The organism is Blautia sp. HCP3S3_D9 (genome assembly GCF_052063845.1).
In the GTDB taxonomy this organism is placed as follows: Bacteria; Bacillota; Clostridia; order Lachnospirales; family Lachnospiraceae; genus Blautia_A.
Map to the genome: position 1 here is coordinate 1 of NZ_JBQHWS010000012.1, position 57,671 is coordinate 57,671.

At 39.6% G+C, this 57,671-nt stretch carries 51 protein-coding genes and 5 pseudogenes (1 of these 56 running past the window's edge); 7 read left to right on the plus strand and 49 right to left on the minus strand.

From position 1 onward, the window contains the following. Nucleotides 1-950: 950 nt before the first annotated feature. From ACTNES_RS04340 to ACTNES_RS04355, 4 genes are all read right to left on the minus strand, one after another. Nucleotides 951-2,279: an IS200/IS605 family accessory protein TnpB-related protein gene (locus tag ACTNES_RS04340; RefSeq protein WP_441038603.1), complete on the minus strand. Its 1,329-nt coding sequence runs from the start codon at nt 2,277-2,279 to the stop codon at nt 951-953. 169 nt (nt 2,280-2,448) lie between these two features. Then, nucleotides 2,449-3,504 (minus strand): M14 family zinc carboxypeptidase, encoded by a 1,056-nt coding sequence (locus tag ACTNES_RS04345; RefSeq protein WP_441038604.1) that lies wholly within the window; start codon nt 3,502-3,504, stop codon nt 2,449-2,451. Between the two features lie 9 nt (nt 3,505-3,513). Beyond that, complete coding sequence (locus ACTNES_RS04350) at nt 3,514-4,482, minus strand: SH3 domain-containing protein (protein ID WP_441038605.1); 969 nt, start codon at nt 4,480-4,482, stop codon at nt 3,514-3,516. A 383-nt stretch (nt 4,483-4,865) separates the two neighbouring features. Further along, nucleotides 4,866-5,234, minus strand: a complete 369-nt coding sequence (locus ACTNES_RS04355) for a hypothetical protein (protein ID WP_441038606.1) — start codon at nt 5,232-5,234, stop codon at nt 4,866-4,868. A 254-nt stretch (nt 5,235-5,488) separates the two neighbouring features. Between ACTNES_RS04355 and ACTNES_RS04360 the strand changes: the two genes are divergently transcribed. Next, on the plus strand, nt 5,489-6,961 hold the full coding sequence (locus ACTNES_RS04360; RefSeq protein ID WP_441038607.1) for a transposase: 1,473 nt from the start codon (nt 5,489-5,491) through the stop codon (nt 6,959-6,961). A gap of 111 nt (nt 6,962-7,072) precedes the next feature. Here ACTNES_RS04360 and ACTNES_RS04365 read toward each other — a convergent pair whose 3' ends face one another. The 11 genes from ACTNES_RS04365 to ACTNES_RS04415 form a co-directional block, all read right to left on the minus strand. Further along, the gene (locus ACTNES_RS04365; RefSeq protein ID WP_441038608.1) at nt 7,073-7,456 is read right to left on the minus strand and encodes an Ig-like domain-containing protein; all 384 of its coding nucleotides are present in this window, start codon (nt 7,454-7,456) and stop codon (nt 7,073-7,075) included. A gap of 203 nt (nt 7,457-7,659) precedes the next feature. Continuing rightward, nucleotides 7,660-7,884, minus strand: a complete 225-nt coding sequence (locus ACTNES_RS04370; RefSeq protein WP_117676612.1) for an acyl carrier protein — start codon at nt 7,882-7,884, stop codon at nt 7,660-7,662. A 20-nt stretch (nt 7,885-7,904) separates the two neighbouring features. Next, the gene (locus ACTNES_RS04375) at nt 7,905-9,104 is read right to left on the minus strand and encodes a diaminopimelate decarboxylase family protein (protein WP_441038609.1); all 1,200 of its coding nucleotides are present in this window, start codon (nt 9,102-9,104) and stop codon (nt 7,905-7,907) included. Beyond that, nucleotides 9,101-10,621, minus strand: coding sequence for an amino acid adenylation domain-containing protein (locus ACTNES_RS04380; RefSeq protein WP_441038610.1), 1,521 nt, complete (start codon nt 10,619-10,621; stop codon nt 9,101-9,103). The genes ACTNES_RS04375 and ACTNES_RS04380 overlap by 4 nt, the downstream gene beginning before the upstream one ends. A gap of 189 nt (nt 10,622-10,810) precedes the next feature. Then, on the minus strand, nt 10,811-11,791 hold the full coding sequence (locus ACTNES_RS04385) for a hypothetical protein (RefSeq protein WP_216458706.1): 981 nt from the start codon (nt 11,789-11,791) through the stop codon (nt 10,811-10,813). Then, a complete protein-coding gene (locus ACTNES_RS04390) occupies nt 11,778-13,289 on the minus strand; it encodes an MBOAT family O-acyltransferase (RefSeq protein ID WP_216458707.1) in 1,512 nt (503 codons plus the stop codon). Before ACTNES_RS04390 ends, ACTNES_RS04385 begins: the two co-directional genes overlap by 14 nt. Before the next feature lie 315 nt (nt 13,290-13,604). After that, entirely contained in the window at nt 13,605-14,546 is a 942-nt protein-coding gene (locus ACTNES_RS04395; RefSeq protein ID WP_291811089.1) for a hypothetical protein, read from the minus strand. A 43-nt stretch (nt 14,547-14,589) separates the two neighbouring features. Next, nucleotides 14,590-15,297 carry a transglutaminase domain-containing protein gene (locus ACTNES_RS04400; protein WP_441038611.1) on the minus strand — a complete coding sequence of 236 codons (708 nt, stop codon included), beginning with the start codon at nt 15,295-15,297 and terminating at the stop codon, nt 14,590-14,592. A 149-nt stretch (nt 15,298-15,446) separates the two neighbouring features. Next, nucleotides 15,447-16,109, minus strand: a complete 663-nt coding sequence (locus tag ACTNES_RS04405) for a hypothetical protein (protein ID WP_216458710.1) — start codon at nt 16,107-16,109, stop codon at nt 15,447-15,449. Between the two features lie 15 nt (nt 16,110-16,124). Next, nucleotides 16,125-17,096 carry a hypothetical protein gene (locus tag ACTNES_RS04410; protein ID WP_441038612.1) on the minus strand — a complete coding sequence of 324 codons (972 nt, stop codon included), beginning with the start codon at nt 17,094-17,096 and terminating at the stop codon, nt 16,125-16,127. Nucleotides 17,097-17,459: 363 nt separating this feature from the next. Next, a complete protein-coding gene (locus ACTNES_RS04415) occupies nt 17,460-18,242 on the minus strand; it encodes an Ig-like domain-containing protein (RefSeq protein ID WP_441038635.1) in 783 nt (260 codons plus the stop codon). A gap of 83 nt (nt 18,243-18,325) precedes the next feature. Between ACTNES_RS04415 and ACTNES_RS04420 the strand changes: the two genes are divergently transcribed. Together ACTNES_RS04420 and ACTNES_RS04425 are read left to right on the plus strand one after the other, a co-directional pair. After that, nucleotides 18,326-19,489: an IS630 family transposase gene (locus ACTNES_RS04420; protein ID WP_441038613.1), complete on the plus strand. Its 1,164-nt coding sequence runs from the start codon at nt 18,326-18,328 to the stop codon at nt 19,487-19,489. 414 nt (nt 19,490-19,903) lie between these two features. Then, nucleotides 19,904-21,088 (plus strand): class I SAM-dependent methyltransferase, encoded by a 1,185-nt coding sequence (locus ACTNES_RS04425; protein ID WP_441038614.1) that lies wholly within the window; start codon nt 19,904-19,906, stop codon nt 21,086-21,088. Between the two features lie 96 nt (nt 21,089-21,184). Here ACTNES_RS04425 and ACTNES_RS04430 read toward each other — a convergent pair whose 3' ends face one another. Then, nucleotides 21,185-22,621: an RICIN domain-containing protein gene (locus ACTNES_RS04430; protein WP_441038615.1), complete on the minus strand. Its 1,437-nt coding sequence runs from the start codon at nt 22,619-22,621 to the stop codon at nt 21,185-21,187. A gap of 278 nt (nt 22,622-22,899) precedes the next feature. Here ACTNES_RS04430 and ACTNES_RS04435 point away from each other — a divergent pair. Further along, nucleotides 22,900-23,243, plus strand: a pseudogene (locus ACTNES_RS04435) (class I SAM-dependent methyltransferase); the annotation flags it as partial. A 251-nt stretch (nt 23,244-23,494) separates the two neighbouring features. Here ACTNES_RS04435 and ACTNES_RS04440 read toward each other — a convergent pair. Next, nucleotides 23,495-24,046, minus strand: coding sequence for a hypothetical protein (locus ACTNES_RS04440; protein ID WP_441038616.1), 552 nt, complete (start codon nt 24,044-24,046; stop codon nt 23,495-23,497). A gap of 191 nt (nt 24,047-24,237) precedes the next feature. Between ACTNES_RS04440 and ACTNES_RS04445 the strand changes: the two genes are divergently transcribed. Next, nucleotides 24,238-25,698, plus strand: a complete 1,461-nt coding sequence (locus ACTNES_RS04445; protein ID WP_441038617.1) for a helix-turn-helix domain-containing protein — start codon at nt 24,238-24,240, stop codon at nt 25,696-25,698. Nucleotides 25,699-25,804: 106 nt separating this feature from the next. On the opposite strand, the gene ACTNES_RS04450 is transcribed toward ACTNES_RS04445, so the two are convergent. The 8 genes and pseudogenes from ACTNES_RS04450 to ACTNES_RS04485 form a co-directional block, all read right to left on the minus strand. After that, nucleotides 25,805-26,467, minus strand: coding sequence for an HAD family hydrolase (locus tag ACTNES_RS04450; RefSeq protein WP_441038618.1), 663 nt, complete (start codon nt 26,465-26,467; stop codon nt 25,805-25,807). Between the two features lie 58 nt (nt 26,468-26,525). Next, nucleotides 26,526-26,876, minus strand: coding sequence for an Hpt domain-containing protein (locus tag ACTNES_RS04455; RefSeq protein WP_441038619.1), 351 nt, complete (start codon nt 26,874-26,876; stop codon nt 26,526-26,528). Nucleotides 26,877-27,190: 314 nt separating this feature from the next. Continuing rightward, entirely contained in the window at nt 27,191-28,675 is a 1,485-nt protein-coding gene (locus ACTNES_RS04460) for a S1C family serine protease (RefSeq protein WP_291806888.1), read from the minus strand. 274 nt (nt 28,676-28,949) lie between these two features. Next, nucleotides 28,950-31,553 carry a DUF5722 domain-containing protein gene (locus ACTNES_RS04465; RefSeq protein ID WP_441038620.1) on the minus strand — a complete coding sequence of 868 codons (2,604 nt, stop codon included), beginning with the start codon at nt 31,551-31,553 and terminating at the stop codon, nt 28,950-28,952. A 244-nt stretch (nt 31,554-31,797) separates the two neighbouring features. After that, a complete protein-coding gene (gene lepB, locus ACTNES_RS04470) occupies nt 31,798-32,367 on the minus strand; it encodes a signal peptidase I (RefSeq protein ID WP_216458720.1) in 570 nt (189 codons plus the stop codon). A 365-nt stretch (nt 32,368-32,732) separates the two neighbouring features. Then, a complete protein-coding gene (locus tag ACTNES_RS04475) occupies nt 32,733-34,295 on the minus strand; it encodes an aminotransferase class I/II-fold pyridoxal phosphate-dependent enzyme (RefSeq protein WP_320813150.1) in 1,563 nt (520 codons plus the stop codon). Nucleotides 34,296-34,988: 693 nt separating this feature from the next. After that, nucleotides 34,989-35,039, minus strand: a pseudogene (locus ACTNES_RS04480) (hypothetical protein); the annotation flags it as partial. A 44-nt stretch (nt 35,040-35,083) separates the two neighbouring features. Beyond that, nucleotides 35,084-35,143, minus strand: coding sequence for a DUF6783 domain-containing protein (locus ACTNES_RS04485; RefSeq protein WP_441038637.1), 60 nt, complete (start codon nt 35,141-35,143; stop codon nt 35,084-35,086). Between ACTNES_RS04485 and ACTNES_RS04490 the strand changes: the two are divergent. Next, a pseudogene (locus tag ACTNES_RS04490) lies at nt 35,135-35,197 on the plus strand (DUF6783 domain-containing protein); the annotation flags it as partial. The gene ACTNES_RS04485 and the pseudogene ACTNES_RS04490 sit on opposite strands and share 9 nt — an antisense overlap. A gap of 603 nt (nt 35,198-35,800) precedes the next feature. Here the strand turns inward: ACTNES_RS04490 and ACTNES_RS04495 are convergent. The 14 genes and pseudogenes from ACTNES_RS04495 to ACTNES_RS04560 form a co-directional block, all read right to left on the minus strand. After that, on the minus strand, nt 35,801-37,048 hold the full coding sequence (locus ACTNES_RS04495; protein ID WP_291806882.1) for a 3-isopropylmalate dehydratase large subunit: 1,248 nt from the start codon (nt 37,046-37,048) through the stop codon (nt 35,801-35,803). Between the two features lie 17 nt (nt 37,049-37,065). Next, nucleotides 37,066-37,557 carry a LeuD/DmdB family oxidoreductase small subunit gene (locus ACTNES_RS04500; RefSeq protein WP_320813148.1) on the minus strand — a complete coding sequence of 164 codons (492 nt, stop codon included), beginning with the start codon at nt 37,555-37,557 and terminating at the stop codon, nt 37,066-37,068. Nucleotides 37,558-37,748: 191 nt separating this feature from the next. Continuing rightward, the gene (locus tag ACTNES_RS04505) at nt 37,749-38,999 is read right to left on the minus strand and encodes a 3-isopropylmalate dehydratase large subunit (RefSeq protein WP_441038621.1); all 1,251 of its coding nucleotides are present in this window, start codon (nt 38,997-38,999) and stop codon (nt 37,749-37,751) included. A gap of 1 nt (nt 39,000) precedes the next feature. Further along, the gene (locus ACTNES_RS04510; RefSeq protein ID WP_216458725.1) at nt 39,001-39,483 is read right to left on the minus strand and encodes a LeuD/DmdB family oxidoreductase small subunit; all 483 of its coding nucleotides are present in this window, start codon (nt 39,481-39,483) and stop codon (nt 39,001-39,003) included. Nucleotides 39,484-39,864: 381 nt separating this feature from the next. Then, nucleotides 39,865-40,686, minus strand: a complete 822-nt coding sequence (locus tag ACTNES_RS04515; RefSeq protein ID WP_291806876.1) for a purine-nucleoside phosphorylase — start codon at nt 40,684-40,686, stop codon at nt 39,865-39,867. 56 nt (nt 40,687-40,742) lie between these two features. Then, a complete protein-coding gene (locus tag ACTNES_RS04520) occupies nt 40,743-41,477 on the minus strand; it encodes a Crp/Fnr family transcriptional regulator (RefSeq protein ID WP_300336054.1) in 735 nt (244 codons plus the stop codon). A 108-nt stretch (nt 41,478-41,585) separates the two neighbouring features. Further along, nucleotides 41,586-42,776, minus strand: a complete 1,191-nt coding sequence (locus ACTNES_RS04525; RefSeq protein ID WP_291806872.1) for a phosphopentomutase — start codon at nt 42,774-42,776, stop codon at nt 41,586-41,588. A gap of 18 nt (nt 42,777-42,794) precedes the next feature. Continuing rightward, nucleotides 42,795-43,229, minus strand: a complete 435-nt coding sequence (locus ACTNES_RS04530; RefSeq protein WP_291814727.1) for a hypothetical protein — start codon at nt 43,227-43,229, stop codon at nt 42,795-42,797. 90 nt (nt 43,230-43,319) lie between these two features. Then, entirely contained in the window at nt 43,320-43,748 is a 429-nt protein-coding gene (locus ACTNES_RS04535) for a cytidine deaminase (RefSeq protein ID WP_291806866.1), read from the minus strand. A gap of 93 nt (nt 43,749-43,841) precedes the next feature. After that, entirely contained in the window at nt 43,842-44,507 is a 666-nt protein-coding gene (gene deoC / locus ACTNES_RS04540) for a deoxyribose-phosphate aldolase (protein WP_216458731.1), read from the minus strand. A gap of 47 nt (nt 44,508-44,554) precedes the next feature. Beyond that, nucleotides 44,555-45,337 carry a uridine phosphorylase gene (gene udp, locus ACTNES_RS04545; protein ID WP_291806862.1) on the minus strand — a complete coding sequence of 261 codons (783 nt, stop codon included), beginning with the start codon at nt 45,335-45,337 and terminating at the stop codon, nt 44,555-44,557. Between the two features lie 78 nt (nt 45,338-45,415). After that, entirely contained in the window at nt 45,416-46,357 is a 942-nt protein-coding gene (locus ACTNES_RS04550) for an ABC transporter permease (protein ID WP_291814729.1), read from the minus strand. Then, nucleotides 46,357-46,875, minus strand: a complete 519-nt coding sequence (locus ACTNES_RS04555; protein WP_441038626.1) for an ABC transporter permease subunit — start codon at nt 46,873-46,875, stop codon at nt 46,357-46,359. Before ACTNES_RS04555 ends, ACTNES_RS04550 begins: the two co-directional genes overlap by 1 nt. Before the next feature lie 44 nt (nt 46,876-46,919). Continuing rightward, nucleotides 46,920-47,530, minus strand: a pseudogene (locus ACTNES_RS04560) (ATP-binding cassette domain-containing protein); the annotation flags it as partial. A gap of 162 nt (nt 47,531-47,692) precedes the next feature. On the opposite strand from ACTNES_RS04560, the gene ACTNES_RS04565 reads away from it, so the two are divergent. Beyond that, on the plus strand, nt 47,693-48,088 hold the full coding sequence (locus tag ACTNES_RS04565; RefSeq protein WP_300336063.1) for a hypothetical protein: 396 nt from the start codon (nt 47,693-47,695) through the stop codon (nt 48,086-48,088). Between the two features lie 86 nt (nt 48,089-48,174). Here ACTNES_RS04565 and ACTNES_RS04570 read toward each other — a convergent pair whose 3' ends face one another. From ACTNES_RS04570 to ACTNES_RS04615, 10 genes and pseudogenes are all read right to left on the minus strand, one after another. Next, on the minus strand, nt 48,175-49,461 hold the full coding sequence (locus ACTNES_RS04570; protein WP_441038628.1) for a sensor histidine kinase: 1,287 nt from the start codon (nt 49,459-49,461) through the stop codon (nt 48,175-48,177). Nucleotides 49,462-49,467: 6 nt separating this feature from the next. Next, nucleotides 49,468-50,202 carry a LytR/AlgR family response regulator transcription factor gene (locus ACTNES_RS04575; protein ID WP_441038630.1) on the minus strand — a complete coding sequence of 245 codons (735 nt, stop codon included), beginning with the start codon at nt 50,200-50,202 and terminating at the stop codon, nt 49,468-49,470. A 66-nt stretch (nt 50,203-50,268) separates the two neighbouring features. After that, entirely contained in the window at nt 50,269-50,601 is a 333-nt protein-coding gene (locus tag ACTNES_RS04580) for a hypothetical protein (RefSeq protein WP_216458739.1), read from the minus strand. Nucleotides 50,602-50,810: 209 nt separating this feature from the next. After that, nucleotides 50,811-51,050 carry an alkyl sulfatase C-terminal domain-containing protein gene (locus ACTNES_RS04585; RefSeq protein WP_291810353.1) on the minus strand — a complete coding sequence of 80 codons (240 nt, stop codon included), beginning with the start codon at nt 51,048-51,050 and terminating at the stop codon, nt 50,811-50,813. A gap of 18 nt (nt 51,051-51,068) precedes the next feature. Beyond that, nucleotides 51,069-51,209: a hypothetical protein gene (locus ACTNES_RS04590; RefSeq protein WP_291810356.1), complete on the minus strand. Its 141-nt coding sequence runs from the start codon at nt 51,207-51,209 to the stop codon at nt 51,069-51,071. Nucleotides 51,210-51,539: 330 nt separating this feature from the next. After that, the gene (locus ACTNES_RS04595; RefSeq protein WP_291810359.1) at nt 51,540-51,887 is read right to left on the minus strand and encodes a hypothetical protein; all 348 of its coding nucleotides are present in this window, start codon (nt 51,885-51,887) and stop codon (nt 51,540-51,542) included. 14 nt (nt 51,888-51,901) lie between these two features. Then, a complete protein-coding gene (locus tag ACTNES_RS04600) occupies nt 51,902-54,403 on the minus strand; it encodes an ATP-binding protein (RefSeq protein ID WP_441038633.1) in 2,502 nt (833 codons plus the stop codon). Between the two features lie 34 nt (nt 54,404-54,437). Next, the gene (locus ACTNES_RS04605) at nt 54,438-56,339 is read right to left on the minus strand and encodes an ABC transporter substrate-binding protein (protein ID WP_291814736.1); all 1,902 of its coding nucleotides are present in this window, start codon (nt 56,337-56,339) and stop codon (nt 54,438-54,440) included. A 30-nt stretch (nt 56,340-56,369) separates the two neighbouring features. After that, entirely contained in the window at nt 56,370-57,251 is an 882-nt protein-coding gene (locus ACTNES_RS04610) for a response regulator (protein WP_291810371.1), read from the minus strand. A gap of 149 nt (nt 57,252-57,400) precedes the next feature. Beyond that, nucleotides 57,401-57,671: pseudogene (locus ACTNES_RS04615) on the minus strand (ParB/RepB/Spo0J family partition protein) (its annotated part continues 75 nt past the right edge of the window); the annotation flags it as partial.

A 57,671-nucleotide genomic window follows, 5' to 3' on the forward strand; every position in this document is an offset into this window, starting at 1 on the left:
TCGTTTTTACTGTTTTTGGTTTATTCAACCGTTCTTAAAAATGTAAAGAATTTTCGAGAATCGTATGTGTTTCACTGTTTAGTTATCAAGGTTGTCTGTCTTGCGACAGCTTGTTTACTTTATCACATCTCTTTTTCTTTGTCAAGAACTTTTTTCAAGTTTTTTCAAAGTTTTTCGAACTCTTTCGGTTTTCCGAACTGTTCTTCTGATCTGTGATTGTCGGCTCTGTTTAAGCGACTTGATTACTTTAACACGTTTGCTTTAAGTTGTCAAGCACTTTTTTAAATTTCTTTTTTCTTTCAGAAATCTATTTGAATTATCTCTTTTCAAGAAACAATTATTTCCGACAGCTCAACTAATATAACACCAGAGCTGACTAATGTCAACAGTTAATTTCATAATTTGACAAACTTTTTTATTTCGTCCAAAAATCTATTAGTCCCATGCCTCCCCCTGTATCTACCAATAAATCCCCCTCTTCTACCACATATATGTATAGTCCGCTTCTTCCTACACTATATATAAGAAAAAGCTACCACCCAAACAACCAGTCCCAACCAACAACCAGCAAGTGCCAATAATTCTTTTCGGCGACATTTGCAGGGCCTTTAGAAAATCTTAGCCTCGGGAAATCTGCGTTATTCGCAAATCACTCACTGTCTGAGCGCAGCGAGTTTGAGTTATTTGCGAATGCTTTTAGCAGATTTCTCGAGGCTTAGCTTTTCTTAAGGCCCGAAACCGAGCCGAAGAGAATTATTTGAGCTTGCGTCCCTAGTGAATTAAAAACTTTATCCTCACACGACTGAAGTCGCGTGCTTCCAGACGCTTTAGGCGTCAGACTGAATATCGGCGGATACGCCTGTAACTTAGGTGCGCAGTTATGCGTATTTCCCATGCCGGATATGGCTGGTTCCCACATTACAGGTAGTCCGCTGTATATCTGCCTGTATCTATGCTGCTTTTAAGAATTCCATTTCTGAATGGAGTTTCCTCAGATCTGCATAGACACATGAGGTCCTACGCTTTACAGAAGGGACTTTTGCCTCCAGTAAAGACCTTTCCGTTGCCGGAAGGGGTTTTAAAAGTTCCCTTATAAAATATCTCGCCCCTATATTACAGGATGCTGACAGGTCACAATTATATCGTTTTCCTGTCTGGAAAGTACAGATGCTGTGATTTTCCCAGTCACGTGTTACCACCCCGGAACCATCATAAGCCAGTCTGCTGGTATTCCATGCACAGATTCTGGATACCCGCATCCCTTTCCTGTGTGCCTGATGTTCACAACACTTCTGGATATCTCTTTTTCTCCACAGGTGCAGTTTCTGCTTTTTCTTTCCCGATATCTTCCCCTGCATCTCCAGATACTCGAACACGATCACATCTGCATGGTTTTCTTCCGCATATCTTACAATCGCACCTGCAATCTTTTTGCCCAGTTCTGTATTCAGACGTTTCGTATATGCCCATCTTCCCTGTGTCTGCGCAGAACCATGTTCCCTCTGGAATCTGCGGATCCGTCCCAATGTACGGTACATCCGGTCTTTTTCACTGGGATGATTGATAAATTTTCTTCCCAGGACAGTTCCGTCTGCCCGCATGATGGTACAGACTGCATCGGTATTAATCCCTAAGTCCACACTGCAGATGATCTGTTCTTTCACAGGTGTTTTGGTAAGTGTTACTTCTTCTGTATAGGAAAAACGCAAAAAATACTTCCGATGTCTCTTTTCCAGAGTCGGGGCAGATGCCTTTTTCCCTGACCAGTATTTTCTCAGATATTCCATATCTGTATGCTCCAGACGTACACAGAACCATTTCCAGTCATGGCCGTCATAGAGTTTCAGGTATGCTTCGTCTTTCCCTTCCGCTCCCTCACGGTACATGACATCACGGTAGAAGACCGGCATGGCATGGTTTTCATATACAAGCTTTGGTTTCCCGCTCTTTCCGTCTGTCTTTTCCCATAGATCCAGCCGTGTTTTATAAGAGGATACTGTCCCCAGTGCATGCTGGATGGCAGATCTGCGCAGATAGGAAGGCATCTTTGGGAACCGGATATCAAAATCAAAACAGGCATGGTTTTTCTTCGTAGTATGTACCAGATGTTCTGCAGCATTAAAACGCCTCTTTGCATCCGGGATTTCTGCTAATTCTTCCCATACCTGCACATAAATTCCAATCAGATAGCTGACAGCAGAACGGTATATCTCCAGTGTCTGGCGGATCGGGATATTATGTTTTCGTAATTCTACACCATAACTGGATATTATCTGCATTTTTATTTCTCCCTGATAACTCTTTTCTCAGATTCTGTTGTTTTTTCTACTACCCATGGCTATATTTTAGCACATATAGTGCCAGAAGTAAACATATGTTCTTTCTTTGAATAAAAAATTTGCGCGTCTAACTCATCACTAAAGTAACGAGAATGCGACGCGCAGTTATTCAACTATTCTTATATAAACAAGCCACCGCCGCCCACAAATTCTGATTCCTCTGATACATCGGCTGATACTCCTCTATCGGCATAGGGCACTCACTCCCCCCATTCTCTATCGTAACCGCAGGAATCCCCAGATTCAGTACAAAATAATCACTACATCCCGCCGCATCTGTAGAATCCTGCACTGTAGAATGCATTTCATACCCCGTTACACCAGACACACACTGTGCCAACTCCTGATCTGTATCCAATACAGTACCCTGACTGCCATAATTCCAGTAAATTAAATTTCCATAAGAATGATATGCAATACAGCAATCCAGATCATAATTCTGTGCGACACTTAACACTGCCTGCGATTCCGGTTCGCTTGCAGGAGCAGTTCCCTTATAACACTCCGTAGAAGGACCAGATGCTCCTATATAAGTATCCCACCCTGCATCAAAATTTCTATTCAGATCAACACCTTCCGCATTTGCCTTCCACGTCCGAAAATACTGTGTTATATCTGAACTTCCCTTTCCATTCGCAAGATCTGTTTGATAACATTCTTCAAGCCTACTCTTCAGGTTGTCATCCGAAATTCCATCTACTCCGTCCTGACTAATCGTCACTCCATCAGGATTTACCATCGGAATAATATGCAGACAAACATTTTCAAATATTTCTTTCCAAGTCTGATCTGCATAACTCCGATTTTCCAATCCACTCAGGTAATCCTCTATCTGGTTCATAGCCAGCACAGTATTCATATATTCTCTGGCATGCATCGTCGCCTGAACCAGAATATGATGCTCCGCATTTACATCTCCCAGAATTACTTCTGTGATATCTCTTCCATCTGCTGTTGTCCCTAATGAATCCACCACCATTTGTCCCGGGTATCGTTCCTGCAAAGCTGCCAGATCCTGCTGCATCTGGTCGTATGAATATTTTAGATTACTTACCTGTACAATTGGAGTTATTATTTCTGAAGCCTTTATTGTAAATGTTCCCGAAATTCCCAACAGCATTCCTACTACTCCAAATATAATCTTTTTATATAATATCCTTTTCATAAAAACTTTTTACTCAAATTCCAAATAATTTGCTAATGAATATCCGTGATTTCCCATATAATAAATTTCGTAAAATCCATTTGACGCAGTTCTTACATAGCTTACTGTCGCACCTAATGGAATCTGACAAATCTCCCCTGAATCCACATCCGGCTGTGGACGTAAGGTAATGCTCTCATTGCAATTCACTACTCTACATGTAGAATAGCTTGAATTACCAGAAGATGATGACAAATAACTTGCCAATGAATATCCTGTATTTCCATTATAAGAAATATAATAGAAACCATTAGAAGCTGTACTGATAAATGACACTGCTGCACCTAATGGAATCTGACAGATTTCTCCGGAGTTTACATCTGGCTGCGGACGTAAAGTGATGCTTTCATTACAATTCACTACATAATAAGTTTCATAATTTGCTGTATTTATCTGCCCTGAAGTTGCCGCTGCAGTTTCTGACGGTTTTGTTGTGGATAAATAAGACGCTAATGCATATCCTGTATTTCCATTATAAATAACCTTATAAAATCCATTTTCTGCTGCTCCTACATAACTTACAGCAGAACCTAATGGAATCTGAGTAATTTCTCCAGAGTTTACATCCGGATTTGGACGTAAAGTAATGCTCTGTTTGCAGTTCACTACATAATAAGTTACATACTGATTCTGTGATGTTGTCTGCTGACTGGCAACAGGCGCTGTCTGCTCTACCTTCTGCGGCACAGGAGTTGCTGTTGGTTCCGGTGTTGGTGTTGCTGTAGGATCTACCTTTTTCGTCTCTTCTTTTGCTTTTTTTGTTTCTTTCTCTGTTGTTTCCTTTTTGGTTGTTTCTTCCTTTGTCTCAGCAGTCTCCGTTGTTTCTGTTTCCTTTTTATTTTTGTTTTCCATATTTATTGACACTGTACATCCACTCATTGAAACTGTTAAAGCCAATGCCAGTGCACTGGCGAGTATTCTTACTTTTCTCCTCTTCATTTTATAAATCCTCCGTTATCTTTTGATGTATTTATCTTTTGATGTATTTATCTTATCATATTTTTGTGATTTTGGCTGATTTTATGCTGAAATAACTGGTTTATCGGATGAATGACCTGTTTTATATAGAAATAAATATTTCTATAATAAATAAAATGCTCTCTTTCAAGCAGAATGAGATATATTATTTCCCATAACTACATAAAAGAGAGCATACCTTAGAACCTTTTCGTCTTTAATTTTTCTTTAGTAATTCCAAACTATCTATTCCCTATCATTTTGTTCTTAACCTTCATTTTTTATCCCTCTTTTCACAAAAATTCTACAAATGTTTATATATACATAGAAGAGGCAGATCTGCCTCTTCTATGTATGCTGAATTTCTATCTCGCATCTTTAATCACAATGCTTTTATCAGAACAATTAAACCAACCATTTTCTCCCCTATAAGAAACCTGACATATAATTTTCATGTCCCTATCAATGTAGAATTTTTCTACTTTAAATTGATGGCCTGGTCTTATAGCTGGTCCAGCATAATCAGCAAGACCTGGCGTTGTACTTGTAAATAGTCCTCTTGTAGAGTAAAAATTCAAAGTACTTTTATCCTTTACTTCTACTTCTTGCGGTAAATTAATACTAATTGCACCATTTCCAAATCTAAATGAAACAAGCATTCCAATATCCTGCTTTGATCCCTGAAATGATGCAAGCATTCCATCATTCTTTTTTTCCGCCACGGTAGAACACATGTAAAACATATCTCCTTTTGTGTATCTCGGATACATTTTTTCAAATTTTACTTTTCCATAATTCCTAGGACGAATTGACCTAAATGCTCCTCTCTGATAATAATATGCTAGTAGGCGTTTGCGAAACGCCACAAGCCGCATAAATACGGCATTTTTTGTTACCTATAAACAAATAACTCCTCACCGGATATGGTATAATAGAGTTGACTAAAAACTATAAACCTACATCCAAGAAAGGAGTTATTCTGATACTTATGATACCATATAAACAGCTTTCTTTGGCAGATATTTTTTCAGATTGCCATGAAAAATTTGAAAATGACAAACCTGCTTTTCTTTCTCTATTAGAAACACATATCGATATTGATGAGTTAATTCCGATTTCTTTTAGAAATCATTTCTATGCATCGACAGGCAGAACCCGTAAATACCCTTTGCAAGCTTTTCTGTGGGCTTTGATTATTCAGCGTATTTTTTCTATCCCTACGGATCAGCTTCTCCTGACTTTTCTCGCTTACTCAAAATCACTTCGGGAATTCTGCGGTTTTATTAAAGTCCCTGACGCTTCCAAAATCACCCGATTCAAACAGGATTTTTTAGATGACCTCCAGCTTGTTTTCGATAACCTTGTTGATGTTACCGAGCCTATCTGTCAGGCGATTGACTCTGCAAAAGCGGATATGACCATCTTTGATTCTTCCGGCATCGAAGCATTTGTTACCGAAAATAATCCCAAGTATGCTAACAGGATCATCAAGCAGCTTAAGGCATATGCGAAAGCTCAGGGCTTTGATAAATCCTATGATCCTTATAAAGCTGCCTATGGTTCCATGCCTTCTCATGCTTCTGCTAATCCTGAGATTAAGCAGCTCTATATCAATGGGCATTTTTGCTATGTCTTCAAGTTCGGTATTGTCACCAACGGACTGGGCATCATCCGCCACATATCTTTTTATAACAAAAACTTTATGGCTTCACATCCTGATATCGTTGTCGAAAAGAAATCCGATTCCCCTGACGAAGATAAATGTGTTCATGATTCAAAGCTTTTAATCCCGACACTGAAGGACTTCTTTTCCAAGCATCCTTTGATTAATCCAAAAACCTTCCTGGGTGATGCTGCTTTCGATACCGCACAGCTCTATAAGAGCCTTCTTACCGGTGACACTTTTGGTAATGATAAACATTTCTCGAAAGCTTATATTCCGCTGAATGCAAGATCCGGACTTGAAAATCTGGATTATTCCATCAATGAAGATGGTATTCCGTGTTGTCCCCATGATCCTTCTTTACAAATGAAATACGAAGGCACTTCCAAACTTCGCAGTGGAGTAACAAGATATAAATTTGTCTGTCCAAAAATGAAATGGATTTATGATAAATCAACTCAAAAAGCCCATCGTCATTGTTTCTGTGACAACCCTTGTACCTCTTCTAAATGTGGGCGGATGGTCTACATCTACCCAGAAAAGAATCTTCGTGCTTATCCCGGAACGATCCGCGGCACCGAAGAATGGGATGATACCTATAAAATCAGGACTATTGTCGAAAGGGATATCAACCACATCAAAGACAATCTCTGTCTTGCAGGACGCCGAACCCAAAATGAGAGGACTCTGCATGCTGATCTGATTCTTGCCGGGATCACACAACTTATTACTGTTGTTCTCGCAGATAAGATCAATCACCACGAATATATTCGAATCATAAAACCACTCATAGCTTAGGACTTACCACTTTCATAAAGTCCATAGCTTATTAAAGTGCGCCTAAAATGTCCGATTATCCATTTTTCATTCCACAAGTCGTGCTCTTCGCGAGTTCTTCCTTGTTTTGGTTCAAGGTTGCGAACGAGCACCGCGAGTTTCGCAATTACCTACTTTAATGGTTATCACCACTTTTCCAGTTTTATTACCTCTTATCACACCTTTGGAATTTACGCTTACCACCTTATTATCAGATGAGCTATAACTGATTCTTGTTCCTGTCATCCAGATTGCTTTTGGCAGTCTCTTTGAACAACCTTTATTAATACTCACACTAGTGAAATTCAAAAACGAAAACATCTTTGCATTAGATGAATCTGTGTGTGTTCCCTGATAAACTGTTACGGCATTTGTTGTTTGTGCTGCTGGTACTTCTGCACTTGCGGCCCCACAAGATAACATCATACATAATAATAAACAAGCTGCTTTTTTCATTCTCTTCTTTTCCTTTTTCATTTTTCATTCCCCTTTTCTTTCTATCTGATTTTATGTATCTCTTGTTGATGATGTTAGATTACCATACAAAGTCTCATTTGCATTCAATTGCTGACGAACAGCATATTTAACCGACAAATGACCTGTTCTGAGCAAAAAAAGAGTGCCTCTTTCAGATTTATGATCCAAAAGTGGCACCCTACATCAATATCTTATTCAGTTAATCAATCTTTCAGTCTGCACACCATATCCCACAGTGCTTTTGCAGAGTTGAAGTTCTCCGGGATGATATCTGCCGGAGTGATTGTAATGTCATAAGTATCCTGCAATTCACTGACAATTGACAGGATTGCAAAGGAATCAAGGATTCCGTCATCAATTAAAGTATCGCAGTTTTCAAAGTCTGCATCCGGCTGGATTTCTTCCAGTAGTTCGATTAATTCTTCCATCGTATTCTCTCCCTGTTTTCTTATTTTTCTGAATTTAAAAGATCTGTATGTACACCATCCCGCACCATACGCAGTCCTTCTCCCTCTGTCCAGAAATAGATTCTCGGAAGAGGACGGCTCAGGAATAAATAGATTCCTTCTGTAACGGAATAAGCACCTACCCGTTCAAATACCAGTATATCATGAAGCTGCGGTTTGTGAAGTGGAAATCTCTTTACGACCACATCGCTGACCGTGCAGAGTGCTCCGCAGAGATTCCAGGATTCTTCTTCACCTTCTGTTTTCTCGTTTCCTTCTGCATCAAGCTGTGTGCAGTATGGCTGCTTCATCGCCATTGCCTGACCATAGTAATTCAGGTGATTGATCCCTCCGTCCATGATCACATACGGCTGTTCTTTATTTATCTTCATATCCACGATTGATGTCACGTAATATCCGCAGGCTGCTGCCAGAAATCTTCCCATCTCAAGAACAACCTTACCCTTGAAGTTAAGTCCTTCCAGAAGTGCTCTGAATTCGCTCAGAACACTCTCCACATCCTCACTCTTATCCTTCTTAAAATACGGAACAAAAAATCCCGGACCATACTCAAGCACCTGTGCTTCAAAGCCACTTTCAGATTTCAACTCTCCGATAAATTCATCCAGATGCTCCAGCTCTGTTTTCATCTGACTGAGATCTTTCTTCTGAGTTCCGGAATAGAACTGAAGTCCCTCTATCTCAACCCCCGGATAATCTGTTCTGTCAGAAATGATTTTCCTGATATCTGCTTCATCTACGCCAAACTGATTTCCGCTTGTTACGCGGATCAACACCGTAATCTTCATGCCAAGTCTCACTGCAGTATCATTCAGAATCTGTAAATGCTGCAAAGACTCTACAGTATACACTCCCTTTCCTCCATATGTAGAAAGTACATATTCCACATCTTCAGGGTTCTTATACACACCCGAAAGAACAATTCTTTCCATCGGCACACCAACACGCTCGCAGATTCTGAATTCACCTGGTGAGCACACTTCAAATGTCGGAACCACATCCATCATGGGTCCTGTAAGAAAAGGATTTGCCTTCATAGCATAACATAACTGTGCTCTCTCTCCAAGACAGCTCTGCACTTTTTTTACAAATTCCTTCATCTTATCCAGGTCAAAAACATAAGCTGGAGTTGGCGTATGTTCTTTCTCGATCAGTTCTTTTATAAATCCATAGGAACTCATTTCTTTTCCTCCTGATACATAGCGGTAAGAGCTTTTCTGTCAATCTTTCCATTCTTTGTAAGAGGCATTCTCTCCACCTGGCGGAATACATTCGGAACCATAAAAGCAGGTACATACTGCCCCAACGCTTTTGCCAGCGGTCTTCTCTCAATATCTCCTTCATAAAAAGCTACGATCTTGCTCTTAACTGTATCAAAAATACAGCAGCTTCTCACAATCTCCGGAACCTTATCCATAGCAGCTTCGATTTCTCCAAGCTCAATACGATGTCCCATATGCTTAATCTGGAAATCCTTACGTGTTGCAAAGCACAACTCACCACGTTCATTATAATAAGCAAGATCACCGGTCCTGTACATTGGCTCCAGATATCTGTCATTCAGTGGATTCTGAACAAAGACCTTCGCAGTCTGTTCTCTGTTTTTGTAATATCCCAGTGCAAGTGCACTTCCGGTTACGCAGAGTTCACCATTTTTATTTTTCTCTGTGATCAGCTTGTCTTCTTCATCCAGAAGGAATACTTTTTCATTTGGAAATGCCTTGCCCATAGGAAGTACATCTCCAGGCTGGAACTCCCTGTCTACAATATAATACGTACAATTACATGTGATCTCAGTTGGTCCATAAATATTTACATACATAACATCCGGCAGATATTTTCTCCAGATATTCAGATGTTTCACAGGCATTGCCTCACCGGAGAAAAGAATCTTCTTAATCTTATCCGGAACTTTATATTCAAATCCGTTCAAAGTTGAGATAATACACAGCGCAGATACTGCCCACACCAGCGTGGTCACTTCCCTCTCGATCAGATAGTCAATCAACTTCATCGGGAAAGAGAATAGCTGCTTCGGAATTATCTGGACAGTTGCTCCTGTCTTCAGTCCGGAATAAATATCTTTAACAGATACATCAAAATCCCAGGGTGCCTGATTTCCCATCACATCTTTATCTGTAATATCAAAAAGCTCTGTAAAACAATCGATAAAATCAAGCACTGAACGATGCCCTACCACAACTCCCTTGGGAACTCCTGTTGACCCGGAAGTAAAAATTCCATACAGCGGATCCACATCCAATGCCTGTTCTCTGATCTCATTCAGCACAGCTTCATTCTCCTGCTCAGCTGCAAGATCCGGAGCCATCAGAACCTTTCCTTTGAACTCCAACTTCTCCAAATCCTTCAGATATTTCTCAGATGTAACGATCACATCACTGTCCAGAATTCCAAGGATCTGCTGAAGTCTGCTCGCCGGCTGTTTTGTATCCATCAGTACATAAAAGCATCCTGCATAAACAGCGCCCATGAAAACCCCGATGGTTTCTACGCTCTTCTCCATAAATACGGGCACCGGATTTCTCGGTGTGAAATGTTTAGCAAGTGCAGTTCCTGTTCTGCGTGCGGTCTGTTCCAGTTCCTTAAATGTGCAGGATGTATGTTCATCTGCAAAAGCTGTCTTCTCCGGATATTTCCGTGCGGATTCTTCCAGATATTCCAGAATACTTGTTTTCATATGTAATTCCTCCCCTCTGTACTTCACAAGGTTTTTATTCATTTTACTACTGTCTGTCCTATTTTCACAATATCAACAAGTAAATATTTACAATTAAAGCAGGAAACTTTTTTGATTCATTCAAACTAAATCAGGTAAGTTCCTGCTTCAATTACCAGTAACCATAATCAGTAACTAATATTTAACTAATCAATTTTTCTGTCCGACGCTATCCAGAACCTGTGCAAGAACCTTTGAATATGCTTCTGCCGCATCTCCATTCATATGTCCGTCATAGTCTGTATAAGCTTTCAGGTCATGTGTAAATGTCTTGAAATATTCTGTGTTAAAGTTCAGATACTCCACACCCTGTTCCTCAAAGAACTGGCCGAAATATTTCCATGCAGCATTGTAATTATCGCTGTAATCCTTCAGTGTATTAATCGGAATCGGTGTTGTTACTGCCACAAATTCAATATCATTTTCTTTGCAGTATGCGATCAGCTTTTTCAGATATTCCATGTTTTCTTCATTTACCTGACCCTCTTCATAGAGCTTCGGTTCAGACTTCTTAAGCTTCGTCACGTCCACCGGATATCTCTCGATAAATCCGCTCTCATGATATTCCTGAGAATCACTCTTCAGATGAGATACATCATAATCGCCGGATACTTTCTGGGTGAATGTATCCTTTACCTTCGGCAATTCATAGCTGAGAGAATATTCATACCACGGAAAAAGCACAGTACGGAAATTACATTTTGCAATAGAATTCCAGAAGTACTCCACCTTTGCTTTTGAGATCGGGAATTCATGATAGAAAAGCAGATAGTTATTTCCTTCTTCCTTCTCTGATACAAAATATCCCGGGTCAACCTCGTAGATAATTCTCTTTGGATTCTGTTTCTCTTTGATCAGTTTGACCAGATAATATGCATCAATTCCATACTCGCCGCCGACACAGAGATTATGTCCGCTGCGTCCCGTAACTTCCTCCATCACATCCGGATTAATATCCATTTTTCCATGGGAAGTTCCAACAATAATATCGTCAAACTGCTGTGTCACAACTGCATGCACATCATTTCTCATAAATGTACATGGATAAAGTGCCAGGTCAAGTGCTGCCAGAAGAGCCACACACACGACCAGTACCAGGAACGTTTTTAAAACTTTTTTAAAATTGCGCATAAATAAATCCTCTCGCTACTGCTGTTGATCCAAAGAAACCGATGGATGCCAGCAGACAAAAATAAATTGCTACAGTAATCGGCAGACTCAGTCCTGCAAGTGATTCTCTTATCTTCATGCCACGTTCCTGAAGGACACTTACGATAAACAGAATAATGCAGCCTACTGCCAGGATTGCCAGTGCATAAGGAGTAAAAGCAGTTCCCTCTTTACCGGCCGGGATCAGCAGTAACTGTGACGGTGCAAACTTTGTAACAGAGAGCTTCATCATATGAAAAGCCTGTCCCACTGTGTCCGCTCTGTCAAAGAACCAGCTGATATTTACCAGGATAAAAGTACGTATGATCATAAATACATGATACCAGTTCTCTTTTCCAGTGATGTTGAATTTCTTTTTCCAGTTTCTGTAATGTTCTGCCATAAGTCCGCTGAAAGCAATGATAATACCATTGTACATACCGTACACAATGTACTTCCATGCTGCACCATGCCACACACCAACCACAAAGAATACGATCAGGTTAGCCAGACAGATTGGCAATGTACGTCCGGTCTTTTTGCCAAATACTTTCTTACCCCATTTACCGAATTTTCCCATCCATTTAGATAAGGTCACCGGATAGAACACATAATCCTTCATCCAGGTACCGAGTGTGATATGCCAGCGGTGCCAGAAGTCTGTAATGGAAATGGAGAAGAATGGACGCTTGAAGTTCTCATCCAGTTCGATTCCAAACATAGACGCAATACCGATTACTACATCCATTCCACCGGAAAAGTCTGCATACAGCTGAACTGTGTAAAATAAAACGCCAAAGATAGCAAGTCCGCTGTACTGATCCGGATTATCAAAAATCGCATCTACAAACACTGCTGCCCAGTCTGCCAGGATCATCTTCTTAAAGAAGCCCCAGAGAATACGTTCAAATCCTCTGGCAATATTCTTACCCTCGAACTTATGCGGCTCATAAAGCTGATGTGCCAGACGGCTGTATCTTCCGATTGGTCCCTGAAGGATCTGCGGAAAGAAGGAAACAAACAATGCATATTTTACAGGATTCTTCTCTGCTTCACAGCGTTTCCAGTACACATCCAGCAAATATCCGGATGACTGGAAAGTATAAAAAGAAATTCCAAGTGGAAGCAGAATTTCCATCCCTCTTAAATTCATGTGAAATAAAGCATTAAGATTCTCGATAGCAAAATTTGTATACTTCACAACTCCAAGCATACCGAAATTCAATATCAGTCCGAGAACAAGAAGGTTTCTGGCACCTTTGTGGCTTCCGCCTGCTTCCGTCTTCTCAACTGCAAGTGCAATGCCCCAGGTAACCAGTGTAGAAAAGAGGATGAAGCCCACATAACGGACACCACCAGCCAGATAATAAATGTAGCTGAAACATAACAGAACCAGCCACTGGAGTTTGTGCGGTACAATATAATAAACAAATACACTCACCGCCACAAACAGTAAAAACAAGTTTGAAACTAATGACATGATCTTTCTCCCTAAATATGTACAACTTTCTTATATGTTACTCTTATACATCACTCATCCAGATCAAACATCTTTTACTGCATATAAGCAGTTATTCTGATACTAATCTTCATTCTGTAAACAGTAACCATATATTTCCCACTGTACTTAACAAGGGCACTGCACTATGTTATTACCTCAGATAATGCAGCGCCCTGTTTTTATTATTCTTATTTTTGATTTATGATTTCTATAGATATTTATCTGTAAAAATTCAAAACTGTCAATTTCAGATCAATGGAACTTTCACATTTATCTCATATTTGTCTGATCTGATTAATTTAATAATCCGTCATCCAGGCATCCGTTTCCACCATCATCGGAACCACTGTCATCAGATCCGTCATAGTCGTAATCGTCAGAGTCATCATAATCGTAGTCATAATCATTACTGTAATCATAATCGTTGCTATAATCGTAATCATTACTGTAATCATAATCACTGCTGTTGTCATAGCTCTCTGTTGACTGAGAAGTTGTCTGTGCAGGTGTTTCTGTTGGTTTCGGAAGCAGGTCTTTCTCTGTCTGCAGAGTATTGTATTCCTTCTTCTGACTGATACTGTCAAATACCAGATATGCTACTTCATCTTCCAGATGAAGCTCTGCTTCTTCTGTATCACCAAATGGGAAAGTATGAATTTCAGCTGTTGTTCCATCTTCGAAAGTTAACTGAATGTTGTATTTTGGAACTTCTTTCTCAGCATCGTCTTTCTCTTCTCCGTCTGCTGTCTCCTCTGTTTTTGTATCTTCTTTGGTTTCTTCTGTTTCTGCAGCGTCCTTGCTGTCATCTGCTGCATCTTTGTTCTCTTCGTCTGCTTTATCTTTAGCATTCGGATCAAACCAGAGAACTCTTTCTTCATCTGCTTCGAACTTATCTTCCTCTTTCAGGAAATTATCCGGATATTCTTCGTCCTTTTCATTTTTAACAGCAACACCTGTGATAACTTTACCTGTAAGGTTTTTCAGCTTTACAGAAAGAACACCTTCTGTGTCCTCTTCCGGTTTCTCACCGATTGTCTTTAAATCTTCATCCTTTGCTTCGTCATCTGCAGTTTCTGTATCATCTGCTTCTTTATTCTCTGTGTCTGCTGCATCCTTGTCAGCATCATCTGATGTTTCTGTTTTTGCTGTAGTATCTGCTGCCATAGCTGCCTGAGTAAATACAAGACTGCTTCCAAGTGCTGCCATCATAAATGCTGTTACGATTTTTCTTTTCATAATTTTAGTCCTTTCTAGTCGTTCTTTATAGTTTTTTACTGCTTTAGTTTACTCTCTTATAATTCACATATTTCAAAGTGCCCTTAGCGCCATATGTAATTTTATATCCATTGTATCCCTTTGGACCATATTCATGCTGGAAGTTTGGATCGTACACATAAGTCTTTGTTTTACCGCCAACTTTCTGATCAATCTCAACCCATGCATGAGAGTTTTTACCTTTTTTAGTTAAAGCATAACCCTTTACAAAGTGAGCGTCGTATCCTGCAACTTTAGCCATCCAGTAAAAAGTAGCTGCCATTACATAACAATCACCTGCTCCTGTTTTAAACCCAAATACGCCATATTCTGCAGGTGTATTTTTTGCAAATTTTGTATTTCCATCATATGTAAGGGATGCAGACCAATTAAATGCTTTTTTCAAATTACCTTTATTTCTCTCAAGTACATTCGCTGCCATAGTCTCAACATCCGACAACTTTGTTGCCCGGCCATTCTTTTTAATTTTATAATAAGCATTCCTACTAACTTTATAGTACGGTTTGTTGGTTACAAGTTTTCCGTTTTTATCAAAACAATATGTGTATTTTCCAATTTTTTTTGCCTTATTTGTAACCTTTTTACCATTTTCGTAATAATATTTAACTCCTTTGACCGTTTTCCATCCGCTCTTTACTTTCGGAGTTGGTGTTACATCAGGTGTCTCAACTGTTCCATCTACATAATCAATAACAGTTGACTGCTCTGCCATAACCGGCATCACCGGTGTAAATGCCATTACTGAACTAAGTAATAATGCTGTAATCTTTTTTCTGTTCATATTCTGATCCTCTCTTCTTAGTCAATTTATTATTTGCAATTCACTAGTACATCGTTTCGTAAATAACTGGTTCGCTTAAACTACCGTCTTACGGTAATACTTGCAACTACCTCTGCGCTGCTTCCTTTTCCAGTCGGGCGTACAACATTTAACTGTACATAATCATAAGTATAAGTAACATCCTTGCCGTTTCCATCCAGCATACATGTATTGCTCTTGCTTATTGTGCATTTTTTATATTTTCCAAGAACTTTCTTGATTTTTGATGCATTGTTCAGTTTTCCAAGAGTAGAAGTTGCTGCATATTTTCTGTATAAAGTTGTCTTCTTGGTATCTACAGCTCCTGTTTTCGGATTGAAGTAATACAGCTTCGGAATATCATAGATATTCGGGCTTCCTACACGGATTCCCTGTACTGTATGACCATTCACATCAAAGCCATAATATTTAGTACCAATCTTTTTCATCAGAATGCCATATTTTCCAACAGTATCTTTATCCGCCTGATAAGCAGCACCCTTTTTGTCGAAATAATAGCGGAAACCGCTGGAAGTTACTCCCCAGTTGTTAGTAACTTTCTGGTTGTTCGCATCATAACCATATCTTTTACCTGTTTTCTTGTCCAGTTTTACTTTGACAGTCTGTGGGCTTGCTGCATGTACTGTTTCAGCTACAGTAGCTAACGGTGTCAGCATAAGAAGCATGCAAAGTACGACTGCCAGAAATCTCTTTGTCTGTTTCATCTTCATTCTCCTTTTTTAAAATTTAATTTTGTACTCAATTGTATATGCAGGACGTGTATACGCACCAAATAAGGTTCCGTACATGTTATCGTAGTAAAGACCATTGATCATAACAAAACTGTGTCCATCTGGAATTGTAATGACATATGGTTCATATCCCAGCTCCTTCGCAATTGCTGCAACACTGCTGGCAATTCCATAACAATTTCCTGTCAGACCATTCTGGAACATCTGAAGGGCATATTTATAAACCCAGTCTTTTGTCTTAAATTCCTGTGGTGTCGGATCCATATTTCCTACGAAGTTTGTATAGGCCATGATATAGCGGAAACAGGAACGGAATTTCTCATAATTGCTTGAATTTGCATTGCTGTGACGTGCGATAAAGTTTCTCGCTGCAAGCTTGCATCTCGCCTGTGTCAGATTTGACGCATATCCGTTCTTGTTAAATTTAATTCCGCCTACCGTCTCATTTGTTGCGCATTTACCGTTCTTATGCACATAGTACATTTTACCATTTAGTTCATTCCAACCTGTAATGGCTCTTCCCTTGGCATCAACGAAATATTTCACGCCATTAACCTTTACAACCGTATTCTTTCCAGGCATTAATCTCTGTGCATTTTTGTCAAATACATAGAAGACACCATTAATTTTGTAATGACCATCATGGGCGGCAACACCATTTGATTTAAACCAATAATATTTGCCGTTGACCTTCTTCCATTTATTTCGGATTGGCTTATTATTTACGTAATAGCGATATATTTTGCCTTCCTTCAGCAAACCTTTTTTGGGCGCTGGTGTTGGTGTTGCAGTTGGTAATGGTACCTCAGGTGTTACTTCCGGTGACGGTGTTACAGTAACTGTGGGTTCATTTGTATTCTCTGCAGCATAAGCACTCCCCGCTCCAAATGTAAGTGCTGCTGTCATCATCACGGCTGCAAATGTAACTTTCAGCGCAGATGAATTTCTCTTTCTTTTCATCAGTTTTTCCTCCTCATACTGTGTCGTATTTAAAGTTGTCCTCCTTTGCATTTTATATTGCAATTATAGTATATTGGCCGTGTCTTTTCAATTCATCGAACGACTTTTTTATACAAAAACTGCCGGATTTTCCATATTTCGGGAAGTCCGGCAGTGGTTTTTGCTACTTAACAACTACTGTTTGGGTTTTGCTCATCCTAGATGTTACACCATTTATATCACATACACCTATTTTGCTTATTATTTATTTAGAAGCACATATTATTTTATAAAGATATCAATAATTTAATGAATATATCATTAGAATTTTCTAATAAATCCTCGCAAATTTTAAAAATCATAATTTGTTTTTACCTATTCAAACTAATAAATTCGTTTAAATTCAATTTGACTTGCTGTTGAAGACCAATATTTATTATACGCTTTTTTATATTCTGCTTTTGAAACTTCTTTATTATCAACTGTATACTTCATATAATAAGGAGCAGATTCTTTAATCTCTTGCCATCCCACTCGTTGCAAAATCTTCAACTTTCCCTTATTCACAGTAACATACATTTTTGAATCAAAATCACTACCACTATTGGCAAAAATCAACATTTTTTTATTAAGTAATTGATGCCCACGTGCCCCTGCTCCTTCAAAACAAATCAATGGATTTACCTTTCCATTATAATAAGTCAATAACAGTACTCTATTATCTCTCCAATTACTAGGATCTGTTGAAAGTAATAATTCTTTGATACCATCTTTATTTAAATCTATCAATTTGTAGTATGTAAAATCGCTACGTTTTACTTTCCTCTTATCTATTTTAATTCCATCATAGTATTTAACATAATAATTTCCAGTTTTAGAACCAAGTATTTTTTTATACCAGTCCTTTTGTAAATCACATATCTTTACTTTCAACTTTACATAATAAGTTTTCTTATTCTGTATAATTTTAGCTGTTATGATTACATTTCCAGTTTGAATTCCTTTTATAATGCCTTTGGAGTTCACATATGCAACTTTATTATTTGATGAACTATAGCTAATTTTAGCTCCCAAAAGTACATTATCAATTACAAACTGCTTTGTCTTTCCTTTATTAATAGTAATGCTATTTTCTCCACTTTGGGGAACTTTACTTTCTTGGCTAATACTAGTATAATATAAATTAAGTTGTTGATAGCTTCGATATCTGGTATAATGGACTTAATCAATACATTTTATGGAGGTCAATTATGCCAGCATTACCTTATAGTATAACAATATCAGATGAGGAACGTGCCTATCTGAAATCATTGATTAAAACCAGAACTATCCAGGCACAGGTTGTTGACCGTGCCCGTATGTTGTTATGGAAATCTGAAGCCAAAACAGACAAAGCTATTGCAGATGGTCTTGGAGTTAGCGTGAATACTGTCCGCCGTTGTATTAGCCGTTATCTCAGTAGTGGAATTAACCTTGCTGTATTTGATGATGAACGTTCCGGCCGTCCAACTGAGATTACTGACGATGCAAAAGCATGGATTGTCAGTATAGCCTGCCAAAAACCCTGTGATCTTGGCTATGCCGCAGAATTATGGACATTGGCAGCATTGCACAAACACATACAAGAACATGCTGAAGAAGCTGGCTATCCACGATTAAAAACAGTTACAAAACCGTGGCTTCAAAAATATCTCAAAAAGATGGAGATTAAACCGTTCAAAATCAAGTATTATCTTGAACGCAAAGACCCTGATTTTGAGAACAAAATGCATGATGTCCTCCTGGTTTATAAACAGGTGGAGATGCAGTTTGATGATAATGGAAATATCACCATACCGGACAACGGGCATTTGACACATACTGTTTCGTATGATGAGAAACCCGGCATTCAGGCTATTGCCAACAAATACCCTGACCATAATCCAACAGAGGAAAACGGTTATGTCCGTCGGGATTATGAGTATGTGCGGCTTGGAACGCTGTCATTGCTTGCAGGTATTGATCTCCTGACAGGCGAGGCAATTCCATTGGTTAGTCAGACACACAAAAGTTCTGATTTTATTAAGTTTTTAAAGATTCTCGATGCAAAATATCCAGAAGGTGACACAATTCGGTTGATACTGGACAATCACTCAGCGCATACTTCAAAGGAAACACGTCAGTTTCTAGCAACATTGCCAGAAGATCGTTTCGTGTTTGTATTTACTCCGACACACACCTCGTGGCTGAACATGATTGAAAGCTTCTTTAGCAAAATGACAAAGCAAATGTTAAAGGGCATTCGTGTCAATTCAAAGGAGGAACTATCGGAACGAATATACCTCTACTTCGATGAGATCAATGCTGATCCGATCGTCTATCATTGGACATATAAAATGGATGAAATTGATCCGGATGAAGCAGCAACTATTTAAACTATCAACAATTTATTATTCGATGTACTAGAATATATCTCTGGTACACTATTTGCCAATATACTAACATTCTGTTGTAATGTAATTAACATAACAGTTAATATTATTATAGAAAGTTTTTTTAAAAATTTTTTCTTCATAAATCATACATCTCCTTTTTATAAGCTACCATTTTTCATGAAACAATCTTATCATCATTTATTTATCTACACAATATAAAGTGTACTTTTTGAAAATATTCATTTATCTTTCGTCCATAAGATACGACTCATTTAAACTTATATAAATTTTTATTCCATAATAATCTTGCCACAAGATTCCTAGATTCTTCACCCATCTTTGTACAATTCGCCCCTTGACGAAAATGCCCCTCCAAGGTGTATCATAACCATGTGTTAAAGGAGGTAACCTATTATGTTTGAGACATTAGGAGAAAAGACAGAAGAGAAAGCAATGGTGCAGTTCCTTGAACGCTTTACAGATTATCCATTTCTGGTAAAGTTTAAGAATTCCGAATATCATATCGGAGAAGGAGAACCTACATTTACAGTTAATTTCAAAAAAGCAATTCCTCTCGCAGATCTGGTCAAGAGTACTTCACTGGCATTGGGTGAAGCTTATATGCGTGGTGACCTTGAAATCGAGGGAAATCTTTACGAAGCACTGGATCATTTTCTGGGACAGATGGGTAAATTCTCTACCAATGAATCTGCCCTGAAAAAAATCATGTTCAGCTCCACATCTAAAAAGAACCAGGAAAAGGAAGTAACCAGCCATTATGACATCGGAAATGATTTCTACAAATTATGGCTGGACGAAACTATGAGTTATTCCTGTGGCTACTTCATTCATGAAGACGATACACTGTATCAGGCACAGGTAAATAAAGTTGATTATATTCTTAAGAAATTACATCTCGAAGAAGGAATGAGCCTTCTGGATATCGGCTGCGGATGGGGATTCCTGTTAATTGAAGCTGCAAAGAAATATAAAGTTCATGGCACTGGAATTACTTTGAGCCATGAACAGTATGCAGAATTCCAGAAACGTATTAAAGAACAGAAACTGGAAGATTATCTTACGGTTGAACTGATGGATTACCGTGATCTGCCGAAACATGATTACCAATTTGACCGAGTTGTCAGTGTCGGTATGCTGGAGCATGTGGGTCGTGACAATTATCAGCTCTTCCTTGACTGTGTAGAAAAAGTTCTGAAACCCGGCGGATTATTCCTACTTCACTTTATCAGTGCTCTTAAAGAACATCCGGGTGACCCATGGGTTAAAAAATATATCTTCCCGGGCGGAACAGTTCCAAGCCTCAGAGAAATTCTAAATCACATGGCAGAAGACAATTTCCATACTCTGGATATTGAAAACCTTCGTCTTCACTATAACAAAACCCTGCTTCACTGGGAAAAGAATTTCCGAGATAATATCGAAAAAGAAAGAACTATGTTTGATGAAACATTCCTGCGTATGTGGGATCTCTACTTATCTGCATGTGCTGCTACCTTCCATAACGGAATTATTGATCTTCACCAGATTCTTATGACTAAAGGAATTAATAATGAACTGCCAATGACACGGTGGTATTAAAACACATTCAATCTAAAAAATGCAGTCTGATCTATCATTTTTAAGACCAGGCTGCATATTCTTATAAATTCAATCTAATTTTTAAATTTTACTTCCTTATCTTTTTACAATATATCCCGCCGGATTTTTGGTTCTTATGAATTCAGAATAACTTAACTTTTTCACAATACAATCTCTTCCAGCATCATATCTACCATTTCCATCTGCATTGCATTCGGTATAGTAAACATACTGTATTCCATTCTCATATGCAACATCTTCAACAAACATAACATGTCCATAGGTTCCAGAAGTCCTTACTGCAATGCTCTTAGGCTGTATAGTATAAGTTACTCTTACTCTGCTATCATTTGAATTCTCAGACAACCAATATTTTGCGTTTCTTGCCGTTCTAAGAGCAATTCCATTTACTTCGTAAAATCTTCCATAAGCATACCAAGTACATTGTCCTTTATATCCACCCCTATAGGAAAGATTTCCATTTGTGTAATAATAGGATGAAATATTTGCTACCGTCTGACCTACTTTATTTTTAAATGCACTTCCAGATGAATTATTAGAAGAGGAAGTTACAGATACTGATGTCAGTTTCCACTTCTGTGCATTAGTACCATTTCCGGTATATACCCATACATTATTTCCGTCCTTTACCTGAGCATTCTGTACATCCAGATAACATCCATTAGCATTTACAATGTAATAGTATCCATTTCCTGCATTTACAAATCGCCACTTCTGCGCATTGGTATCATTCTGTTCCCAAATCTGGACATTTGTTCCGCTTGCACTTCCGCCACCATTTACATCCAGAGATTTTCCAGAATTAACGTCTTTGATTCTGTAATATCCATTGCCAATACTTGTAACTGTCCATTTTTCATTATTGGTATTATGATATGGATAAATCTCTACATTTCCACCATTAAATGTCGCATAATTATTTACGTCAAGAACATAATTCGTATTTAATGCAGTAGCAATTTTATATGTGCCATTTGAAATATTTGCACTTCCATTTCCACTATTAGTGTTTCTAATGTATGCATTAGCATTTGCTGTAGTAATAAATCCATACTTATGTCCATTGGATACCGGATATTTTACCTGTGTATAATTTCCATATGTTCCTAGAATTGTAACTCTGTCTCCTCTGGAGATATATCCATATGAATAGCCATTTGGTCTGCGATATGTTGTCACTTGAGCACTTGCTGTATAAGTATTACCGGATGTTCCTGTTAAAATTGCACTTGTCGGAATATATCCTGTCTTTGATCTTGACCAAGATATCGGATAAGAAACTCTACAATAACGACTCGAAACATACAATACTGTAATTTCATCAGAACCATAAATTGTTCCATAACGTCTGGTTAATCCGGAATTACTATAAACAGTCGTATTTGCGTTATTAATCAGATAACACTTTCGCGTATATGCCGCATATGCCGGCGTGTTCATTACCATACATACCATCAGAAATGCACAGATCACTGCAATTACACTTTTTATTTTTGTTCTCAAATGTTTCATTATAAAACTCTCCTTTCCATAAATAATGCTAATCTTTCTTCTAATTCCCTTTTGCACCCTCCTTTCTTTGATCAATGTAATTATCTTATACGTTCTTTTCTAAAAAATTATAAGAGTACTTACATTTTTGCTATAGTCTATCAGATATCCACATCTGATGTGACTATTTGTTTAATTTGTTCGATTTGTATGAATTTATTTTATCATCAAGCATTTTTTCTTACAATATGTGGCATGCTTTGTGGACAATATTTTCTACTTAACTGATACACATTTAAATTAATTTCAAGAAAGCAATTCCTCTCGCAGATCTCGTCAAGAGTATTTCACTAGCATTTGGTGAAGCTTATATGCGCGGTGATCTTGATATGGAGGGAAATCTTTACGAATCACTGGATCATTTTCTGGGACAGATGGGTAAATTCTCTACCAATGAATTTGCTCTGAAAAAGATTATATTCAGCTCCACTTCTAAAAAGAACCAGAAAAAAGAAGTAACCAGCCACTATGATATCGGAAATAATTTCTACAATTATGGCTTGGTAAAACTATGAGTTATTCCTGTAGCTATTTCATTCATGAAGATGATACTCTGTATCAAGCACAGGTAAATAAAATGGATTGTTCCTGCATATGTGGAATCTCTACTTATCTGCATGTGCCGCTACCTTCTATAACGGAATTCTTGATTTTCATCACATTCTTATGACTAAGGGAGTTAATAATGAACTTCCAATGACACGTTGGTATTAGAATCTAAAAAACTGTCTGGATTCATATTTTTTAATCCAGACAGTTAATAAAATTACTCTCTAATTTTTTATATTTTCAACGTCCCTTTCTGACTATCTTTATCCTAACATCATCGCACATTTAGTATTTCTTCAAGCAGTTTTTCAGATAATTCAATTGCTTTGTTTTATTTTTACTTTTATATTTATTTATTGCCTTTCCAACATACTTATAAGATGCCTTTGCAAACTTTTCACGATTTTTTGAAGAATAAATATACCATTTATCTTTTACCAACTTATTATTCTTCCATTTATATACAGTTATCTCATCTGCGTTTCTACATACAAGTACTTTACTAGTATACATAAGCCAGCTTCCACATGTTACTTTAGACAAATATTGAATTTTTCCATTTTTATATGTGTAAACATCATATCCACCCTTCTTATAATAACTTCGGAAAATAAATAATTCCGGAATCTTGTCACCATTTATATCTTCACATCCAAAATATGGATAATACCCATATTCATCTTTATCTTTTAAAACCAATTCAGAATACACTTGATAAATATTTTTATTATATGAATTTGATGGTACACTTGCATTTATCAGGTACATCGGTGTTGCTGTAATTGACAGCAAGATTGCTAAAATAAATACTATTCCCTGTTTAAATTTCCTTTTCATGAATTCTTTTCTCCTTAATATAATTCGTACTTTTGATTATTTTACCACTTTTTTCTTTACTTCCACAATATGCGGCATACTTTGTGAACCGTTTTTTCCATTTTTAAGACACCACCTTCTTTTGTTAATGACTTACATTCCCAAATATGGTATGATAAACTTACATACAAAAGAGAAAGGATCTTAATCCCATGTCCGTATTTTCAGATGTCCTGAATAGTTTTAAGGAAGAAAAAAATATAAAAGTCCAACCCCTTGCTCGTTATTGTGGTGTTGAGCGTTCTACTATTTATAAATTTATTAATGATAAAAGACTTCCCGGTGATATTGCTGTTGTAAAGAAAATTGCGCAGTTCATGCAGCTTACCCCTTCAGAAACTCATACCTTGATAAATGCCTGGAAGGTATCTCATATAGGATCTACACCATACTATTCTCGAAAAAGTGTAGAAGATTTTATTTGTCAATTCCCGGATAAACCGACAGAGCCTTTACCTCCTATGTCCTCTGTGCCACTGATTGATTTCAATTCATACAATGACTTTACAGTACTTTCATCTCAACAGTATATTGACAATTGTGTTCATCAGATAATATTAAGAGAAGCCAGTAAAGTTTCCGGAAAAATAGGTCTGTTTCTCCAACCGGATTACCACTTTCTTTTCCGACTTCTTGCCTGCTTAAATCCTTCTGGCACTTTATGCATTGACCATATTTTCTCGCTTACCAGTCGTATGACTTTTAATGCGCAGAATCAATTATATAATCTGGAATATTTAAAAGAAATATTTCCGATTTATACCAATGGTCTTGATTATAATACTTTTTATTTTTATAACAATTCGAAATCCAGCCCTTATAGTCCTGCGATTATGCCTTATCTGATTCTTACTTCAGATGCTGCTGTCATGTGTACAATTGATTACCAAAATGGTTTATGCTATCAAGATAAGAAAACTATTAATATGCTATGGAAAATATTTAAGAAAAATAAATCACAATGTCAGCCTCTTTTTAAACCTGTGTTAGTTTCACCGGAAAATTATCTGTCAGTTTTTCACACTATTGATGACGCCAAAGAGGACTCTGACAAGAAAATCATTGCAATTCAGCCTGAAGCCTGTCTGACTCCTTTTATCACAGGTAAACTATTAAGAGATGCATTTAACCATGATCTTCCTCAATCGAAAGTCATGATTCCTATGATAGAAAAAATATTTCTGAAAAACAGAGAACGTGTAGAACATGGTAATTTCCTGATTTATTTTACAGAAGCAGGCATTAAACACTTTGCCGAAACCGGATTAATCGAAGAATTTCCAGATACCTTCTATCATCCTTTTACTCCGGAGCAGCGCCTTACCCTTTTGAAGGAAATCAAATTCTGCTGCCAGCATGATTATTACCGAATCCTGAAAGGTTCCCTACAGTATCTCCCGGCAAATCTGCATTTGTGCGTCAGGGATACAGACTGTGAATTAACTTATAATACAAGTAATGGAAAAACCATTTTTCTTATTATCTGCGAATCTCAGTTTTTCCAGATCTTCAAAGATTATCTGGAACAGCTGGAAGAAACAAACTACTATTCTCAAGAAGAAGCCTGTACATTAATTCAAAATATAATCCATATCTTAAAAGAGTCTATTTAATCAAAAAGAGTTTCTGTCGTTTTCCCCTTTTACAGAAACTCTTCTTATTCTTTGTATATATTGTTCTTTTTGATTTTCAAAATGCAGTATACCAGCCTTCGGTACATTAGTTATCAGCTTGTATTACTTCATCCATTCTTTCATAATAATAATCGCAAACTTCTTTCATTCTGGAAAGATTCTCCTCGTTGCTTGCATCATAAGCACCAACAACTACGAAACCTGCCCCCTTTGCCGTCTCTGCAGCATGGATAGCATCTTCAAATACCGCTGTATTCTCTGGCTTTGTTTGCAGAAATTTTGCCGCTTCCAGATAAATCTTCGGTTCATCTTTCCCTGCACCAACTTCTGTGCATGTATAAATTTGCTCAAAGTATTGCAGAACACCGTTTCTTTCCAGCGCTGCTTCCACCAGTTCTTTATTACTGGAAGTGGCAATTACCATTTTAATTTTCTTCTCACTCAACCATTCCAGCGTTTCTTTCACACCTGGTTTCAATGGTGCTTCAAACCGATAAAAATCACTTACAATTTTCAGAACCTCTTTTACAATCTGTGGAATCGGCTTATCAATCTGATATTCTTCCTTCAGATAAACTGCTCCCTGTTCCAGACTCATGGTATTCAGCACATCATGAAGTCCTTCTCTTGCCGAAATTCCAAGACTTGTCAGATAGCGTTCTCCGATATCATCCCACACGGGCATAGAATCCAATAGGGTCCCATCTACATCAAAAATACATGCCTGAACTTCAGTAATATCACTCATTATTCTTTACCTTTTTATGCAGCTTCCTCGCTGCTCATCTGACGCCATTACTACAAAATCAATCGTCCATCATCTGAATCGCATCAGTTGTCTTCTTGTACTGCTCTTCTACCTTTGCAAAAAGTTCTTCACAACCTTCTGTGCTTCTGCCTCTGAGCTGCTCTGTAATATCAAAGCTTGGTTTATACAGATTGTCAAATCCAAGATTCTGGCATACACCTTTTAATGTGTGAGCGGCACGAAAAGCCTCTTCACCATTTCCCTGTGCCAGATTATCCTTCAGACTCTGAAAACTTCCGTCATCCAGAAACTTCTTCGCAAATTTCTTAATCAGACCTTCACTTCTCAGTCTTCCCAGAACACCTTCATAATCCGCACCCATCTGTTCATAACATTCTTTTACTGTCATATCTATCTCCTCTTTATTTACGTTAACAACCTTCCAATTTATCGCTATACCAATTCATGCAGTACCAGTATTTCCTATAATTCGCCTGTTTTTGCAATATGATTATTTTATCACACCATGTAGCCATTCACAAGTATTCTTACAAAAAAGAATCGCGAAAAATCGCACGAAAAATAGTTAATTCATCCCAAAAAAAGCACTTTCATATGCAAGTGTCTGTCACATATGAAAGTGCTGATACAAATCATATTTTTATAAGTATTAATCCCTGCTGCCAAACATATATAAACCTTATTTACTGTTTAACATTCAGCTTATCTGAAAAATCCCTGATTCTGGAAATATTCGATAAACGGATTTTCGTTGTCATTCTCATCGGAATCGCTGTTGTCTTCGCTGTCAGCATCTTCGTTGTTATCTGACTTTGAGTCTCCTTTATCCTTTTTATCTTTTTTACTGTCCTTGCTGCTATCGCTCTTGCTGTCATCAGCATTTGTATTTTCATCCAGAGTCACTGTGATCGTTTCTTCTTTATAACCATTTCCACTAGGAACCTGAACTGTCAGATCTACATCTTCACCTGGTTCATAGTAGGAAAGATATTCAATCAACTGATCTGCACTTGAAACAGATTTTCCATTGAATTCTGTAATAACACTGTTTGCTTTCAAACCTGCTTTATCTGCTGCACCGCCATCTGTTACTTCTGATACAAATACACCTGCTGGAATTCCATACATCTGAACTGCTTCAGAACTTACAGAAGTGCATTTAATTCCAATTACACCATGCTCAGAATCATCCAGTTTATCTCTGGAAGTCTCATTCATCAGGTTCTGAAGAATGTCTGTTACATCAGAGATTGCGATTGCATAACCCATACCTTCAACTTCTGTAGATGCAAGTTTTGCAGAGTTGATACCTACAACCTCACCTTCCATATTCAGAAGAGCACCACCACTGTTACCAGGGTTGATAGCTGCATCTGTCTGGATCAGGTTTACACCTGCACTGCTGTCATCACTTCCATCTGTTACTGTATTGTTATCAGAATCCATTCTACGGTTCTTAGCACTTACAATACCGGTTGTAACAGACTGACCATATCCAAGAGCATTACCAATAGCAACTACCTGCTCACCAACTTTCAGATCATCGGAGCTGCCAATCTTTGCAACGGAAATAGCGTCCATTGTGTCACTGTCAATATCATCCAGAGCTACAGATACAACTGCAAGGTCTCTCTCTTCATCAAATCCTTTTACAGATGCTTCTACTGCATTTCCATCTACAAATGCTACTGACAATGTATCTGCACCTTCTACTACGTGATAATTTGTAGCGATCAGAAGTTCATCATCATTCTTACCAACAATGATACCTGAACCACTACCTTCCACTTCCTGTTCCTGCTGCTGTGGAGCATATCCGTACATTCCATATATTCCATAGTAGTTCTGTACTTCCTGAACAGATTTTGTTGTGATAGATACGATAGACGGAAGTGCTTCTGATGCAATATCAGATACATCAAGGCTACCTTTTGCTGTGCTGTCTTTTGCTTCTGTGCTGTCATCTGTTGCAGAATCACTGTCGTCTGCTTTCTTCTCAGATTTTGCAAATGTCAAAGTTGTTTCATCTTTATTTGCTGCTTCTACTGTTGTTGTTCCTGTAATCTTATTGATTCCTTCAAAGCTTCCTGCTGCCAATCCGCCTGCAAGTACTGCACACAGGCTAAGTGTAAGACCTTTCTTTGCGATTTTTCTAATTTTATCATTTCTGTTATCTTTATTCATCATAATAAAGTCCCTCCCTGGATCTATGTCAATTTCATAAAGCAATCTGAAATGAATCTTTTAAGTATTGCTTCATGTTTATTTATCTCTGTTTCCTTTTGATGCTTCTAAGTATAGAAATGATTTGTGTTCTTTGTGTGGGAAAAATGTGTTTAATTTGTGATGATTTTCCGTTTGTTCAATCATCAACATGATTTTCATGAAAATATATATTTCCACACATGATAATAGCAGGATATCCGGCCTCTGTCTATGATATCCTGCTATTATCGATTACTTAACTTCTATACATATTGAAAATTCTCTTCGCGGTATACCCTGGAACCTGTGCTTTCCAGTTTCCTACCTGACTGTTCAATACTTTCTCTGTATATTTCAGTGAATTAGAACCATCCATATTGGCAAAAATATTAAATGCTGTTTTCTTTTTGCCATTTGCATCCTTCAATCCCATCGCTAGTCCCTGCGCAACCTCATGAGCTTCGTCTTTGTAGCTTCTTATAATAAACGCATCAATCATTGGATTGCATGCTGCCTTGTAATATGCCAGTGCCAGTGCTGCCGCCTGGTTTGCCTGTCCTCCGGATGCAGAAGAGAATCCCTGTTCAGAAAGAATAATCCTTGTATTTGATCCATATTTACTTTTTACATAGTTTGTCAGTGTCTCAATATTTCGCATTGTAATAAATGTTGTTGAATTTGCATCACTGGTAAACATAGATGCATTTGCTCCTGACCAGAACTGAGAGTCTGAAAGCGGCTGATTATAGGCATGATATGCAAGATTCCAGTTAACACCTTTCTGCATACTGGAAATCTTAGATGCAAAACTGTCTAACGTTGATTTTGCACTGTAGCAGACTGTAAATGCATTTTTCTGGTTCCAGCAGTTATCCAGGCAAATAAATACTTTGGAACTTGCCCGGCTGCTGCGTACTGCATTGTACAGACAGCGGAATGCTTCACTGTACATGGAAATAAATTTGGAGAAACTGACGTTTCCTACGTAATAATATCCACTCATAGTATTTACTTCATTTCCAAGGATCCAATTACTGATATAGCAATTATTGCTTCCAAACTTCTCTCCCAGATATGCAAACATTGCCTCCATAGTCTGTCTCGTTGTACTGTTATCTGTATTCCATCCATAGTAAGCAGTTTCTGCATATGGACTGTTTCCCGTGGTAAAACTCTGGGTACTTGCATTCTTATCAATACTTATCTGTGCAGTCACCTGAATTCCTTTTGCATTGCACTGCTGAACCAGATTCATATATCCATATAAACCATTAAAATGATACGTCTTTCCATTATACTTATACGTTTCCACCCCACTGTCTTTTCTCATTAGATCTGAAATATATAAGTTGAAAAATATAGTCTTGGATTTTGTATCGGTTACTTCACTGAAAGTCGTGGACTGTATCCCTTTTTTCGTTTTTGGTACAAAATATGTTGCTGTATTTGAACTGAGTTTTTCCGGATTGCTGACATAACTTTTCGAACTGATCACTGTATATATAGTCTTGGATTTCTTTACTCCTACTGCGAATTTTCCCTGTGCATATTCCGGATGTCCAGAAATATCCAGTTTAAATGTAATTTTTCCATTTGCTGTTTCTGGCTTATTTACCTTCGCTGCTGCTTTCTTTACCTTGCCTGTATTAGAATCTACATACACCAGATAATAATAACTGTCTGTACTTTTTACGTAATTGGAGACAGTTGCAGAGGCTGTGATGGTCTTTGCTTTTGTTCCTTTTATAGATGTCAATGTAGCCGCTTTTGCCGATGGACTGATTTCCTTTGTCCACTTTGCATATAAAGTAAGTTCACCTTCCGTCCCCTTCTCGATCACGCTTATCTTCTTTTTGTACTTTCTGTCTGTATACCATCCTACAAAATGATATCCGGAACGTGTTGGATTTTTTAATTTAATCTCATCTTCTACTGTGTAGGTCTTCGGATTGGATGAATTATTTTTTCCCTTATTAAGTTTGTATGTAATCTTATACGCAGAAGCTTTTTCCCAGATAGCGTATAAGGTTACTGTATCTTTATTCTCTGTAGTTGATACTTCAGATGATGTACCTGCTGGTTCTTCTGTATCGGATGGTTCTTCTGAAACAATTGGCTGTTGTGTATCCGCAATCTGTTCTGCATTAGTTGCAATTTCTGCATCATCTGTGCTTTCTGTCGCAACTACGTTTGCTACATCCAATATTTCTTCTGTATTTTCAGATTGCTGTACTGCTGCATTCGCTGTTCCATTTTCATTTACTATTGTTTTTGTACCTGACAGTTGAGAAGTCTCCATATTTCCTTCTGTTGCTGCAGTCTGAACGGTATTCTGCTCATTTTCTCCCTGTGTCTGCACTTCTGAATTGACTGATATCAGTAAGTTTCTGATCGAGTCTCCTGGTTTGTACGCATTACCAGTACCATCTTCTTTTGTATTCCATTCTTTAAATGTATAACCAGCTTTTCCATTTAATGCTGCCGGTGCTTTCGCAGTCTCAATGTCTGCATATGGGATCGCATATGACTTTTGCAGTTTTCCCTCACTATAGAGCTGTATGATATATCCTTCTGCTGCCTGAGCTGTATCCGCGTCCCCTGACTCTGGCTGTTTAGGATGATCCATATCATCTGAAGATGTTTCCGCCTCATTATCAGGCTCCGATTCTCCTGTCCCAAATACCTCTTTATCGTCTTTCTCAGTTGGCAGTTCCTCTTCTGCCCCGTCTTCAAATTCTTCGTGTACAATTACATTTCCGTCGACAGAAAATTCCGCTGCCCATAATGTCTGTGGTATACAGGAGGGCGCGAGCATAGATACTGCCAGTCCTATTGCTATGAACTTCTTCCATTTATTCATATTCTTCTCCTTCTCTTATTTCATACCTGTCTGCACTTTTCAGTAACTGTTTCGTAATTGTCCAGTAGCTTCAAGGTTAATTTATCTTTGGTGGAAAAATTTTGACTGAAACCTCTCAAACCAGAGTCCTGCTGAACAACTACAATGTCTCTATTTAGTATAGCATCTGCAAAATCCTCCGACAACAAAAAAGACCGTTAAATCAACTCTTTCCTGCTGATCTAACGGTCTCTCATGTACTTTTTTATTTCACAGTTCCAATCTTATTTAATGGCCAGTAACGAACTGCCACCTGTGCCTCAATTGCATCTTTTTCTACAAAGGTATTCTGCCAATAACGGGAATCCATACTGTGGTTTCTGTTATCTCCTAACATGAAATAGCATCCCTCAGGAACCGTATATGGTCCAAAACTTCCCTCCGGTGTTTCCGGGCAAAAGCTGTCATCTAATGGTTCTTCAGAATCATTGATATATACTTTTCCATCCACAATATTTACGGTTTCTCCAGGCAGGCCGATTACTCTTTTTACAAAAAGCTGAGATGGGTCATCCGGATATTTGAATATTACGATATCAAATCTCTCTGGATCATCTTTTATATATGCCAGACGATTTCCAAATACTCTGTCGCCTGTCATAATTGTCTCTTCCATAGATCCTGATGGTACTCTCGCATTAATATATACGAAGTGTCCAAGCAGAAATGCTATGACGAAAACAGCAATAATGATCTTTGCATAGTCCCATACTTCTTTCCAGACTGACTGGCTTTTACTTTGCTGTTCTGTCTGGTTTTTTTCCTCATTTTCCATCTTCTGTCGTACCTCCAATTTGTGCCAATACATCTTTGCAGATAAGTATATCATGTATCTTTCAGGATCATGTAATAACTGTTTTGCAAAGAATACGTTGAATATAGTTTATCACATCTGTGCTTGCTTCACCACTTAATTTTTTATAAAATCGTTGTGAATGTTTCACGTGAAACAATGTCTCTTTTATTACAAAAATATTATTCTGCTATTTCTATAACCTTTTTTATACTATAGTTTTATCTTCAGTATCATATATTGCTTTTCACTTCATCTTTTTTATAGAATACTTTATCTTATAAAAGAAAAAGCGTTATGTTTCACGTGAAACATATACGCTTTTTTCTACTCTAACAAGTAAAATCTTAGATTTCCTGCTGATAATACTCCAGAAAATCTCTGATCTTTCCGGCTGCTTCTTTCAGTACTTCTATTCTAGGTAAATAAACTACTCTGAAGTGATCTGGCTGATGCCAGTTAAATCCACCGCCATGTACCAGCAAAATCTTCTTTTCTTTTAACAAATCCAATGCAAATTTCTCATCATTTACAATATTAAATTTCTTTGTATCAATCTTAGGAAACATATAGAATGCTGCTTTCGGTTTCACAGCTGTAATTCCCGGAATATCTGTCAATGCATTATAAATAAACTCTCTCTGCTCATAAATACGTCCACCAGGAACAATATAACTCTCCACACTCTGATGTCCACCCAATGCAGTCTGAACAATTGACTGTGCCGGTACATTAGAACAAAGTCTCATATTGGAAAGCATCTTAATTCCTTCGATATAGTCTCTGGCAATTGCTTTATTACCGCTCAGGATCATCCATCCAATTCTGAATCCTGCGATCATATGTGATTTTGACAGACCACTAAATGTTACACAGAATAAATCAGGAGCCATAGAAGCAATAGAAATATGTTCTTCACCATCCATTACCAGACGATCATAGATCTCATCAGAGAAAATGATCAGATGATGTTCTCTGGCAATATCTACTATTTGCTGTAATACTTCTCTCGGATACAGCGCACCAGTCGGGTTATTCGGATTTATAATAACGATTGCTTTTGTTCTGCTGTTAATTTTTCTTCGTATATCATCCATATCTGGATACCACTCTGCCTGTTCATCACAGATATAATGTACTGCTTTACCTCCGGCAAGAGTTGCACATGCTGTCCATAATGGGTAATCCGGGGATGGAATTAAAATTTCATCTCCATTATCTAATAAAGCTGACATACTAAGGTTGATCAGCTCGCTGACACCATTTCCTGTATAAATATCCTCAATAGATACATTAGGAAGTTTTTTCAGCTGCGCATACTGCATAATTGCCTTTCTGGCAGAGAATAAACCTTTTGCAGGGGAATATCCCTCACATTCTGTCAGCTGCTGTCTCATATCATAGATTACTTCATCCGGTGTTCTGAATCCAAACGGTGCCGGGTTTCCGATATTCAGCTTCAGAACCTGAGTTCCTGCATCCTCCATACGTGCAGCTTCCTCAACAACAGGTCCTCTTACATCATATAACACATTATCCAGCTTTGATGACTTTTTAAATTCGCGAACCTGTGCTTCTTCTACTGTATTATTCTCGTTTTCTTTCATATTATTATTGTAATTACAATCAAATTTCATATTTTCCATCTGAACTCTTGCCTCATTTGTGTCTTTCTTTAGTGGTTCTACTGCTGTATCATTTCCTTTTAACCAATCCGCTTCTACCTCTAATGTATTCGCAAGGAAATGGAGGATTTCAGATCTGGGAGTTGTTTTGCCGCTCAGATACTGACTCACATGGCTCTTTCCAAGTTTTACTCCCTGCTCTGCCGCCTTCTTTACAAGGTCAATCTGCTTCATATTCTTCTGTTCCATCGCTATTTTTAATCGTTCAGCAAATATATTATTCATAAATACAATCTCCGTTCTTTGTAAGAAACAAATTACCCCGTTCTAATTAATGGAATGTTGGTATACTTCCTAACTCTTTTACATATATTATTATAGAAAGAACAGGTATGTTATATCGTTTATACGGGAATGAAAATACATACAAACATTAATCAAGTTCAAATATATTTCTTCTGGGCTTATATATAAACATATGTTCTGTTCATTTTTAAAACCCGCATTTTATCAGCTTTTTCAAGTTTTTTCTTTGCTATTATACTATAATTGAACTGATAATTCAACGGTAAATTTCATTATTTTCAATTTTATTAACAAAGTTCAATATTCAGTTCAGTTCTTGGTTCATTTTATTTTGAACTATATTGAACTTATTAATCATTTTGTTATTTCGGTTCAATTAGTTTAATTTATTATTTTGAACTACTATTAAACTTTCTCCATTTTGGTTCAATATTAGTTCACTTTTATGTTCAATATCTTTAAAAAATCCTTTATTTACGCGGTTTTTGTATCATTTCATATATCCCATTTGTTTTATTTTAAGTTCAAAATAGCATATATTTTATTACTATTTTGGACCAGGAAGATAAAATCATCCTCTTTCATGCCTACTCATGGCAAAATAACCATTTCTATGCCGAATCTCTTGCTCCGCATTGCCTCTATAATCAATCTCAAACTATATACGAAACCCTAAATAAGATTAGAGCGTGTTTGAAAAGGGTTTTCTGCAGGATGTGCGTCACAATTTGTGGGAGGTTTCGTTCGGATGGGGGCGTCGCAGCGGGCTACCACCGGACCACGACAACCGAATTCGGGCAAAATATACCGCAAAGTGGGGCGTACAGATTGCGGGAATGATTTTTCAAACACGCTCTAGTACAATAAATCCTGGCTGTTAATCTACATAGCATTTATTAATATCTGATAAAATACAGTCAACTGATTTATCACACTTACATCTACGTCTTATTATATGTAGACAAAAGTTCATATATATATCAACACTACAATGTATTATAAAATTCTATTTTTGTTTTCTAAAAACAGATTCCAGGTGGTATTCTTCTTCAAACACTGTATTGAGTATTTTATAAAATCGAAGTTTTGTTACATCTTTTTGTCCTATAACAAATATTCCATTGTATATCGTACATTCCTTCTATTAGACAATTCTGAAGAACTTTTTTGCTCTTATAACATAAGAATATTAACATTTTATTTGCTATAACATAAAAAGATACATATAGAAGTTCTGCAAACCTGTCAGAAATTCCATATGTATCTTTTCTTCCCCTATTTATCGTCAAATACACCCTTTCTTTACTGTATTATCCAGTCAGATACTCTATTATGCGATATGAAATACGTCTCCGTATCATTTTATAACATAAAATAAGCCCACTGCTTACTCTTTTTATAAATAATACAGTGGACTTATCTGTTAGTTTCTTGTTTTATTGCTTATTAGTACGATTTATGTCACATTAAATTTATTGTCCAATTTATTTCTCTGGACTTACGATTTTACCAGCTACTGCACATGCAGCTGCTGTTTTCGGAGATGCAAGGTAGATTTCTACCTTGGAAGTTCCCATGCGGCCAAGGAAGTTTCTATTATTTGTAGCTACTACACGTTCACTGTCTGTAAGAATTCCGCCTGCACGTCCACAGCATAATCCACATCCAGGATGTGTGATCATGGCTCCTGCCTCTGCTAAAGTGTCCAGGATTCCCAGTTCGATTGCCTGACGATATATTTTACGGCTTGCAGGGGTTACGATTAATTTCACGTAATCTGCTACCTTTTTGCCTTTTAAGACCTCTGCAGCGGCTTTCAGGTCCTCCAGACGACCATTTGTACAAGATCCGATGAATACCTGATCGATTTCTGTTCCTTCGAGTTCGCTTACATTTCTGATCTTATCTACCTGAGACGGGCATGCCATAACCGGTACGAAGTCTTCTGCGCGATATGTAATAGTCTTCATATATGTTGCATCCTCATCGCCTACAAGGCTCTTCTGGAAGTCATTTAACTCGATTTCGCAGTATTCTGCGGTCTTTTCATCCGGTGTGAATAATGCACATTTCGCACCGGCCTCGATTGCCATGTTTGCCATGGTCATACGGCTTGCTACCGTCATATTCTTTATTGTGCTGCCTGTGAATTCAAGTGCTCTGTATGTAGCTCCATCAGCGCCCAGATCACCGATCAGACGCAGGATAATGTCTTTGGACATAACGTTTTCCGGAAGTTCTCCCTCGATCACGACTTTAATTGTCTCCGGAACTTTGATCCACATCGTTCCTGTTCCCAGGATACTTGCCATTTCTGTATATCCGATACCAGAAGAGAATGCACCTACACATCCGTAAGTAGTTGTATGGCTGTCTGTACCGAATACAATATTGCCTGGTTTCACGTAGCCCGCTTCAGTCATTAACTGATGGCAGATTCCGTCACTTCTGTGGACGTTTTTCATGCCGTATTTCTTTGCAAAAGCATCTCCTGTATGGAAATGTCTGGTATCATCTAACTGACTTGCAGGAACCAGATGATCGTAAATCAAAACTACTTTATCCGGGTCCCAGAGCTTCGTAAAGCCCATTTCCTCGAACTTTTCTGCTACGAACGGGATAAATATATCATGGATCATAACTCTGTCTACATTGACCGTTACGATGTCTCCTGGCTTTACTGTTTTTCCAACATTGTTTCTAATGATTTTCTCAATAACTGTCTCGCCCATTTGCTTCTCCTTTCCCATTAATCCAGACCGTTTAATTTACGCATGGCTTTTACAAGTCCGCCTGCCTGGATAATACTCATCAGATTCTCCGGCAGAGAAGCGATCGGGTACTGTTTTCCATTGTAATCTACATGTTCGTTCATCACTACGGTTATTTCGTCGCCCTCTTTGATGTCATCGTGGAGATTTGACTGTTCGATCAGGAGGAGTCCGTTATTAATAGAGTTTCTGAAGAAAATTCTTGCAAAAGATTTGGCAATTACACACTGGATCCCCAGTGCTTTGATGATTTCCGGTGCCTGTTCTCTGGAAGATCCGCATCCGAAATTCTTTCCTGCAACAATAATGTCTCCCGGCTGAATCTGTCCTGCCAGTTCCGGGCGCAGCGGACAAAAGCCATACTGTTTCATATCGTCGATTGTTTTCAGTGCGAGGTATTCTGTCGGGATAATGATATCTGTATCGATATCATCGCCAAGTACCCACACTTTTCCTGTGAATTTTTCCATAATTTTACCTCTTTATATCTACGTCTGCATATGTATTGAGCTTACATTCCAAATGTAAACGAAATATATGCAGAATCTATAGTTTCTCAACAAAATGTTTCATGTTTCACGTGAAACATCTGTGTTTAACATCACGTGAAACCAGGAGCACTGCTTCCCACATCTCGGTTTCACTATCTTATTTATGTAATTTATACTTCACTTGCCAGCGCAATCTTTCCTGTAATAGCAGATGCTGTAACAGTAGCTGCTGATCCCAGATATACTTTGGAGCTCGGATGTCCTGCACGGCCTTTGAAGTTACGGGTTCCTGTGCTGATGAGAACTTCGTTTTCACCGATAACACCCTGGCAGCTTCCCCAGCATACGCTGCAGTTCGGATTCATAACAATGGCTCCAGCGTCCATAAAGGTGTCTATAAGGCCTTCTTTTAATGCCTGGCGGTAAATTGTCTGGCTTGCAGGTACAACGAGGAATCTGACGCCCTCAGCGACCTTCTTGCCCTTAATGATCTCAGCGCCGACGCGGAGATCTTCAATACGTCCGTTGTTGCAGGAACCAAGGAATGCTTCGTTGATCTTGATTCCGCATGTTTCTTCTGCAGGAACTACGTTATCTACGAAGTCAGGTTTGGCAACTACAGGACGGACTTTTGATAAATCAAATGTATATTCTCTTGCATAAACAGCATCTGGATCGCTGTGGAATACGGCTTTTGGTTCACGTCCGTGTTCTTTCAGGTATTCGATAGCCTTTTCGTCTGCTTCAAAGATACCAGTCTTAGCACCTGCCTCTACTGCCATGTTGCAGAGCGCCATACGGTCACTGATGCTGAGTGTTTTTGCACCCTCTCCTGTAAATTCCATTGCCTGATAATTACATCCGTTTGCACCAATTTCTCCGATAATTGTAAGGATCAGGTCTCTTGCATAAACACCCTCAGGAAGTTTGCCTACAAGATTGAATTTCACGCTCTCAGGAACCAGTACCCAGGATGTTCCTGTAACCATTCCGTACAGGAAGTCTGTGCATCCTACACCTGTTCCAAATGCGCCTAATGCACCGTAGGAGCATGTATGGCTGTCTGCGCCGAAGATCAGTTCACCCGGGCGGACATAATTCTCGATCATAACCTGATGGCACACACCTTTGCCTTCCCAGAAATCAATATTGTTTTCTTTTGCGAAATCTCTCATTTTCTTCTGGGATGCTGCTGTTTTCGGGCTGTCAGACGGTACATTATGATCCACGATAAACACAAGCTTGCTTGTATCTGCAATGTGCGGATTCTTTAATTTGTTATTGTACATATCAACAGTAAGATGTGTGGTTCCATCGTTACTCATCAGACGGTCAAGTTTGACTGTATGGATATCTCCAGGTTTTACACTGTCTACTCCTGCTGCTGCAGCGATAATCTTTTCTGCAATTGTCATTCCCATTTTACTTTTCCTCCTTGTTCAGAGATGCGATCAGGCCGCCCTGATTTAAAATGTTCTGCATGTATTCCGGAAGTTTTGTACAGGAATATGTTTTTCCGTTGGCTTCTACAGTTCCCTCGGACATGTGAAGAACCATCTGGTCTCCGGTATTTACTTCGTCCGGAAGATCTTTACAGACAATTACCGGTAAGCCGATATTGATAGAGTTTCTGTAGAAAATTCGTGCGAAAGATTTCGCTACGACTGCCTGTACACCTAATGCTTTTAATACGCCAGGTGCCTGCTCTCTGGAGGATCCACATCCAAAGTTCTCTCCTCCTACTACGAAATCACCAGGTTTTACTTTCTTAGAAAAATCCGGATCCAGGGATTCAAAGGCGTGGCCTTTCATCTCATCCAGATTCGGAAGTAACAGATACTGTGATGCTATGATCTGGTCTGTATCCAGATCGTTATGAAATTTAAAAATTGTTCCTGTTTCCATAAAAACCAGTTTCCTTTCTGTATCGTTTTATGTTTTAATAATTTATCTCTCTTTAGCGATTTATTCAGATAAATTCTTTTCCTATTTTAGCACAAAAGACAGGAGATTGAAAACGCCTGTTTTCAATATTCCTGTCTTTTTTATAATACCACGCTAAATCTATTCTTAACCTCGTGTGATAATAGCTGATGATAAGTCGCCTTGATTTAATTGTGAAAAGCATACGCCGTAAATGAGGACTTACTCTCATGTAAAAGAGTTTAAACATATACCAATTGTCTTGTTCATCAAACATTTTTAAAAGAAAAAAAATCTCTGCTTTCTATCTGCAAAGATCTTTTTTCTTTAATTCATTATTTTTACAACATATATGCTGTAATTTTACATATTTACCACAATCTCAGTGATCAGCTCTTTAAATGATTTTGCCACGCGGTCAGCGGTTTCCTGGACTTCTTTGTGGTTGAGTTCTTCTTTGGAAATTCCCGCTGCCATGTTGGTAATGCAGGAGATTCCGCAAATTTCAAGTCCCATGTGGCGAGCCGCCATAGCTTCGCATGCTGTACTCATCCCTACTGCATCTCCGCCCCACCACTGTGCCAGTCTTACTTCTGCGGGAGTTTCATAGTTCGGACCGGTAAATTGAACGTATACCCCTTCCTGAAGCCTAATACCGCATCTGTCTGCGCATTTTCTGATGACATCCTGTAAACGGAGACTATATACTTCGCTCATATCAGGAAATCTTGCACCAAGTTCATAGATATTTTCCCCAATTAGCGGGCTTGGTACTCCTGTTGTAATGTGGTCTGTAATCATCATAAAGTCTCCCGGTTTATATTCCGGATTTGCACCACCTGCTGCATTTGTCAGGATGAGTTTCTTTGCTCCCATCATCCCCATCAGTCTTGTCGGAAGTACAACATCTGTCATCGGGTATCCTTCATAATAGTGAACTCTTCCCTGCATGATCACTACCGGAACATTTCCAACATATCCAAATACAAATCTCCCTTTGTGGCCTGCTACTGTTGAGGTCGGAAAGCCCTCGATATCTGTATAATCGATGGTTGTTTCAATCTTAATCTCATCTGCATAGTCACCAAGTCCTGAGCCCAGGATCAGTGCTACTTCTGGTTTGAAATCTGTTTTCTGGCGTACACTTGCAAGGCAAGTCTCCAGTTTCTCATATAATTTACTCATTTACTGCTGAATCTCCTTTATTAAATGTATCACGTGAAACAATCTTTGCATGATTTTTATCCTGAGAAGCTGTCCATATTTTCATTGACAATCTTTCTCAGACCTTCATATTGTTCCTGGTCGATCAATATCTGATTCCCTTTCTTGGTGATCAGGCCATCTCCGGCGAATTTCTTTATTCCCCTGCTAACGCTTTTGAGACAAAGACCAGTCTCGTCCGCAATGCTCTGTCTGCTTTCATTGATGCAGAGTTCGCCATTTCTGTTGAATTTCTCAAACCATTCAACAAGAAGAAGTGCCAGTCTGTCTGCACCCTGAAGGAAAAGATACAGTCTATTTCTTCTGCTCTCTTCCAGCAGGGATTCGCAGGTGATTTTTGATTCCAGTCGGAAAATATCTGTGTCTGCGTAAATCCATTTTTCATATTTAGCTCGTGGCAGCTTTACGACTGTACATTTCGTCTCTGTTTCCCAGGTAGTCTGGTAATTTTCAAGTTCCATGATCACTTCCATTCCACCCAGCGCGATCAGATCTTTTGGTTTCATGAAATCGTATGCGATCCCGGAAATCCGATAATCCGTAGCTTTCGCTCTGCCTCTTCCAATAAAGAAAATCGTATCTGCCGGCTCATTCTCTCTGATAAAAGTGGTCCCCGGCTCCAGTTCTTCGCTCTGAAGCAGGTCCATAACCCACAATGGTGCATTGCGGAAATAAAATTCAAATTGCCTTTGTCTTTCTTTATCCACTTCTTTCAGAAACGGCAATGCGTCTTGTAAATATTTGTGCTTCATATGCGGTTCCTATACTTTCTGTGTTTTTCATCTACCTTGCGGTTTACCGGAAAATATGATTTTCTCCCGATAAACCAACTCCAAAACCATTTTTCCCTGTAAGCGTTCTTACACTAATTCATTTAAAATAGAATGTCCGATCGGTCCCTCTGGCATTTCTACACCAAAGTTATCTGCTATGGAAGCTCCGATCACTGCGAATGTATCTTCGTTTTTAATCTCGCCGCCGTTTTTCATGCTCTTGGAGTAAGCAATAAATGGCACATGTTCTCTGGTATGGTCTGTTCCTGTATATGTTGGGTCGTTTCCGTGGTCTGCTGTGATGATAAGCAGATCATTTTCTTTCATTTCTTCTAACAGGACACCCAAATTCTTATCAAATTTCTCAATTTCTCTTCCGTATCCTTCTACGTTTCTTCTGTGTCCCCATAATGCGTCGAAGTCTACAAGATTAACGAAGCACAATCCTTTGAAATCTTTTTTGCATATGTCAATTGTCTGCTCCATTCCGTGTACAGAACTGTCTGAATGATATGTCTCTGTGATTCCCTCTCCGCAGAAAATATCGTTGATCTTTCCTACACCGATCACGTCGAGGCCTTTGTCCTTAAGTGCATTTAAAGCAGTAAGTCCTGTAGGTTTCAGAGCGTAATCATGACGGTTGCTGGTACGTTTAAATTCGCCTTTTTTCTTTCCAACATACGGTCTTGCAATGACTCTTCCAACTCTCCATTCGTCCTTCAATGTAATCTCTCTGGCGATCTCGCAGCAGCGATACAAATTCTGAAGATCAAATGTTTCCTCGTTTCCACAGATCTGAAGTACGGAATCCGCAGATGTATAGACGATCATTGCACCTGTCTCGATTTCCTCTTCTCCCAGTTCCTCAATGATCTCAGTCCCACTTGCACTTTTGTTTCCGATTACTTTCTTACCGCACTGTTTCTCCAGTTCAGCGATCAGTTCCGGCGGGAAACCTGTTTCTGTAAAGGTTTTAAATGGTTTTTCTGTCTTGATTCCCATCATCTCCCAGTGTCCGGTCATAGTATCCTTACCGTTGCTGGCTTCACTCAGACGAGTATAGCGTCCGATCGGATTTTCCACGCCTGTCATATTTCCGGCCGGATGGAGATTCAGCATTCCGAGTTTTGCGAGATTTGGGATATCAAGAGAACCCATTTTCTCAAGAATATGTCCAAAAGTGTCTACTCCGGTGTCACCAAAATTTGCTGAATCCGGCATTGCCCCGATTCCCAGAGAATCAAGTACAATTACAAAAATTCTTTCATAATTTTTCATGTTTCCTTACCTCATCTCTTATATTTTGCTGTTTTCTTCTTCGCTGTGGTATCTCATGGCGCAGGTAATCACACCGAATTCTACTCCGAAATCGTCTTTGCCCCGTTCCAGACCTTTCAACAGCGCTTCGATGACCTTTTTGCAGTTCATCTCTTCTGTCACCGACAATAGAGGTGCAAAGCGGATTTCTGCATAGCAGACATTCTCTCTGCTCATGCTTCTGAGCACATCGTATCCGGCTTCTTCCAGTCCTTTTTCATCCATAATGCACTGTCCAGGCAATGTGAATTTTTCCAGATATTCTGCAAGGCTGGTACAGTCGTCTGATACACTCAGTTCCTCCTGAAGTACCTTTCTTCCCAGGCGCTTCTCTATAAATTCACGACTGAGTGAGCCATCCAGGTGGCAATGCAGTTCTATTTTCGGTAATGTGATCAGTTGTTCCTGTGTCATGATGTTTCTCCATTTTTTGCTTCGTATAATACTTTATCTATCAGTCAAACTTCTGGATTTTCCAGAAATATAGCCTGATGTAAACTGGTTTCATGCTAAATTCAGCGGTCCGAATCCCTGTGGTAAGAGCTCTTTTAATGTATAAACATCGTAATGATCTTTATCCACTGCCAGAATGATCTTAAAGGTCTCCGGGTTACAGAATTCCATCATTACCTGACGGCACACGCCGCATGGAGCCGCATATTCGGTCAATACGCCGTCTTTTCCGCCTACGATACAGATTGCATCAAATTCTTTTATTCCTTCGCTTACGGCCTTAAAGAACACTGTTCTTTCGGCACAGTTGGTAGGTGTGTATGCTGCATTCTCAATGTTACACCCTGTGTAGATTTCTCCGTTCTTTGCAAGCAGTGCTGCGCCGACTTTGAAATTAGAATATGGTGTATAGGAAAATTTCAATTGCTCAATTGCTGTCTCGATCAGTTTGTCAATCATTATTTTGTCTAAGTTCTGCATAATATTACACCTCCGTTATTTTCACCCTTTTGCTCATTACTGCAATCCCTGTTACTGACAGACTATTTTCAGACTGCCGATAATAACAGATGATCAATATCCACTTGCTTCTTCATTCTTTACAATCTTAATGATTCTGCTTGTTCCCAGTCTGTCTGCACCCAGAGAAAGGAATTTCTCAGCGTCATCCAGAGAAGAAATACCGCCGGCTGCTTTCATTTTTACGTTTGATCCGATATGTTTGGAGAAAAGTTCGATATCTTCAAATGTTGCGCCACCGCCACCGAAACCTGTAGATGTTTTGATATAATCAGCTCCTGCTGCTGTTACGATTTCGCACATTTTAATCTTTTCTTCTGTTGTAAGGAAACAGGTTTCAATAATAACTTTGAGAATTTTTTCCCCGCATGCTGCTTTGAGAGTTCTGATCTCGTTCTCGATCAGATCGTATTTCTTATCTTTTAACCATCCGATATTGATCACCATATCGATTTCAGATGCACCGTTTGCAATGGCATCTTTTGTTTCAAATTCTTTTGTTGCTGTAGTTGTGTTTCCGTTTGGGAAACCAATAACTGTGCATACTGCCATTTTCCCATCCATATATTCTGCTGCTTCTTTTACATAGCATGGAGGGATGCATACAGATGCAGTTCCATATTTCATTGCGTCGTCGCAGATCTGTTTGATTTCTTCCCATGTGGATGGCTGAAGAAGAAGTGTATGATCTACATGTTTTAAGATTTCTTTGATTTCCATTTTTGCTCGTCCTCTTTTCTTTCTGCCGCTGTCAGTTTCGCTTATTACTACTGTTTAGCCTGATCTTCTCTGATCATTTTTCTGATGGCTTCTACAGCTACACGAATAGCCATATCTGTATCGTGGATTACCGGATTCTCCAGGCCGAGTTTCTCTCTTTCCTGATTTGCAACTACCAGGAAGCAGGAACCTGCTCTTACTCGAAGTTTGCCAGCTACGATGAAGAGAGCTGCGGATTCCATTTCTGATGCAAGGCATCCCATTCTCTTCCATGCTTCCCATTTATTGAGCAGTTCATAGCTTACAGGCATTTCTTCCGGCTCATGCTGACCGTAGAATGCATCTTTACACTGTACAACACCTGTGTGGCACGGGAATCCTTTTTCTTTTGCAACGTTTACAAGAGCATTGATCACATCGAGGTTTGCTACTGCTGGATATTCGATCGGTGCGTATTCTCTGGTTGTTCCCTCCATACGGACCGCACCTGTAGCGATCACTACGTCACCACTCTTTACTTCCGGCTGCATTCCTCCACATGTACCGATTCTTACGAATGTGTCTGCACCGCAGCGGTACAGTTCTTCCATTGCGATGGATGCGGACGGACCGCCGATTCCTGTTGAGGTTACGCTTACCTTTACGCCATCGAGTGTTCCTGTATATGTGACATATTCTCTGTTGTCTGCGATCAGTACCGGAGCATCGAAATACTGCGCGATTTTTGCACATCTTTTTGGATCTCCCGGCAGGATCACATAACGTCCTACTTCACCTTTTGCTACCTGAATATGATACTGTCTGCTTGCATCTTCTGAATAATTTTTCATGAGCTTTCCATCCTTTACCTGAATTTTTCACGTGAAACATTTTCACATCTTATGTTATTGTTTTATACGTTTCTGGCCTTATCTCTGTCCCTTATCGTACGGAATACCCTCTGCTTTCGGTGCTCTGGAGTTCTTGGATACGAATACAAGAACGATCAGAGAAATAATATACGGGAACATGTTATATAAGGTACTTGGAAGCTTTAATGCTACCAGTACGTCAAATCCTGTATAAACATTGGAAAGTGCACGGAACAGACCAAACAAAAGTGCTGCAAGTCCGATATTTACCGGTTTCCACTGACCAAAGATCATAACTGCAAGTGCAAGGAATCCGAATCCGGCAACGCCGTTCTCAAATTTCCATTCACTGACACCGGCTGTAATATAAACCAGTCCGCCAAGTCCGCCCAATGCTCCGGAAATCAGAACACCTGCATAACGCATTTTGTAAACGTTGATTCCCACGGAGTCTGCTGCCTGCGGATGCTCTCCACATGCCATAAGACGGAGACCGAACTTAGTCTTATATAATATGATATATGATACAATAAGAATCAGCAATGCCAAAAGCATAAACCAACTGAACTCAAATTTTCCGATGTTTACGAGGAACGCTTTCTTTGCTTCTTTGTAAGCAACTGTAGAGGAGACATTATCAATACTTTCGGACATATTGATGGCTCTTACGATTACTACTGCTGCTGCAGGTCCCAGCAGGTTCAGTGCTGTTCCTACAAGTGTCTGGTCTGCGTTAAAATGAATTGCCGCAACACCAAGGAAAAGGGAAAATACCATTCCCACGATCACACTGCCAAGAATTACAAACAGGATCACCAGAGGCGCTGCCATTGTTGACGGAAGATACTTCATCATCAGAGCTCCTCCGAGTGCTCCCATAACCATGATTCCCTCAAGACCGATATTTACTACACCACTGTGTTCGGAGAAACATCCGCCAAGTGCTACAAGGATCAGAACAGATGCAAATATTAATGTATATTGGAGTAATAAAACCATTATTTTTCTCCTCCTTTCACCTGTTTTGCGGCGTTTTTCTCATCTCTTTTGTCCAGATAACGGTTAAGCCAGAGTTTGAAGAAGAATACAAATCCGCAAAGGTAAATGATAAATGCTGAGATCAGATCAGAGATCTGTGTACAGTACATTGTTTTGTCTACATAGCTTCCACCACTTGTAATGTGCTGGATAAAATAAGAGGAAAAGATCGTGCCGATCGGATTCAGACCTCCAAGGAATGCTGCTGCGATTCCGTTGAATCCCATTCCCGGAACAGTTGTCTGCTGGACCATCCAGGTTTCAATGCCACTTAAATAGAAAACAGCAGCTCCGAGTCCGGAAAGGCCTCCGGCGATCATCATTGTTACAATGGTGTTTCTCTTCTCTTTCATACCGCAATATTTTGCGGCATTCTTGTTCATGCCGGTTGCTTTTAATTCGAAACCAAATTTGGTTTTCTCAAGGACAACCCATACAACCACTGCCATGATCACTGCAAGCGGTAATCCGATAGTCACAAACTTATTTCCTGAGAAAATCTGATCAAGTCCTGCTTATTTTCCAGTGAATAGTCAAGTACCAGACCGTGTTTATGACGGTCTTCCGGAATATGGCTCAGTCCTGATGTCAATCGTTTACGAATTGACATCTCTGTGATATCCTGACCGTTCATAACGATTTTTCCACCTGTTAATGGTTCCAGACCGGAAAGTCCATAGACAAACTCTGTCTGACCGTTTCCGTCAATTCCTGCCATACATACGATCTCGCCTCTGTGTACCTGCATGGAAACGTTGTTTACTGCGTTATTTTTGTGACGTTTGGATTCAACAGACATATTCTGGATATCAAGAACTACCTCGCCTGGTTTTGCAGGCTCTTTGTCTGCTATAAAATTGACATCTCGTCCTACCATCATGGCGGAAAGTTTTTCCGGTGTAGTGTCTTTAATGTCTACAGTTCCGATGTATTTGCCTTTTCTGAGAACGCTGCATCTGTCTGCTACCTGCATGATCTCTGCTGCATGCCTACCGTTGTGTCTTCGATAATGGCATCCGGATCTACGGCAAGTCCGTATTTCTCAGACAGCTCTACGACTTTCTTTCTGGCGCTGTCTTTCTGAAGGAAGCCGCCTTTTGTTGTCTCTACACCGAGGATGATGTTGTCAAGGATGCGATCCGAAATGCTATTATTGCTGAATATGCAGATGAGTATGACTACGAAGAACTGAAAACAGATATTGCGGTTCCGGAAGGACTGACCGCTTATTATAACGATAGAAATGCTCAGGGTGATAACCGTGATACCACTTACCTGATGACAAGAGATTTTACCTTGAATTCAGACGATGATTTTATTGTTGTTTATGGAGTAAACCACACAGAAACAGGAAATGCCCGCTACTCCAATGCTATTCTTTACGGCCGTCCAATGCTGAATGGAGTATGCAGTGTATATGACTCTTTATTCAAAGGAAGCGCAGATCAATACCTCGGTAATGACTGTGAAAATCCTGATCAGTATTATGTTTATAAAATGGCTCGTACCAAGATGGATGACTATACTGCTGTTATCGAATATTCCACAGATAATGAAAAAGGTAAATTCTATGGTGTAGATAATGAAAGTAATCTTCTGCTGGCATTCAGAGCTTATCTTGACGAAACGAATATAGGTCCGTCTTATTACGAGATCATCTATGACAGAGCTATTGTTTTTCATAAAAAATAAGGTCTAAAAAAGCGAGAGCATCCTGCATATTGGATGCTCTCGCTCGTTTTAGTCTGGTACATTCTATTTTTAATTACAAAACCATTTTATAACGGCAACATAAAGCTGGCTTCAAACCGACTTCCATCTGCCTGGAACCGACTTGTTCCTCCATATTTCTCACAAATCTGCTTCATGTAACGGATACCAATCCCCTCTTCATCCTTCCGTTTCTTCGACAGTATTTTTCCTTCTTTCTGCAGTAAAACTCCGTCAAATGAATTATCTATTGTCAACAGCAATAATTTATTTTCTCTCTGTGCTGCTATTGAAATATATCGTTTTCTATCATATTTTTCACAGGCAGTTACTGCATTATCCAGCGCATTACCAAGGATACAGCACAAATCTGCATCAGCTATCGGTAATCCATTTAATTTACAGCATACTGTAAAAGAAATCCGTCTTTCCTTTGCCACACATGCGTAATGATACAATACGCCGTCAGCTGCCGCATTTCCCGTGTAAGGAATCTCTGTAATATCCGCAAGATTAAGTTCCAGGCTGTCACAGTATTCTTTTAATTCTGCGCTGTTTCCGGTTTCCTGGAATCTTTTTATCACAGCAAGCTGGTGTTTAAAATTATGGCGTACTTCCCGTTCTGTCTCCACTGCTGTTGTCAGTGCCTGATAATATTTTTTCTGCATCTCGATCTGCTGGTTCATCTGATTCTTTTCCTGGATCCGCCGATAATCCATCGCAATATTATGGCAGATAAAAAGAGCAGCGATCCCTATCAGAATTCTGCTTATCACCTGCAGAAAAGTCGCCGTATATTCCTCCGGTCCATGAGACAAAATACTGCTCAAGAACAGTGCAATCGGAATAAACCATACTGTATTCCAATAATTCTCACTTTCAATCCCCAGAAAAGGTTTTACAGTATGTATCATAAGCTTCCTGAAACACGGATAAAGTGCTGCATACATCAGAATTCCAAGTATGTTCTCAATGATCAGTCCCTGTTCTATCGTCTGATATCCAATCCTTCCGGTAATATATGCCGCAATTGCCAGAACAATCCATACAATCACTGCTGTAAGCCCGAACGTAAATAGATGTTCTTTCAGATGCCCCCGGATAACTACAATATTAACTACTCCCATGAGCACACAGAACAGTAACAAATTGATCTTGTAGAAGCTTATTGATATGTAGTTTCTCTGAGCCATCCACAGACATAACATAAAATCTGCCAGAAGTCCCACTCCATAAACTGACCATATCCAATTTCTCTGCCATTTTGACACAAGTTCTTTAAATGGAACAAATCGTAAAACAAGACTCGGTATATGAGCCAATATACATAACAAGCTCACCATAATATTTGTCATTTATTTTCACCTGCCCCTCATTCTCCGTCTCATCTGTGCCCATCTGAAATCAGCAAATACTCTTTTGATTTCTTCCCGCTTTCCACGGCTGATAGGAATTTCTGTCTGATCCGATAATTTCAGCACATTTGTCGGCATAGACGTAATTTCCCGCATAGAAACAAGTGCCCAGCGGATCGGCATACAGAATTCTCCCTGAGGAACGATCTGAGACATCTCAGAAAGAGACTGAGATGCCTCCAGAGTGCCGTATTTCATATGTATGATCGTTTTTTTGCCTTTTGCCTCTATATACAAAATATCCGAAATATAGATGCTCTCCTCCATTCGTCCTACCTTTACTTCTATCGTTTTTATAGAATAAAAGCTGTCAAAAAACTTATCCAAAACACCATATACCTGTGTTTCTTCTATAGGCTTCACAATGTAATGAAGTGCCTCTATCGTAAATGCTTCCGCTGCAAAATCAATACTTGTACTTGCAAAAACAATCTGTACTTTATTATTATCCCGTATCCGTTTCTTCGCTGTCTCCATTCCATTCAGTTTGTCCATGAATATATCCATGAAAACAAGCTGATATCTCGTTGTATCTGATGCGAGAAAAGCTTCGCCGGATGGAAATTCATCTATTTCCACATAAAGATTATTTTTGTCCAGATAGTCTGAAAGAATCTTTATGAGTGCGTTCCTGTCTTCTTTTATGTCGTCACAGACCGCAACTCTTATAACTTCCTGCACTTTCTTCACCTTCTCTTGTTATACTCTATTTGCTATAAGTTTATTATATTTTACCAATACTCAAACTTAAAATCCACATTTTTTGAGAGCTTTCTCGACTTTATCCACACTTATCGGCATAGTTGTAAAGTATTCCACATTCAGTCTGAATGCCTGTGGTGCAAAATCACGGTCACTGGAAAACCATGCAATCGGAAGTTCTGGATAAATTCGTCTGATTGCAATAACGCCTTCCATCCCGGCAGCATTATCCATAAGAACAAAAACTGCAGATGGCTCATCGTCCATTAATGCCGGGATCAACACCTCCTGTGTCGTCAGAATTTCTGTATCATACCCTGGTAAAAGCATCTGAAATAACTCACAAGTTGTTTTGTAACCATAAAGTATTATTTTCATTGTTTTCCCCCTTTTCTCTTTTATATTCTCCGCACTGTTCTCTTATTTTCAAAAAAAGCCGCCACCTATATGTGACAGCTTCTTTTGAATGAATCTTACCCAATCCCCTGTATAAAATATGTATTTATTACAGTTATATTATTGAGCTTCTGTAAATATTTTTCTTTTATAAACATTCTTCTTTTAAAATACTCCTACCCTTAATGATATTACGGTTCCACAATATTGAAATACAGCTTCAGGGATGCCATACTGTCACAGAATGCTTTATAAAGTTCCTGATCCCCCTCTACTGATTCAATAAGTTTGCTCATACCGTCTTCATTACGCGCCGCTATTGCAAGGATACCTGTTCTCTTTGTCTTAATTGTCAGATCTGCATTTTCATCTTCTTCTCCCAGGTAATACAGCAATACACCATGATGTACTTTCAGAAGATCTTTCAGCATATCATTCTTGATTTTAATCTATTGATTCAGACAACCAATCTGATCCATTTCCTTTTCCAAAACTGATCTGTCTACTGGCATTCCTTTTTTATATCCCTGAATCAAGGCTTTTGCCCATGCTTCTATGTCAGCTCTTCCTTTTTTCTTAAACAATCCCATTTGATCAATCCCTCCGAACTATATAGTGATTATATCAACAAAATCATATTTCTACCATAGCGAGGTTTTTTCATTTCCATGTTGTATAAGAGGCTCTCTTTTCCCATATAAGTGAGAGGTTCTTTTTCTAAGAGCAAGATCCACCCGTGTTTAACAGTAGTACCATTTTGGCAACTGCTTCACTTACGGGTTTTCATCTTGATGGGGATTCCGATTCCCCATGCCCTCGTTTTCGACATCACAGATGTCTTCTGGCTTCCTCTAAAAAAGTGGTCGCAGCAACATAGGTACAAATGGAAGGGACAGCCATTTTTACTTATGTTGGCATCACTAAGTCACAATGGCGTATCCCCCAAGAAGAGGAACAACCGTAATTCCTTCCCCCAAAAGCCCTTCCTCAGAACCGCTGTATTTCACGATCACATCCCACAAACGCATCTTTTCATCATAGCCAACATTTAAATTCCAGGATTTCTCCCTCTCTCTTTCAGTGGAATCCATTGCAAGATTTAATAGATTATCTATTTTCTGATCTGCCAAAGTTTTATCCGTCCATTTCACATTTTCACTATTATATGAAAAAGAGCTGCCAGTGACGGCAACTCTTTTACGATTCATTTCCTTTTGTTGTATTTCTAAATTCGTCCGGTCCGCTCCCGATTTTCCGGAAATCCTCATCAGTCAGGCTGCTTTTATCTGTTCACATTTTGCGCAATTGCCTTGATCACCTCATCTATGACGATAGGCTTGGCAATATGGCCATTCATACCTGCATCCAAAGATGCCTGAACATCCTCTGCAAAGGCATTGGCAGTCATGGCAATGATAGGAATGCTGAGGCAATCCTGTCGATTATTCATGGAACGGATAGTCTCGGTGGCCTCATAGCCGTTCATCTCCGGCATCATAATATCCATAAAGATCAGATCAAAAGTACCTGGCGGATTCTCTGCAAAGGTTTTTACCGCTTCCTTGCCATCAGCGGCTCTGGTCACCCGGATACCCAATTCCTCCAGCTGCACCATTGCAATCTCCGCATTCAGGTCGTTATCCTCAGCCAACAGTATCTTCACACCCGTCAAGTCCACATTGGTGTTGGAGTATCCCTGCTTCTGAACATTGCTTTCATCAGTAAGTTCCAGGGGAAGCTCTACCGTGAAGGTGGAACCCTCACCTTTTCTGCTTTTCACGGAAATGGTGCCTCCCATCAGATCTACATACCTCTTTGTAATGGCCATACCAAGTCCAGTGCCTTTATAGTGCGTCCGCGCATTGTTCTCCTCCTGAGAAAACTCGTCGAAAATATGCTCTATGAATTCCTCAGTCATTCCTATCCCGGTATCTGATACCCGGTAGCGAACCATAATTTGTCTGGCATCCGCACCCGGATGATAGCTGGTTTCAAAATGGATGCTTCCGCCATCCTCTGTAAATTTTACCGCATTTCCAAGAATATTCACCAGTACCTCCCGGATACGAACCGTATCGGCAAGCACACAGGTTGCTTCGGGCTCCTCAATATTTGTGAAAAACGAAAGGCTTCGATTGGACAGAAATCCGTACATAATACTCAATACTGTATTTACAACTTCTGTAATATCAGCAGGAACAGGAGCAAATTTGATTTTTCCGCTCTCGATTCGGCTGATATCCAGCACATCATTAATAAGAGTCAGCAGATGCTCAGAGCTTTCTCCAATCTTTTCCAGACATGCCATAACCTCCGGTTTCGGATCATACTTCCTGGCAATGTTGGTAAAACCAATGATCGCATTCATAGGTGTTCGAATATCATGGGACATATTATTCAGGAAAATAGTTTTTGCACGGCTGGCATTTTCTGCATTACGGACTGCGTCCTCAAGGGTCTGATTGATTTTCTTCTCTTTCGTCCGGTCAGACAAGTCCAGAATATATTTCTTTGCTCCCTGAATGTCTGTGCAGAATACGACCACACGGAACCACAACACCTTACCGGTTTTCTGATGGATATACTCTCTGTTCCACTCACATTGCTCTCCGGGCTTAATTTCCGACAGCTGATCTAATATGTGAATCGATTCGTCCTGCCTGACAAGATTCTCTATCTCATAAATATTACCGAGAACCTGCTGTTCCGAGAGTCCCACCAGTTTCTCAATATTGGGACTGACATATTCCACATGAAGGTTTCTCGCATCCATCATCAGGAAGACGTCGTCCACATTGGTGGATATTTTCGAGAACAGCTCGTCACGTGCAAGCAGCTCGTAGTCCTTCCGTTTCAGCTTCTGCCGATTTTGCTGGATTACCATAAGCAGAAGCATCACGGCAAGAGCGATCACAATTCCCGACACCACAAAAACGGTGATCGTCTGCATCTTATTCATGCTGGCATTGACTACAGCAGCAGGCACCACACCCAGAACTGTCCAGTCCTGAAAATTCGCAGATTCATAGACTAAATAATAGTCCCTGTCATTTAATTCAAACACCATGTCACCGGAACCGCCTGAAAGGAAAGCATGACGCAGGTCTTCAAGATCCCGGTCGGTAAGACTGCCGGAATCTTTCAACATAGCCAGAAAGTTATAAATATCCTGCATATCCTCGCTTCCATTGTCCACAACTACCCGGCCGTCAGGCAAAACCGCAAAGGTACTGGCGTCTCCGTCAAAGGTAGAAATCTTTAAAGCCTCTACCAGGTCAGAGTTGTTATAGGTAATGGCAATCGCCTCATAATCAAAGTCACGATAGGTACCCTGCCTGGTTGGAACGGCAAATACCATGATCTCCGGCTTGTCCGGGACAACGGAGTTGACGACCACTGGCTGCTGTTCCAGAATCAAAAGAGAAAGCTGCGTTCTGAGATCCAGGTAACCCCTCTTCCCTTCCAGTGTGATGTAATCTCCATTTCTAGAGATAAAATAAAAATCCGTGAAATTGATTTCTTCCCTGGCCTGGTTCACATAAGCAATAATATCCGTTTCGCTTTCCGTCTTCTCCAGATAGGGGACCCACATCCGCATGCGGCTCCAGTTGACAGAAACCAGATTATACAGAGTCTGATTCGCCTGATGAAAGATCTCACTAAGGTGGGCGGTACTCTCTTCATAAATCGTTTGAGACACAAAGCCGAAATAGGCAAAACCGGCACTAACCGTTCCTGTTGTTAGCAAAACCACCAACAGCAGAATAAACAGTCTCTTTTTCATAGCACCGCCCTCCTTTCTGATTTTTTACGATTCCTCATTTTGCCGGAAGAATCGTCACATATTCCGTAGGCTCCAGAAATTGTTTCGTTTTTGCCAGTGCCTCCTCCATACACTCCTGGCTGGAGAAATCACTTACCAGATAATCCTCCCGCTTGGATTTCAGATCATCGGGCATGGGGCAGTTGCAGAAGGTCTCATGCTCCAGGAAAGTGTCGGCCCCCACCAGAAGCATGGTGTAGGTGGCATTGTCATCCAGGGACTTACCGTCCATGGTGATATCCTCCAGAGTAAATTTTCCGCGCTCGGTCTCGGTGACCGTATACTCCATACCGCTGGTTACAGGCATCAGATTTCTATGATAGATGGGATTGGATCCGTCCTCCTTCACATTTACCAGCCATTCCATGATACGACGAACCTCCTCACCGGTGTATTCTCCCCTGTAAATGGCGTTTCTGGCTGTCAAAACCCACTTGGCCTGCTGCAGGGTGTAGGTTCCGGAATAGATGGAAGTGCTGGCCACAGGGGAATAGCCTACTGCAATCTGGTCGTCAAAAGCGGCACGCAAGGTATTCATCATAGAAGATGCTGCAGCACTGCCATGTTCACCGAAGTCATTGGAATAGCCATTCTTCTGCGTGAACAGGATTTCCTCCGCTTCCGGATCCACATAGTCGGTGATTTGGGCATTGAATGCCTCATAGGCGCTCTGGGCATCATATTCACCGGTCATCATCTTGTGTCCTACATCCTGAGATACGGCAAATATCTCTGTGGAGGCCAAACGCATATACAGGTGATTGCTGTCTATGTATTCCTGTGAATACTTAAGTGCAGGAGAGGAAGAAATATTTACTTCCTTATTGTAGGACAGCACAGAAGTACCGGCAGCAACGGCCTTCTGCCCTTCTTCACTAAATACGGCCTGCAGGATCTCCATAACGGCTTTCTTCTTTTCCTCGTCCTCTTCCACCTTACTGGAAACGGCCACCTGGCACATGGGATAGGTCAGGATCCAGTTGTCCTCAGAGGTTTCTCCGAAATAGGGCAAGATCACACTGTTAAGACCGTCTTCTTTGCTGATATTGTCTGACAGAGCGGCAGTGTTTCGAATCATGGCAGTCTGTCCGTTCCGGTAGGCCTCGGTGACCGGGCTGAATCGTAATTCTTCGTCACCGGGCTGGATGCGCACATCTTTCAGAAACTTCTCATACTTTTCAAAGACTTTGGGCCAGACAGTATCATCCAGGCCCACCTGGTGATCGTCTGTCTCACTTTCATAATCCATACGCCACTGAGTTCCCTCCAGACTCATCAGTTCCGGGATGGCACAGCCCTGCATGGTCTCCAGACAGGAATAGTCATAATCCCAGTCCGTCTGGAAGCCCTTGATCCCCAATTCCTCAAACGCATCGATGGCTTCCACAAACTCGGAATAATTGGTGGGCAGAGGGATGTTATACTGATCGAACAGATCCTTGTTGGCCATGATGGAATCCACCTCGGCGCACATGGGCAGCCAGCGGATCGCACCGCTGTCTTCACGGTTCACTTCAAGGTAGCTTGAGTAGAAGGTTCCCGCTACCTCGGTCTGGCTGAGATCCATCAGATGGTCAGCCAGAGGAGCCGCATCATTCAAGGAGAATCGACGACAGGTGATGACATCCGGTATCTCCTCTCCACGGGCCAGCAGGTCCTTATAGTATTCCATAGTGTTGTAGCTTTGAATAAAGGTAAAGTCAATGTCGGGAAATTTCTTCTCCAGCCAGGGAGTAAGCTCCTTAAACATGGATCGATCCCACATATACATACTGATAGAAATTTTTCCATCTTTTTCTGTTTTTCCGTTGCTTCCATTTTGATTTCCACACCCGGAAAGCATCGTCGCAGCCATGATAACACAGAGCAGCAGACTACGCATTCTCTTCTTTCTCATTCGTTTTCTCCTTTACACTGTTTTTCATTCTCATTGAAATTTTGCCAGACTTCTTATTATACGAGCAGAATTTGCCGGCTTTGCAAGAAATTCATCCATTCCCACCATTCTTGCTCTCTCCCGGTTTTCCGGAACCGAATTTGCGGTAAGCGCGATAATGGGAATATTTGCCCGGATCCGGTTTGGCAGTTTCCGGATCATCATCGTTGCCTCATACCCATCCATCACAGGCATTTCAATATCCATCAGGATAAAATGATAGTAACCGGGTTCGTTTACTTTTACGGCCGCAACCGCCTCGCTTCCATTTTCGGCTTCTTCGACCAGAAGACCGTGATCCACAAGAACTTCCTTCATGATCTCACGATTCAGTTCGTTGTCGTCCACAAGAAGAACTCGCTTTCCTGCTAACGCTTCCATACTCTCCGGGTCTTCACCGGCCGTCTCCTCAAATATCTTTTCACCAAGCGTATAGGCAATCGTGGATTCCATATTGGATAGAACCAGCTGAATCTTTTCCAGATATTCCTTTGCTTTGGACTCATGTCTCATGCCAAGTTCAGCAGATCCGACCGCGCTGTTCAGCTCTGTTCGCAGATCCTTTAATGATTTTATCTGAAACTCCGCGGTTTTCCTGGCAACTTCCAGTTCTTTTTCTATCAAACCCATTCTTTCAAGGAGTATCTCGTAATTCGTCCGGGAGCTTCGTACATGACCGTTCGGGTATTTGAGGTTGAACTCAATCGTAACTCCCAGCATATCAAGACACTTCTGAAGTTCTTCCAGAGTCATACTTTCTCTGGCCAGCTTTCTGTATAGTGAAGACGGAAGCATCCCCATTCTCTTTGCAAGTTCTGCTTTTGTGATTCCAAGTTCAGAGCAAACATTATTGATAGTTTCCGTCGTCGTCATCTCTTTATGCCTCCTCCCTTATACATTCTGCTTCCTGTTTTGTCAGTATAACACAAATGACATATATACGCAATATTCTTTACCTGATCGTTTTGCATACAACCACAACCATCCGCCCGTTTTTATGCGAATACTCACAGGTAGAAAGCTGGGATAAGTTCTGTCAAGCGGATATAACGCTGGATTTGCTTCGAACTTTCTCCTACTTGATCAGCCAATATATCTCTCGATACGCTTCCAGATAACTTCTGGTCATTTTGACCAGAAGTTAAATTATGTCTACACCCTTGTCTCTTCATAGCCGCCAACTTCATCTTATATGCAAATACCTTTTCACTCGGAAGTAGCTCATCCCTCTGGATATTAGCATCTACCATGGCAATCACAGCTTCATCATCCGTCATTTCTCTGACACTTGCC

What these genes read in the sequence shown, in the direction of transcription:
- ACTNES_RS04340 (WP_441038603.1), bottom strand. Translation starts at nt 2,279, where the DNA reads ATGCAGATAATATCCAGTTATGGTGTAGAATTACGAAAACATAATATC.
- ACTNES_RS04345 (WP_441038604.1), bottom strand. Translation starts at nt 3,504, where the DNA reads ATGAAAAGGATATTATATAAAAAGATTATATTTGGAGTAGTAGGAATG.
- ACTNES_RS04350 (WP_441038605.1), bottom strand. Translation starts at nt 4,482, where the DNA reads ATGAAGAGGAGAAAAGTAAGAATACTCGCCAGTGCACTGGCATTGGCT.
- ACTNES_RS04355 (WP_441038606.1), bottom strand. Translation starts at nt 5,234, where the DNA reads ATGTGTTCTACCGTGGCGGAAAAAAAGAATGATGGAATGCTTGCATCA.
- ACTNES_RS04360 (WP_441038607.1), top strand. Translation starts at nt 5,489, where the DNA reads ATGATACCATATAAACAGCTTTCTTTGGCAGATATTTTTTCAGATTGC.
- ACTNES_RS04365 (WP_441038608.1), bottom strand. Translation starts at nt 7,456, where the DNA reads ATGAAAAAGGAAAAGAAGAGAATGAAAAAAGCAGCTTGTTTATTATTA.
- ACTNES_RS04370 (WP_117676612.1), bottom strand. Translation starts at nt 7,884, where the DNA reads ATGGAAGAATTAATCGAACTACTGGAAGAAATCCAGCCGGATGCAGAC.
- ACTNES_RS04375 (WP_441038609.1), bottom strand. Translation starts at nt 9,104, where the DNA reads ATGAGTTCCTATGGATTTATAAAAGAACTGATCGAGAAAGAACATACG.
- ACTNES_RS04380 (WP_441038610.1), bottom strand. Translation starts at nt 10,621, where the DNA reads ATGAAAACAAGTATTCTGGAATATCTGGAAGAATCCGCACGGAAATAT.
- ACTNES_RS04385 (WP_216458706.1), bottom strand. Translation starts at nt 11,791, where the DNA reads ATGCGCAATTTTAAAAAAGTTTTAAAAACGTTCCTGGTACTGGTCGTG.
- ACTNES_RS04390 (WP_216458707.1), bottom strand. Translation starts at nt 13,289, where the DNA reads ATGTCATTAGTTTCAAACTTGTTTTTACTGTTTGTGGCGGTGAGTGTA.
- ACTNES_RS04395 (WP_291811089.1), bottom strand. Translation starts at nt 14,546, where the DNA reads ATGAAAAGAAAAATCGTAACAGCATTTATGATGGCAGCACTTGGAAGC.
- ACTNES_RS04400 (WP_441038611.1), bottom strand. Translation starts at nt 15,297, where the DNA reads ATGGCAGAGCAGTCAACTGTTATTGATTATGTAGATGGAACAGTTGAG.
- ACTNES_RS04405 (WP_216458710.1), bottom strand. Translation starts at nt 16,109, where the DNA reads ATGAAACAGACAAAGAGATTTCTGGCAGTCGTACTTTGCATGCTTCTT.
- ACTNES_RS04410 (WP_441038612.1), bottom strand. Translation starts at nt 17,096, where the DNA reads ATGAAAAGAAAGAGAAATTCATCTGCGCTGAAAGTTACATTTGCAGCC.
- ACTNES_RS04420 (WP_441038613.1), top strand. Translation starts at nt 18,326, where the DNA reads ATGCCAGCATTACCTTATAGTATAACAATATCAGATGAGGAACGTGCC.
- ACTNES_RS04425 (WP_441038614.1), top strand. Translation starts at nt 19,904, where the DNA reads ATGTTTGAGACATTAGGAGAAAAGACAGAAGAGAAAGCAATGGTGCAG.
- ACTNES_RS04430 (WP_441038615.1), bottom strand. Translation starts at nt 22,621, where the DNA reads ATGAAACATTTGAGAACAAAAATAAAAAGTGTAATTGCAGTGATCTGT.
- ACTNES_RS04440 (WP_441038616.1), bottom strand. Translation starts at nt 24,046, where the DNA reads ATGAAAAGGAAATTTAAACAGGGAATAGTATTTATTTTAGCAATCTTG.
- ACTNES_RS04445 (WP_441038617.1), top strand. Translation starts at nt 24,238, where the DNA reads ATGTCCGTATTTTCAGATGTCCTGAATAGTTTTAAGGAAGAAAAAAAT.
- ACTNES_RS04450 (WP_441038618.1), bottom strand. Translation starts at nt 26,467, where the DNA reads ATGAGTGATATTACTGAAGTTCAGGCATGTATTTTTGATGTAGATGGG.
- ACTNES_RS04455 (WP_441038619.1), bottom strand. Translation starts at nt 26,876, where the DNA reads ATGACAGTAAAAGAATGTTATGAACAGATGGGTGCGGATTATGAAGGT.
- ACTNES_RS04460 (WP_291806888.1), bottom strand. Translation starts at nt 28,675, where the DNA reads ATGATGAATAAAGATAACAGAAATGATAAAATTAGAAAAATCGCAAAG.
- ACTNES_RS04465 (WP_441038620.1), bottom strand. Translation starts at nt 31,553, where the DNA reads ATGAATAAATGGAAGAAGTTCATAGCAATAGGACTGGCAGTATCTATG.
- lepB (WP_216458720.1), bottom strand. Translation starts at nt 32,367, where the DNA reads ATGGAAAATGAGGAAAAAAACCAGACAGAACAGCAAAGTAAAAGCCAG.
- ACTNES_RS04475 (WP_320813150.1), bottom strand. Translation starts at nt 34,295, where the DNA reads ATGAATAATATATTTGCTGAACGATTAAAAATAGCGATGGAACAGAAG.
- ACTNES_RS04495 (WP_291806882.1), bottom strand. Translation starts at nt 37,048, where the DNA reads ATGGGCGAGACAGTTATTGAGAAAATCATTAGAAACAATGTTGGAAAA.
- ACTNES_RS04500 (WP_320813148.1), bottom strand. Translation starts at nt 37,557, where the DNA reads ATGGAAAAATTCACAGGAAAAGTGTGGGTACTTGGCGATGATATCGAT.
- ACTNES_RS04505 (WP_441038621.1), bottom strand. Translation starts at nt 38,999, where the DNA reads ATGGGAATGACAATTGCAGAAAAGATTATCGCTGCAGCAGCAGGAGTA.
- ACTNES_RS04510 (WP_216458725.1), bottom strand. Translation starts at nt 39,483, where the DNA reads ATGGAAACAGGAACAATTTTTAAATTTCATAACGATCTGGATACAGAC.
- ACTNES_RS04515 (WP_291806876.1), bottom strand. Translation starts at nt 40,686, where the DNA reads ATGAGTAAATTATATGAGAAACTGGAGACTTGCCTTGCAAGTGTACGC.
- ACTNES_RS04520 (WP_300336054.1), bottom strand. Translation starts at nt 41,477, where the DNA reads ATGAAGCACAAATATTTACAAGACGCATTGCCGTTTCTGAAAGAAGTG.
- ACTNES_RS04525 (WP_291806872.1), bottom strand. Translation starts at nt 42,776, where the DNA reads ATGAAAAATTATGAAAGAATTTTTGTAATTGTACTTGATTCTCTGGGA.
- ACTNES_RS04530 (WP_291814727.1), bottom strand. Translation starts at nt 43,229, where the DNA reads ATGACACAGGAACAACTGATCACATTACCGAAAATAGAACTGCATTGC.
- ACTNES_RS04535 (WP_291806866.1), bottom strand. Translation starts at nt 43,748, where the DNA reads ATGCAGAACTTAGACAAAATAATGATTGACAAACTGATCGAGACAGCA.
- deoC (WP_216458731.1), bottom strand. Translation starts at nt 44,507, where the DNA reads ATGGAAATCAAAGAAATCTTAAAACATGTAGATCATACACTTCTTCTT.
- udp (WP_291806862.1), bottom strand. Translation starts at nt 45,337, where the DNA reads ATGAAAAATTATTCAGAAGATGCAAGCAGACAGTATCATATTCAGGTA.
- ACTNES_RS04550 (WP_291814729.1), bottom strand. Translation starts at nt 46,357, where the DNA reads ATGGTTTTATTACTCCAATATACATTAATATTTGCATCTGTTCTGATC.
- ACTNES_RS04570 (WP_441038628.1), bottom strand. Translation starts at nt 49,461, where the DNA reads ATGACAAATATTATGGTGAGCTTGTTATGTATATTGGCTCATATACCG.
- ACTNES_RS04580 (WP_216458739.1), bottom strand. Translation starts at nt 50,601, where the DNA reads ATGAAAATAATACTTTATGGTTACAAAACAACTTGTGAGTTATTTCAG.
- ACTNES_RS04585 (WP_291810353.1), bottom strand. Translation starts at nt 51,050, where the DNA reads ATGCTGAAAGATCTTCTGAAAGTACATCATGGTGTATTGCTGTATTAC.
- ACTNES_RS04590 (WP_291810356.1), bottom strand. Translation starts at nt 51,209, where the DNA reads ATGGGATTGTTTAAGAAAAAAGGAAGAGCTGACATAGAAGCATGGGCA.
- ACTNES_RS04595 (WP_291810359.1), bottom strand. Translation starts at nt 51,887, where the DNA reads ATGAGGATTTCCGGAAAATCGGGAGCGGACCGGACGAATTTAGAAATA.
- ACTNES_RS04600 (WP_441038633.1), bottom strand. Translation starts at nt 54,403, where the DNA reads ATGAAAAAGAGACTGTTTATTCTGCTGTTGGTGGTTTTGCTAACAACA.
- ACTNES_RS04605 (WP_291814736.1), bottom strand. Translation starts at nt 56,339, where the DNA reads ATGAGAAAGAAGAGAATGCGTAGTCTGCTGCTCTGTGTTATCATGGCT.
- ACTNES_RS04610 (WP_291810371.1), bottom strand. Translation starts at nt 57,251, where the DNA reads ATGACGACGACGGAAACTATCAATAATGTTTGCTCTGAACTTGGAATC.